This is a genomic window from Paracoccus pacificus (assembly GCF_042680785.1).
Taxonomy (GTDB): domain Bacteria; phylum Pseudomonadota; class Alphaproteobacteria; order Rhodobacterales; family Rhodobacteraceae; genus Paracoccus; species Paracoccus pacificus.
Genome location: NZ_JBHUEN010000003.1, coordinates 55801 through 110428, shown reverse-complemented (window position 1 = coordinate 110428; position 54628 = coordinate 55801). Strand labels below are relative to the sequence as shown.

The following is a 54628-nucleotide window of genomic DNA, read 5'->3' as shown; positions in this document are numbered from 1 at the left end:
CGCCACGCCGCCGACCACGACCGAGGTGATCGAGATGAACATGAAGTTCGCGCCGGTCACCGATTCCGCCTGACCGAGTTTCGCGACCTGCAGGATCGCGGCGACCGCATAGAAGGTGCCGGCCAGCATGAAGGCCAGCACCCGGACCCGCCGCACGTTCAGCCCGGATGCGTGGGCAAGCTCCTCGCCGCCGCCAACAGCATAGAAATTACGGCCAAGGCGGGTCTGGGACTGGATGAACCACGCAAGCACGGCCAGCGCGGCGGCGACATAGACCATCAGCGGAAAACCCAGAATGCGCCATGTCAGCAGGCTGCGGAACACGTCGTCGTTGATCTTGACGATATCGCCGCCGGTGATCATCACCGTCGCCCCGGTGCAGACGAACCCAAGCGCAAGGCTGGCCATGAACGAAGGAATGCGCAGCCTGACATGGATCAGCCCGTTGATCATGCCGATCAGCGCACCGACGATCAGGACAAAGGCGATGGCCAGCCAGCCGCCCGAAGCCAGGGTCCCGCCCAGCCAGATGAACGCCATGCAGAACAGCACCGCCGTCAACGACACGACGCCCTCCATCGACAGGTCGATCGAGCCCATGATGATGACGAAGGTCACCCCGATCGCCACCATCAGCCCCGGCGCCGCCGCGATCGCGATACGCGCGAAATTGCGCTGCGTCAGGAAGTTGGGATTGATCGCCGTGAACAGGACGATCAACGCGATCAGCACCAGAAACGGCGCCCATCTGATGATTTTTTCTCGGGACAAAAGGCTCGGCACGCCGTCCTCCTGCAAAGCGGGCTGCGGTGACACCTGAACAGGGCGGCGGTCAAGGCGCCGCCGCCCGGGTTCGCGGCTTATTTGTACTGGATGGGACCGTTCGACGGACCCCAGTAATCGTTCCAGTCATAGGTCGGGGTGGCATCAAGATACTTTGCCTTGAAATCGGCCGCGTCCTTGGCGGTCACCATAACCGTCGGCCCATAGAACTCGCGATGTTCATGCGGCTCTTCCGACGGTTTGAACTTGCCGATGGCGGCGTTATAGGCCAGCGCCGCGGTGATACCGCCGCCCCAATGCGGGTTGGTGAAGACCGTGGCCAGCAATTGCCCGTCCATGATCAACTGCACCGCCTCGGGGTTGCCGTCATAGGCGACGACCGGCATGTCGGTGATGCCTTCGGCCTTCAAAGCCTCGAGCACGCCATAGGCCATGTTGTCGTTGGCGCAATGCACGCCTTTGATCTCATCGCCATAGCGGGTCAGGAAACTGGCCATCAGCTCGGCGCCCTTGGTGGTGTCCCAATCGGCGGGCTGCGCATCCAGAAGGGTAATATCGGGATAGTCCGCCAGCGCATTTTTCAGGCCCTGAAGCCGTTCGATCGCGGGATTGTTGGCGGGAATGCCGCCGACATGGACCACGCCGCCCTTGCCGCCCATGGCGTCGAACAGGATGCGGGCGGTTTCTTCGGCCGGCTTTTCGTCCGACCAGGTCATGTGACTGACGTAATTATCGCCGAAATCCCACGGATGCAGGTCGTCGGTCTTGTTCCAGATCGTCGAGATATAGGCGCCCGCCTGCTGCACCGCCTCGACCACGGGTCGGGCGTTGGGGCTGTCGTTCGCGTCGCAGGCAATCGCGCAATTGCCGTTGTTCTTGGCCAGAAACGCCTTGATGTCGGCAAGCGATTTTTCCGACGAGCCTTCGTTGATCAGCGCGACCAGAAACTCCTTGGGCTTGCCGATGGATTCCACGAACGCCTCGCCGCCGCCATAGATGGCGTTCCAATAGGCGCTGGCCTTGTCCCGGAACGACCACGCGATCGCCGGATCGGTCAGCGCCGCCCGCGCCTGACCTTGCCCGAACAGCCCCGGCACCGCCGTCGCGGTCAGACCCGCGGCCGATGCCAGCAGAAAGTTCCGGCGATTGATCTTTTCCCGTTCGATATAGTCCCTGATGAATGTGGACATCGGCCCTCCCCCTCCACAACCGCGCCGGTCCTCCCAGGCGCTTTAACGCACTAACTGGTTACTTTATAGCCGTAGATGGAGTCAAGCGTTTTGCATGGCCTGCCCCGCCGACGGGACTTTGACGGCGGGGGCGGTTAAAGGCTATGCGGTGGGGGAAACCGAAAGGATCGCGCAGCATGAGTGACGCAACCCAGACAAACCCGAAGCCGGCGGCCAAGACCAAGGCGACAGGCCAACGCTCGCGCGATGCCGAGGCCACGCGCACCCGGATACTGGATGCCGCCAAAAAGGAATTCGCAAAAAACGGCCTTGGCGGCGCCCGCGTCGATGTGATCGCCGACAAGGCCCGCGCCAACAAGCGGATGATCTATCACTATTTCGGCTCAAAGGATGAGCTGTTTCAGACCGTGCTGGAAAACGCCTATCTGTCGATCCGCACGGCGGAACAGAAGCTGGAACTGAACCACCTTCCCCCGAAAGAGGCGCTTGCCCGGCTGGTGCGCTTTACATGGGAATATTATCTGAAAAACCCCGAGTTCATCACTCTGGTCAACAGCGAGAACCTGCACCGCGCCCGCCATCTGAAGAAATCCGAGGTGGTCCGGACCTATAACCGGCAATTCCTGTCGATGGTCGGGACCATTCTGGATCGCGGCGTCGCTGAGGGCGATTTCCGGCCCGGCGTCGATCCCGCGCAACTGAATATCACCATCGCCGCGATCAACTATTACTACCTCACCAACCGCTATACCGGCGCGATCGTCTACGAACGCGACCTGATGACGCGCGAGGCGCTGGAGGAACGGTTGCAGTTCAACATCGACACGATTCTGCGTCTGGTCGCGGCGTGATCGGGCGACAAGCCCGCTGACAGTTCGGGCGTCCCGCGCGCCGCGAGCCCGGCTAGATTTCCCAGCCCAGCCCGGCGGCACGCAGGGCCGCCTGCGCGCAGGCGATATCCTCGGCATCCGTCGCGCCGGATACACCGATCCCGCCGACGACCTTGCCCTCATGCACGATGGGCAGGCCGCCGCCCCAGACCAGAAGGCGCGGGCGGCTGGCCAGCCCCATCGTCAGCGCCGGGCTGGAGCCCATCCGCGCCGCGAACCCCTCGGTCGTGCGCCGCATGTTGGCCGCGGTAAAAGCCTTGTCCGTCGCGAACTCCAGTATCGGCGGGGACGCGCCGTCCATGCGCGCGCTGCCCAGCACCTGACCGTGGACGTCCACCACGCAGACCGCGACATTCAGGCCTTGCGATTTCGCCTGCGCCAGAACCGCGCCGACCAGTCCGAACGCCGTATCCGATGCTATGCTGGTCAGTTGGGTGATCATCAAAAACCCCTCCTTCGCGTCACGATCCGCCGGATCCGTTCCGATCTGTAACCATGCGGTTACTTTTCGCAAGCCCCGCCGCGCCCCGCCGATCCCTCTTTACCGTTCTGCCGACGCGCACTAGCGTCCTGAGCATGCTGCGCTATCTTTTCCGTCGCCTGATCTCGCTTGGTCTCAGCCTGCTGGTCGCTGCGGCGGTGATATTCGCCGTGGTCCAGCTTGTCCCCGGCGATCCGGCGACCTTCATGCTGGGCACCGGCGCAACCGCCGAGACCATCGCCGCCCTGCGCGAGCAGATGGGACTGAATGAACCCCTTCCGCTGCGGTTCGTGCATTGGCTGGGCGGGGTGCTGAGCGGTGATCTGGGCACCAGCCTGACCTACAAGGTCCCGGTGGCGCGTTTGATTGCGGAGCGTATCGTCGTATCGCTGCCACTGGCGGTTCTGGCGCTGGCGCTGGCCATTCTGGTAGCCTTTCCGATCGGGATGTTCGCGGCGGCGCGGCGCGGCCGGCCGGCGGATGTGGCGGTGATGGGCGCGACCCAGGTCGGTATCGCGCTGCCGAATTTCTGGTTCGCAATGCTGCTGGTCCTGCTGTTCGCCGTGAACCTGCGCTGGCTGCCGGCGGGCGGTTTTCCGGGCTGGAGCAACCCTGTCGCGGCGCTGAAGGCGCTGATCCTGCCCGCCGTCGCGCTGGCCCTGCCGCAGGCGGCCATCCTCGCACGGGTCCTGCGGTCATCCTTGGTCGAGACGCTGGGGCAGGATTATATCCGCACCGCCCGCGCGAAAGGGCTGACCGCGGGGCAGGCGCTTCGCAGGCACGCCCTGCGCAATGCGCTGATCCCGGTGCTGACCATTCTGGGCCTGCAGTTTTCCTTTTTGCTGGCCGGCGCGATCATCATCGAAAATGTCTTTTACCTGCCGGGTCTCGGCCGGTTGATCTTTCAGGCCATCACCCAGCGCGATCTGGTGGTGGTCCAATCTTCGGTGCTGGTGCTGGTCGCGGCGGTCATTCTGGTGACCTTCCTGACCGATCTCGCCTATGCGGCCGTCGATCCAAGGCTGCGCAGCAGATGAAGTTCGGGCTGTTTCTTGGGGCACTTCTTGCCGGAGCCGCGCTTATCGCGGCGGCGGTGTCGCTGGTTTGGACACCCTATGACGTGACCGCGCTTTCGGTCGCGGACAAGCTGCAACCACCGTCGGCCGCACATTGGCTGGGCACCGATCAGCTTGGCCGCGACATCCTGTCGATGCTGATGGTCGGGGCCCGCACCTCGATCGCCGTGGCGCTGGTCGCGGTCGGGATCGGCATGGGCTTCGGCGTCCCGCTTGGGCTGATCGCGGCGGCGAACCGGGGCGGTTGGCTGGACGAGATCATCATGCGCGGCAATGACCTGATCTTCGCCTTCCCCAGCCTTGTCATCGCCATCCTGATCACCAGCGTGTTCGGCCCCGGCGCGATCAACGCCATCATCGCCATCGGCATCTTCAACATCCCGGTTTTCGCCCGCGTCACGCGCGGCGGCGCGCTGCCGCTTTGGACGCTCGACTATATCCGCGCGGCCGAGGTCGCCGGCAAGGGGGCGGCGCGGATCAGCATCGAGCATATCCTGCCCAATATCCTGAACCTGCTGATCGTTCAGGGCACGATCCAGTTCAGCCTTGGCATTCTGGCCGAGGCCGGGCTGTCCTATGTCGGGCTTGGCGCGCAACCCCCGATCCCAAGCTGGGGCCGCATGCTCGCCGAGGCGCAGACCATGGTCACGCTTGCCCCGCATGTGGCGATTTTTCCCGGACTCGCCATCGTCACCACCGTGCTGGGGCTGAACCTGCTGGGTGACGGGCTGCGCGATGCGCTGGACCCACGACTGCGGGCGCGGGGATGAGCGGCGCGCTGGACATCCGCGATCTGGGGCTGCGCATCAACGGCCACGAGGTGCTGGCCGACGTCGACCTGCGTCTGGAACCCGGCACGATCACCGGGCTGGTCGGCGAAAGCGGATCGGGCAAATCCATGACCGCGCTGGCGGTGATGCGGCTGCTGCCGCCCCGGTCCGCGGTCACGGGGCGCGCGACACTGAACGGCGCCGATCTGCTGACCCTGCCCGAGGCGCGGATGTGCCAGATCCGGGGCAACCGGATCGCGATGATCTTTCAGGAACCGATGACGGCGCTGAATCCGCTGATGAGCATCGGCGATCAGGTGGCCGAAACGCTGCTGACCCATTCGGACATATCCCGCACCAAGGCGATGGAGATCGCCCGCGAGCGGCTGAACAGGGTCGGTCTGACCCCGCCGCGCTTTCCGCTGACGCTTTATCCGCATGAACTTTCCGGCGGACAGCGGCAGCGGGTGGCGATTGCACTGGCCATAGCTCAGCGCCCCGAATGGCTTATCGCGGATGAGCCGACGACGGCGCTCGACGTGACCACGCAGGCGCAGATCCTTGATCTGCTGCGCGATCTGGTCCGGTCCGAGGGCATGGGGCTTTTGCTGATCACCCATGACCTTGCCGTGGTCGCGGGCATGGCCGACCGGGTGGCGGTGATGCAGGCCGGGCGGATCGTCGAGGAAGGCCCGACCGAAGCGCTTTTCCGCGCCCAGTCCCACCCCTATACGCGCCAGCTTTTCGCCGCCTCGCGCCACCGGCCCGAGCAGGTCGAAAATCCCGCCGACGACACCCCCATCCTGCGGGTCCGGGATGCGGTGCGGGAATACACTCTGCCCCGGCCCGGCCTGTTTCAGCCCCATGCGCTGCTGCGTGCCGTGAACGGGGTCAGCTTCGATCTGAACGACGGCGAAAGCTTGGGGCTGGTGGGCGAATCCGGCTGCGGGAAATCGACGCTGGCCCGTGCCATTCTGGGCCTCGACCCGCTGCAGGGCGGCGAGATTCAGCTTGACGGCGAAAAGGTGACGGCCGGGCGGTCGATGCCCGCGTCGATGCGGGCCAAGGTGCAGGTCGTGTTTCAGGACCCTTACGGCAGCTTTGATCCCCGCCACCGCGTCGCCAGGCTGATCGCCGAGCCCTTCCATCTGACCGGCCGCCCCAAAGACTGGCGGGACCGGGTGGACCGCGCGCTGGAAGAGGTCGGGCTGCACCCGGCCGATGGTGACCGCTTCATCCACGAATTTTCGGGCGGCCAGCGCCAGCGCATCGCCATCGCCCGCGCGCTGATCATCCGCCCCCGGCTGATCGTTCTGGACGAGGCGGTCAGTGCATTGGACGTGCGGGTCCGCGCCCAGGTGCTGGACCTGCTGGCGCGGCTGCGGCGCGAACACGGGCTGGCCTATCTGTTCATCACCCATGACCTGAGCGTGGTCCGCGCCATCACCGATCGCGTGCTGGTCATGGAAAAGGGCCATGTGGTCGAGGACGGCCCGACCGAGCGCGTGGTGACCGCGCCCGAACATCCCTATACCCGGCGGCTCATCGCCGCCGCCCCCGAAATTCCGGCCGAATGGAGCCCCTCATGAAGGACCTATGGTTCGATCCCGCGCAATATCTGATCGGCGGCCATTGGATCGACGCGCGCGACAGGCTGGCCGTCGACGACCCTTCGAGCGGTGCGACGATCGCCGAGATCGGGCGGGGCACCGCCGCCGATGTCGATGCGGCGGTCGCGGCGGCCGCTGCCGCGCGGAACGGCGAATGGGGTCGGCTGCCTGCCGTGGACCGCGGCCGCATCCTGACCCGTATCGGCCAGCTTGTCCGCGACAGGGCCGAGGTTCTGGCGCGGCTGGAAAGCATGGATGTCGGCAAGCCCCTGACGCAGGCGCGGGCCGATGCGCTGGCGCTGGCCCGCTATATGGAGTTTTACGGCGGCGCCGCCGACAAGATCATGGGCGAGACGATCCCCTATCAGGACGGCTATACCGTCTGGACGCTGCGCGAACCGCATGGGGTGACCGGCCATATCGTACCGTGGAACTATCCGATGCAGATCATCGGGCGCAGTGTCGGGGCGGCGCTGGCGATGGGCAATGCCTGTGTGCTGAAACCGGCCGAGGAAGCCAGCCTGACGGCGCTGGCCTTTGGCCGCATCGCCGCCGAGGCCGGATTGCCGGCCGGTGCGCTGAACATCGTCACCGGGCTGGGGGAAGAGGCGGGCGCAGCACTTGCCGCGCATCCCGGCGTGCATCACCTGTCCTTTACCGGCTCGGTCGCGGTCGGTCAGGCGATCCAGTCCGCCGCAGCGCGCAACGTGGTGCCCGTCACGCTGGAACTTGGCGGCAAGTCGCCGCAACTGGTGTTCGCCGACGCCGATCTGGATCGGGCACTGCCGTTTCTGGTCAACGCGGGCATTCAGAATGCGGGCCAGACCTGTTCCGCCGCCAGCCGGATCCTGGTGCAGCGCATCCGCCATGACGAGGTGTTGGAGCGTATGGCCGCGGTCTATGCCCGGTTGCGCGTCGGCCCGGCGCTTGACGATCTGGCGGTCGGGCCGCTGATCTCGGCCCGACAGAAACAGATCGTCGAAGGTTTTCTGGCCCGGGGCGGGGATCTGGAGGTCGCGGCGAAGGGGCAAATCGTCACACATGCGCCGCCCGGCGGCCACTATCTCGCGCCCCGTCTGCTGGCGCGCGCGGCCCCGGATCATCCCCTCGCGCAAGAGGAAATCTTTGGCCCGGTGCAGGTGGTCATTCCCTTCGACGACGACGATCACGCAATTGCTATCGCCAATGGCACCGATTACGGGCTGGTCGCCGCCTGCTGGACGGAAAACGGCAGCCGTGCGCTGCGCATGTCGCGGGCTTTGCGGGCGGGGCAGGTTTTCCTTAACAATTACGGGGCGGCGGGCGGGGTCGAACTGCCCTTCGGCGGGGTCGGGAAATCCGGCCATGGTCGCGAAAAGGGGTTTGAGGCGCTTTACGGCTTCTCGGTCCTCAAGACGGTGGCGGCGCATCACGGTTAACCTTTCTTGCAACGAGGTCATGCACTTCCCATCTGTCAACCGCAGCGCATGACAAGCATGAGGAAGAAATAAGATGCAATGTCCGGTTGATGGCGAAACCTTGGTTATGGCCGACCGCAGCGGGGTGGAGATTGATTATTGCCCAAAATGTCGCGGTGTCTGGCTTGACCGGGGCGAACTCGACAAGATCATCGAACGCACCGGCCCGGCCGAGGCCGCAGCCGCGCCGGTGGTGATGCAGCCCCCGGGGCAACCGCAGATGCCGCAACAACAGCCGGCGCCGCAGCAACCCGCACCGGCACCGCGCCAGGAGTTCCGCGAGGACCGCGGCCGCCGCGATGACGACCGGGACTATCGTCGCGACGATTACCGGGACGATTATCGGGACGACCGGGACTATCGCCGCCGCGACGATGATGATGACCATCATTACCGGCGCAAACGTCACGGCAAACGCCGCGAATCCTTCCTGTCGGACCTGTTCGACTTCTGATCCACCGGGTTGCTCTTGCCCGCGAATCTGACAGACTTCCCGCAAAGGGGAGGTCGGGATGAGGTTGCAGGGCAAGACCGCGATCGTGACGGGCGCGGGTTCCGGCTTTGGCGCCGGGATCGCGCGGAAATTCGCGGCCGAAGGGGCCCGCGTCATGGTGGCCGACATAAATGCCGCGGCGGCGGAAAGCGTCGCCGCCGAGCTGGGCGGGATCGCCCAGACGGTCGATGTCGCATCCGCCGACAGCGTAAGCGCGATGGCCAAGGCCGCGATGGCGGCTTTTGGCACGCCGGACATACTGGTCAACAACGCCGGCATCACGCATCTGCCGCAACCGCTGGAAGATGTGGACGAGGCGGCGTTCGACCGGGTTCTGGCGGTCAACGCGAAATCGGTCTATCTGACCGCCCGCGCCTTGGTGCCCGAAATGAAACGCGCCGGGCGCGGCAGTATCATCAACGTCGCCTCGACCGCCGGCATCTCGCCGCGGCCCCGGCTAAGCTGGTACAACGCCTCCAAAGGCTGGATGATCACCGCGACCCGCGCCATGGCCGTCGAACTGGCGCCTTTCGGGGTGCGGGTGAATGCGCTGGCCCCGGTGGCGGGCGAGACGCCGCTTTTATCCAGTTTCATGGGCGAGGATACGCCCGAGATGCGGGCCAAGTTTCTGGCCACGATCCCGATCGGCCGCTTCTCGCAGCCCGAGGACATGGGCAACGCGGCGTGTTTTCTGGCCTCCGACGAGGCGTCGATGCTGACCGGCGTGGTGCTGAACGTGGACGGCGGGCGCTGCATCTGATGGCGTAAGCCGGGGCGCTGCCCCGGACCCCGGGATATTTTGGCAAGGAAGAATGCGGGAGAGATCGGGATGCGCCAGGGGCCGAGAAACCTGATTACCGACGTGGCCGGGCTGCGGGTCGGTAACGCCGATGACGCCGGGCTGCGATCGGGCGTCACGGTTCTGGTCGGCGATCTGCCGATGGCCTGCGGGGTGCAGGTGATGGGCGGCGCGCCCGGCACGCGCGAGACGGATCTGCTGGCGCCCGACCGGATCGTTCAGGCGGTCGATGCGCTGTTTCTGTCGGGTGGCTCGGCCTTTGGTCTCGATGCCGGCACCGGCGTAATGGCCGGGCTTCGGGCGCAGGGGCGCGGTTTCGCGGTCGGCGATGCGCGGGTTCCCATCGTGCCGGGCGCGATCCTGTTCGATCTGCTGAACGGCGGTCGCAAGGACTGGGCCGACAGCCCCTATCCCGATCTGGGGCGGCAGGCGCTGGAGAGCGCCGGCCCCGATTTCGCGATCGGCACCGCCGGCGCAGGCTATGGCGCGATGACCGCCAACTGGAAAGGTGGCCTCGGGTCGGCATCTGCGGTGCTGGACAGCGGGGTCACGGTCGGGGCGCTGGTCGCGGTCAATGCGCTCGGGTCGGTGACCGTGGACGACGGCCCTTGGTTCTGGGCCGCGCCGTGGGAGATAGAGGGTGAGTTCGGTGGTCTGGGCCTGCCGGGCGCGTTTCCCGCCGGCACCGAGCCCGCCCCGGGCAAGCGTCAGGGCGAGGCGACGACGATCGCCATCGTGGCGACGGATGCGGCGATGGACAAGGCGGCGCTGACCCGCATGGCGACGGTCGCGCATGACGGAATGGCCCGCGCGATCGTTCCCAGCCATACACCTTTTGACGGCGATCTTGTCTTTGCGGTTTCCACCGGGATCGTCACGGGCGACACCGATCCCTTCGCGTTGGGGCACGCCGCCGCCTGCTGCCTGGCGCGGGCCATCGCGCGGGCGGTTTATCTGGCCGAACCGGGATCGGGCGCGGCACAACCCGCGTGGCGCAGCCGCTGGACATAAAGATACGGGCGGGACCAAAGCCCCGCCCGATCACCGCATGAGGGAAAATCAGCGATAGATGGTAACGGTCCTGCGGCCGTTCCGGTTCACCAAAACCAGCCATCCGGCGATCAACACATGTTTACAATTCGGGGGATACTATCGGTCGACCTGTCGATCATGCGGTCAGACGAACCCGTCTCACCGCCGAAGGTATCAGTGAGATCCGTCAAAACTTCCCATGAAAACGCGCCTGCGCCCTTGACAGAATCGGGATGGCGCTTAGACCTCGGGTCCGTGCGCGCTTTGACAAGCGGCCCCCTAAGTGATCAACTTCGCCATTCCCGGAATCGAAAGGGCCTTGTCATGGGCAAGATGGAAAAAACCACCAATCTCAAATCCTTGTTGAAGGACCCGACGCTGTTCGAAAGCCGCGCCTTTGTGGCTGGCGAGTGGGTTGACGCCAAGGACGGCAAGACCTTTCCGGTCGTGAACCCCGCGCGCGGGGACGTGATCGCCAATGTCGCCGACCTGTCGCGGGCCGAGGTGAAAAAAGCCATCGAAGCCGCCGCCGAAGCGATGAAGGACTGGGCCGCGCGCACCGCCAAGGAGCGCGCGCAGGTGATGCGGAAATGGTTCGACCTGATGATCGAGAACCAGAACGATCTGGGCATCATCCTGACCGCCGAGATGGGCAAGCCGCTGGCTGAAGCGAAGGGCGAGGTCGCCTATGGCGCCAGCTTCATCGAATGGTTCGGCGAAGAAGCCAAGCGCATCTATGGCGAAACCATTCCCGGCCATCAGCGCGACAAGCGCCTGACCGTTCTGAAACAGCCGATCGGCGTCGTCGGCTCGATCACGCCGTGGAACTTTCCGAACGCGATGATCACCCGCAAATGCGGGCCGGCGCTGGCCGCGGGCTGCGGCTTTGTCGCCCGTCCGGCGGCCGAAACGCCGCTTTCGGCGCTGGCGCTGGCGGTTCTGGGCGAACGCGCCGGGCTGCCCAAGGGCATCCTTTCGGTCGTGACCTCGTCGCGTGCAAGCGAGGTCGGCAAGGAATTCTGCGAAAACCCGCTGATCCGCAAACTGACCTTTACCGGCTCGACCGAGGTGGGCCGGATCCTGCTGCGTCAGGCCGCCGATCAGGTGCTGAAATGTTCCATGGAACTGGGCGGAAACGCCCCGTTCATCGTGTTCGACGACGCCGATCTGGATGCGGCGGTCGAGGGCGCGATGGCATCGAAATTCCGCAATAACGGCCAGACCTGCGTCTGCGCCAACCGGATCTATGTACAGGCGGGCGTTTACGACGAATTCGCGAAGCGGCTTGCCAAGGCGGTGGACAAGCTGACGGTGGGCGACGGGTTGGCGGACGGGGTCACCACCGGGCCGCTGATCAACGAAGATGCGGTCGAAAAGGTCGAAGAGCATATCAAGGACGTCCTTGACGGCGGCGGCAAGATCGTCACCGGCGGCAAGCGCAAGGACGGGCTGTTCTTTGAACCGACCGTGGTGACCGGCGTGACCGACGACATGAAGGTTTCGACCGAGGAAACCTTTGGCCCGCTGGCGCCGCTGTTCCGGTTTGAAACCGAGGAAGAGGTCATCGCCAAGGCCAATGACACGATCTTTGGTCTTGCCAGCTATTTCTATGCCCGCGAGATCGGTCGCGTGACCCGGGTGCAGGAGGCATTGGAATACGGGATCGTCGGCGTGAACACCGGCATCATCTCGACCGAGGTCGCGCCGTTCGGCGGCGTCAAGCAATCCGGTCTTGGCCGCGAGGGCAGCCATTACGGCATCGACGATTATCTGGAACTGAAATACGTCTGCCTGTCGATCTGACCCGCCGAACACGCGGTATCGCCGGCTTGGCAACGGAAATATGGCAATGAAAAAGGCCGGTCATCGCGACCGGCCTTTTTCATGATACGGCTGTGCTTGCGGCGCTCAGCGGCGGCGGTTGTTGCCGTCGTGATCGTCATCATCGTCGTCGTCATCCGCCTCCGGCAGTTTGCGGAACAGATCCTCGGCGCTGACTTCACGCTCGGGCTGCTCATCCTCGTCGCGCGACAGGCTGAAATTCTCCAGCCCTGCGATGGAGGGCGGCAGGCGCGGTTCGGCCGGCATCGACAGCGAGGTCTGCGTCGACACCAGTTTGCGCCGTTCGTCATCGGTCATGACCTGGCCTTCGGCGGCTTTCTTCTTGGCAGCCTTCTGCACCTCGGCATCAAGCTCGGACTGCTTGGCAAGGCCAAGCGCGACCGGGTCGATGGGGGTGATGTTCTGGATGTTCCAATGGCTGCGGTCGCGGATCGAGGCGATGGTCGGCTTGGTCGTGCCCACCAGCTTGGCGATCTGGCTGTCGGCCAGCTCGGGGTGGAACTTGACCAGCCAGTAGATCGCGGCGGGACGGTCCTGCCGCTTGGACAGCGGCGTATAGCGAGGGCCGCGACGCTTTTCCTCGCCGCTGGCGGCGGGGTTGTGCTTCAGCTTCAGCACATAGGTCGGGTCGGCCTGACCCTTCTCGATCTCGATCTCATCAAGCTGGTTCGAGGCGATCGGGTCAAAACCCTTGACGCCCACGGCCACGTCACCATCGGCGATCCCCTGCACCTCCAGCTCGTGCAGGCCGCAGAAATCGGCGATCTGCTTGAAGCTTAGCGTGGTGTTGTCCACCAGCCAGACGGCAGTGGCCTTGGCCATCAGCGGCTTGTTCATCTGCATCTCCTTTTCGGTTTCCTTTATGACACGGGGCAACGGGCCGGGAAAACGGCTTTTCGGCTGGCGCCATTCCGCGTCTTCTGGGAATTGGCGGTTGATATAGCGGCTTGAAGGGCGCTGGAAAAGGGGATTCGCACATTTGCACCGCCGACCGGCGCAGGATAGGTTTCGCGGGATTGATGGGGAAGCGCCGATGAAATTCCGATTTGCCGCCATCCTTGCCGCAATCGCGCCGTTGTGGGCGCCTTCGGCGTGGGGCGCGGACGTGGCGGGCCGGTTCGATTATTACGTCCTGTCGCTGTCGTGGTCGCCAAGCTGGTGCGCGACAGCCGGCGACGCGCGCGATGCCGCGCAATGCGACAGGGGACGCAAGGTCGATTTCGTGGTTCACGGGCTCTGGCCGCAATACGAACGCGGCTGGCCCGAGAATTGCGCCACCGCCGAGCGTGATCCGTCGCGCCGCGAAAGTCAGGCCATGACCGATGTCATGGGATCGGGTGGGCTGGCGTGGTATCAATGGCAAAAGCACGGCAGGTGCAGCGGGCTTTCGGCGCGTCGGTATTACGAAACCATCCGTGACGCCGCCGGCCTGATCGCGGTCCCAAGGGTGTTTGATGGGTTGAACCGCGATGTCGCGGTGCCCCCCGCCGTTATCGAGGACGCATTCATCGAAGCGAACCCGGACCTGACGCGGGATTCCATCACCGTCATGTGCGACGGCGAACGGCTGCAAGAGGTTCGCATCTGCCTGACGCGCGGACTGAAACCCCGCGACTGCGCGCCGGACAGCCGCCGCGATTGCCCGCGCAAATCGGTGTTGATGGAGGCCGTGCGCTGAATCAGCCGCGACCCGGCCGCGATCTGCCGCCGGCGCGCGGGTGAATGCGCCGCGCCAAAAGCGCCATCGCCGCCATACCCAGCGCCGTCACCAGAAACACGACCGGAATCGAGCCGGTCAGCACCAGCACGATAAACGCCACACCCGGCGTCAGAATGTTCGACACGTCGCGGAACGAGGTGAAAATCGCGCTCATCTCGGTCCGCTCGGCCGGGCGCACCGAAATCAGAAACGGCAATGAGCCGAAAGCGTCCAGACCGACCAGAAAGATCGAGGCCATCAGAACGCCCGCCACCGCCGCAAGCGGCCACCACGCGCCAAGGACCGCGATCAGGAAACAGACCGACGCGCCGGTAAAGGCAAGCCGGACGGCGGTGCGCAGCGACACGCGCTGTTGCCATTTGATCATCGTCGGCGCCAGAAATAAAAGCAGCGATGACGCCGCGAAAGCCAGACCGCCGATCTGGTCGCCAAGACCCGCCTCGACGCAGAAGATCGGCAGATAGACCACGAACACCCCCCAGCCGGAAGACCGGAAAACCGCGAACAGCCACCCAGCGACAAGCCTTGGCTGCCGCACGAACCGGCCCAGATAGGCCAGCGGGTTGGGCGCCTGCCGTCTGGCCCGCGAGATCGCCTTGCCGTTGCCCATGCGCAGGTGCCAGAACAGCGCCAGCATCAGGACCGAGGTGCAGGCGGCGATCATGAACGGGAGTTGCGGCCAGTATTTCCACAAGATCACCGACACCGCGGGTCCGATAGCCCATGGCAGCGCCGAATAGAACATGCGCAGGCTTTCCGACCGGCCCAGATCGACCCGCGAGATGTAATCCATCAGATAGGCGTTGATGCAGATCTGATTGGTCACCACCCCGAAGCTCATCGCCAGAAGCGCCAAAGGCGTCAGCCATGGACCGCCGGCGACGGCCAGCGCCATCGCCAGCAGATACAAGCCCGCCGCGATCGTATAAAGCCAGCGGCGCGGGATGATCCGGCCCAGTACCGGCACCGTCAGGCCAAAGCAAAGCGAGCCGATGCCGATCAGGAAATAGGCCCAACTGACCAGTTCCTTGCTGCCAAGCTGGCTGTACATCTCCAGCGGCCAGATCGCGACCAGCATGCCGCGCACGCTGGCCTCCAACCCGCCCAGACGCGCGAAATCGCGAAATCCCGGCGACGGCCGGTGCAAAACGGGCTGTATCAGGACCGAGGCTGAGCGATCAGGCATATCGCCGCTTTATCCCGCCTTTTCGGCAGTGTCAGCGGGGATTCGCATCGTTTCGGCGGGAAAAATTCAGCTTTTGCAAAGCCGCATCGGGCAGGCACGGATCAGGCGCATTTCAGCCGCCCCGGACCTTCAGGACGATCTTGCCGATGTGGTCGCCCGCCTCCATCCGGCGATGCGCGTTGGCGGCATCGGCAAGGTCGAACTCGCTGTCCATCTGGACCTTGACCTTGCCCGCCTCGATCATCGGCAGGACGTTGGCGGCAAGCTCGTCCGCGATGCGCGCCTTGGCCAGATCGCTTTGCGGCCGCAGCGTGGCGCCGGTGATGGTCAGCCGCCGCGTCATCACTTGCGCAAAGTTCAGATCGGCCTTGGCCCCGCCCAGAAAGGCAATGAAAACCAGCCGGCCATCATCCGCCAGTGCCTTGATATTGCGCGGAATATAACTGCCGCCGACCATGTCGAGGATCAGGTTCGCACCGCCATCGTCAAGCAGACGCTTCACGAAATCCTCGTCGCGATAGTTGATCGCGATACCGCCAAGGTCGCGGATCGCCTGACATTTCGCCTCGGTTCCCGCCGTCGCATAGACCCGCGCGCCCAGCGCCCTGCCGATCTGAATGGCCATGATCCCGATCCCCGAGGATCCGCCGTGGACCAGAAACCGCTCACCCGCCTGCAGGCCGCCGCGCATGACCACGGTCGACCAGACGGTGAATGCGGTTTCGGGCAGGCTCGCGGCCTCGCGCATCGGCATGCCTTCGGGAATGGGCAAGGCGTGGCGATTGTGGGTGACCGCATATTCGGCGTAACCGCCACCCGGCAAAAGCGCCATCACCTTGTCGCCCACGCGCAGCCGGTTCACCCCCGAGCCGACCTGCACGACTTCGCCCGCGGCCTCCAGCCCCGGCAGGTCCGAGGCACCCGGCGGCGGCGCATATGCGCCCATGCGCTGCAACACATCGGGGCGGTTGACGCCGGCATAGTCGATGCGAATCAGGACCTGCCCCTGCCCGGGCACCGGCACCGGCCGCTTGGTCAGCTTCAGCGCCTCGGGTCCGCCGGGGGCGGAAATCTCGACGGCGTTCATCATGTCGGGGATCTGCATCAGCGAACCTTTCCTGGCAGGTCAGAAGGTTTCGGCGCCCGGATCCAGCCGGTGGCGATATCGGTCATCGCCGCCATGCCGGGCAGCTTTCGCAGCCGCGCCTTCAGCCCCTCGAACCCCATCACATTGTCGATGCGCCGGTCCAGAAATTCCCATGTCTCGACCTGATCGGGACTGTCGTCGCCCAGCCAGAACAGCACCGTCGCGCCGATGACCGCCGATAATGTGGCGCGTTTGGAATACCAGTTCACGTCCTGCGAGGCATCGCCAAGCCCGTTCCAGATCGTATCGGCGGTTTCCCACATCAGCCGCGCGCCCAGCCCGGCATTGACCGGCAGCGCCAGCGTCGCGGCACCGGCGCGCACGATCTCGCGGTCGGAATGTGCGATGCGCTGGCGCACCGCCGCCGTGATGCGGTCGCGGAACCGGCCCTGCTTTTCCTGCCCCGCCAGCCATTCGGCAAGTTCCCGATCGCCCCGGCGGTGATAGCCGGCGGCAAGATCGGCCCCGCCGCGCGGAAACAGGACCGGGATCAATTCTGGCGCGATGCCTTCGTCACGCGCCCCCGCCGCCAGCGCGCGGTCGTTCATCCCATCGAAGGGAACATGGTCCAGCGCCGCCCGCAAAAGCCGCGCCTGATCGGTATTTTCCAAGGCCGAACCCCTTTTTGCACAGTAGACAGGCGCCGCCCCGCCTGTTATTGGGGCCCGTCCTGCAATCTTTGCAACTTTAACCTAGGAAGGTGGTGACAACCACATGCAGGTAAGCGTTCGCGACAACAACGTCGAACAGGCACTTCGCGCCCTGAAGAAAAAACTTCAGCGCGAGGGGGTTTTCCGCGAAATGAAGCTCAAGCAGCATTTCGAGAAACCTTCGGTCAAGAAGGCCCGTGAAAAGGCCGAGGCCGTCCGCCGCGCCCGCAAGCTGGCCCGTAAAAAGGCACAGCGCGAAGGCGCGCTGTAAGACAGCGCAATCAGCGGAAATTGAAAGCCGTCTTTGGCAACGCCAGAGACGGCTTTCTTTTTCGGCGCCGTGGGATGTTGGCGCCGGACTTCAGATCGGAAGCGCCGTGGTCCCGAACACGGTGCGCAGCGCAAAGCTGGAATGCATCTGCGCCACCCCCGGCAGTTTCGCGAGGCTTTGGCGGTGAATGCGGGCGAAATCGTCCGTATCCTCGGCGATGACCTTCAGCAGATAGTCGGCCGTCCCCGCCATCAGATGACACTCCATGACATTCGGCAGCGCGCTGACTGCGCGCTCGAACGCATCGAGCAATTCGTCGGCCTGCCCGGACAGGGTGATCTCGACGAATATGATCGAGGACCGGCCCAGCTTGCGCGCATCCAGAAGCGCGACATAGCCCCGGATCAGCCCGCTCTGCTCTAACCGCTGCACGCGCCGGTGGCAGGCACTGGCCGAAAGGTTCACCGCGGCGGCCAGGTCGGCGTTGCTGATTCGGCCGTCCCTTTGCAGAAGTTGTAATATTCGGCGGTCTGTTGCGTCTATTTGCTCCATTATCGAAGAATATTCGATGAGCTGCCATTAGTCATCACAGATCTTGCGTAGAATGATGGCGAGACAGAAAAATGAGCAGGAAATTGCGCTTTCTTTCGGGCAAAATGGCGCAAAGGCTATTGGAGGATCGCCATGAAGATCGGTTGCCCGACAGAAATCAAACCGCAGGAATATCGCGTCGGCGTCACCCCCGCCGCCGCCGCGGAAGCCGTGCATCACGGTCACGAGGTGACGGTGCAGACAGGCGCCGGGCTCGGCTCGGGGTTCACCGATCAGGATTATCTTGCCGCCGGCGCCAAGATCGCGCCGGACGCGAAAACGGTGTTCGACTGGGCCGAGATGATCGTGAAGGTCAAGGAACCGCAGGCGGCCGAGCGTGCGATGCTGCGCGATGGCCAGATCCTGTTCACCTATCTGCATCTGGCCCCCGATCCCGATCAGACCCGCGATCTGCTGAACTCGGGTGTCACCGCCATCGCCTATGAGACGGTGACCGACCGGAACGGCGGTCTGCCGCTTCTGGCGCCGATGTCCGAGGTTGCGGGCAAGCTGGCCCCGCAGGTGGGCGCCTGGACGCTGCAAAAGGCCAATGGCGGGCGCGGTGTGCTTCTGGGCGGTGTCCCGGGTGTTCTGCCGGCCAATGTCACCGTGATCGGCGGCGGCGTGGTCGGCACCCATGCGGCGCGGGTGGCGGCGGGCATGGGCGCGAATGTGACCGTGCTGGACCGCTCGCTGAACCGGCTGCGCTATCTGGACGACGTCTATGGGAATGTTTTCCGCACCGGCTTTGCCAGTGCCGCGCTGACGGCCGATCTGGTTGCGCAGTCCGACATGGTGATCGGCGCGGTGCTGATCCCCGGCGCCGCCGCGCCAAAGCTGATCCGGCGCGATCAGCTTTCCGGCATGCGGCCCGGCGCGGCGCTGGTCGATGTGGCGATTGATCAGGGCGGCTGCTTTGAGACCTCGCGCCCGACCACCCATCAGGATCCGATCTATGAGGTTGACGGCATCATGCATTACTGCGTGGCGAATATGCCCGGCGCGGTTGCCCGCACCTCGACCATCGCGCTTGGCAACGCCACGCTGCCCTTCATGCTGGCGCTGGCGGACAAGGGCTGGAAGCAGGCAATCATCGACGATCCGTATCTGCGCGCCGGGCTGTCGACCCATCTGGGCAAGCTGACCTCATTGCCGGTGGGCGAGGCCCTGCGTCTGGATGCGATCACCCCGGATGAGCTTCTGGCCGCCTGACGAGCCAGCCGGGTGCCTCTGACGCTATAGAAACGAAAAACGGCGTGTCCTTCGTGGGCACGCCGTTCGTATTTGTTGCGGTAGATCGGAAGTGCCGATCAGGCCGAACGTGCCGCGAGCAGATCGCGGATCTGGATCAGCAGTTCTTCCTGGGTCGGCCCGACGGCGACCTCTTCGACGATGGTTTCCTTCGGCGGGATCGCGCGGTTCTTGATGTTGTTAACAGCCTTTACCAGCAGGAAAACCACAAACGCGATGATCAGGAAGTTGATGACGGCCGACAGGAATGCGCCATAGGCGAACACGTTCGCCCCTGCATCCCGCGCGGCTTGCAACCCGGCACCTTCGGGCGCGGTGCCTGACAGAACCACATACTTGCTGCTGAAATCGGTGCCCCCGGTGATGATACCGATGATCGGGTTGATGATGTCCCCGACCAGCGACGTCACGATCGCCGTGAACGCGGCACCGATGATGATACCAACGGCCATGTCCATGACATTGCCCTTGGCGATGAATTCCTTGAATTCGTTGATCATGTGTTTACCTCTGTCCCTGAGGAAGAAATTGCCTGTACTGAACTATTTACCACATCGCTGCGACAATTCCACGCAGAAGAACCCGCGCGCGAATCATTGACGTGACGAAACAGCAACAGGAGCCGTAAATGGGCAAACTAGACGCATTCCCGATCACCCGCCGCTGGCCGCCAAAGCGCGACGACGTGATCCAGCTTTATTCGCTGCCGACGCCGAACGGCGTCAAGGTGTCGATCATGCTGGAAGAGACGGGGCTGGACTTCGACGTCCACCGGATTGATATCGGCGAAGCCGCCGATCAGATGACGCCCGAATTCCTTTCGCTGAACCCCAACAACAAGATCCCCGCTATCATCGATCCCGATGGCCCGGACGGCAAGCCGATCGGACTTTGGGAATCGGGGGCGATCCTGATCTATCTGGCCGACAAGACCGGCAAATTGTTGCCGAAGTCTGGCGCCGAACGCTATCACACGCTGCAATGGCTGATGTTTCAGATGGGCGGCGTCGGACCGATGTTCGGTCAGGTCGGCTTCTTCCACAAATACAAGGGCAAAGAGATCGAGGATCCGCGCCCCCGCACCCGCTATTATAACGAATCGAACCGGCTTCTGGGGGTGATCGACCGCCAGCTTCAGGGGCGCGACTGGATCACCGGCACCTATTCTATCGCTGACATCGCCATCGCGCCCTGGGTTCGCAACCTGCGGACCGGTTATGAGGCGGCGAAGGAAACGCGGCTGGATGATTTTGCCAATATCGCGCGCTGGCTTGACGCCTTTACCGCCCGCCCGGCGGTCGAACGCGGACTGAACATCCCACCCCGGCAGGATTAGGCCGCGCCCGGGCGATACACCCTGCCCGCATAGCCGTGCGGGCAGGGCTATGCGGGCAGGGCGTCAGGCCCGCAGCTTGCCGCCGGTGGCCTTGGTGACCTTGTCGACGATTTTCGCCGCCACGGCGTCGATTTCGGCATCGGTCAACGTCTTGTCGCGCGGTTGCAGACGGACCGTGATCGCCACCGATTTCTGGTTATCGGCCATGCCGGTGAACTGATCGAACACCCGCACCGATTCAATCAGCGCCTTGTCGGCGCCCTGCGCGGCATTGACGATGGTCAGCGCCTCGACCCCCTGGCCGACGACGAAGGCAAAGTCACGCTCGACCGCCTGCAGATCGGACAGGTTCAGCGCCGGGCGCGTGGGCGTCCTGACCTTTGGCTGAGGGATCCGCGACAGATGGATGGTGAAGGCGACCGCCGGTCCCTTGACATCCATCGCCTTCAGAACCCGCGGATGCACCTCGCCGAAAGTGGCCAGCCGGTTCGGCCCCAGCGCGATATTGCCAGATCGGCCGGGATGCCACCATGGGTCCAGCTTGCGGTCGACCTGCACCCGTGCCGGGGCGCCGACGGTGCCGAGAATCGCCTCGGCATCAGCCTTGGCATCATAAAGATCGACCGGCCGGCGTGAGCCGAAGGTGTCGCGGGGGGCGGTCGCGCCCACCAGAAGCCCGGTCAGTTGCACGGCCTGATCGTCGGGCTCGCCCCCCGAAAAGACCGGGCCGACCTCGAACAACGCCAGATCGGCAAAGCCGCGCGCCTGATTGCGCGCCGCCGCCGCCAGCAGCCCGGGCAGCAGATCGGGGCGCATATGGGTCATCGCGCTGCTGATCGGGTTGTCGACCAGCACCGCATCGGTCCCGCCGCCGAAAAGCCGCGCCGCCTGACCGTCGATGAAACTGTAGGTCACGCATTCGTTGTACCCAAGCGCCGCCGCCATGCGCCGGGCCGCGCGTTCGCGCATCTGCGCAGGCGTGGCGACCGGGGCCGGCACGCCCGGTTTGGGCCGGGGCAAAGGTTTGCCGTTCAGCTTCGTCAGGCTGGCGATGCGGGCCACTTCCTCGATCAGGTCGACCTCGCCCTGCACATCGGGGCGCCACGACGGCGGGGTCGCCATATCGCCACCAAGCACGAAGCCAAGGCTTTCCAACGATTTGCGCTGATCGGCCTCGGATATGTCCATGCCGACCAGCCGGGCGGTGCGCGCGGCATCCAGCCGATAGGCGCGACGGGTGTCGGGCACGGCACCAGCCACCACCATTTCGGACGGCTCGCCCCCGCACAGATCAAGGATCAGTTGCGTGGCCAGATCCAGCCCGGGAATGGTGAATGCCGGGTCGATGCCGCGTTCAAAGCGATAGCGCGCATCGCTGTTGATGCGCAGCCGCCGGCCGTTCGCGGCAACCGTGATCGGGTCCCAATAGGCGCTTTCAAGAAACACGTCCGTGGTCTCGTCACTGACGCCCGAGGCGGCGCCGCCCATGATCCCGGCGATGCTCTCCGGTCCCCGATCGTCAGCGATGATCATCATGCCTTCGGGCAGCGGGTATTCACGCTCATCCAGCGCCTCGATGGTTTCGCCGGCTTGCGCGGGGCGCACATGCAGATCGCCATGCACCTTCGCGGCGTCGAACACATGCAGCGGCCGGTTCAGGTCATAGGTGAACAGGTTGGTGATATCGACCAGCGCCGAGATCGGCCGCAGCCCGATCGCCTTCAGCCGTTTTTGCAGCCATTCGGGCGACGGACCGTTCCTGACCCCGCGGATCAGCCGGCCGGCGAAGACCGGGTTCTGATCGGCAAGCGCGGGGTCGATGATCACCTTGATCGGGCTTGGAAAGCCGCCCTTTATTTCCGCCGCTTTCAGCGGCCGCAGGGTGCCAAGCCCGCGCGCGGCCAGATCGCGCGCAATTCCCCGAACCCCCAGCGCGTCGGGACGGTTGGGGGTCACCTTGATATGGATCATCGGGTCGATCCTGTCGGGCGCGTTGGCGGCCAGCCAGTCGGTGAACTTCTGCCCGACCTCGCCCGAGGGAAGCTCGATGATCCCGTTATGCTCGTCCGAAAGCTCCAGCTCGCGCTCGGAGGCCATCATGCCGTGGCTTTCGATGCCGCGGATCTTGCCGACGCCCAGCGTGGTGTCGATGCCCGGCACGTAATCGCCGGGCTTGGCCAGAACGCCGATGATGCCCGCGCGCGCATTCGGCGCGCCGCAAACGATCTGCTTTTCACCCTCATCGGTTTCGACCCGCAGCACCCGCAGCCGATCCGCGTCGGGGTGTTGCTCGGCATGGGTGACGCGGGCCAGCGTAAAGCCCCTTAGCTTTTCCGCCGGGTCGGTCACCTCCTCGACCTCAAGGCCAAGGTCGGTCAGCGTCTCGGCGATCTCGGCGACCGTGGCGGTCGTATCAAGATGATCCTTGAGCCATGAAAGGGTAAATTTCATCTGCGGGCATCCTTTTGGTCGGCCACGTGATTACCGGGCGTGGCCGGGCGCGTCCAGTGCCCGCTGACGGAAGTTCACTTTTCCGCAGGCGGATCGGACAGCCGGGCGCCAAATCCGATGCGGTACGGCGCATCTTCGGTCGCCGGGGGCACCGCGATCAGAAGAAAGTTCAACTGCGAGACGTGCTGCACCACCGCGACCTGCTTTTCGCCGTCGAGAAGGCCATAGAATTCGATGATATTGGGATTGCGAAAGCCCATGCCACGGACGTGAAGCGCCTTTTCACCGCCGAAATTCGCCAGTTGGATGCCAAGCTCGTAATTTTCCGGCAGCTTCTCCTGAAACTCCTTCACGCGCCCTAGAAGATGGTTAAAGACCTGCTCGGCGGCGTGCAACGTGGCCTGATCCGCCGCGCCATCGGTCGGCCAAAGATCGGCGGCGATGGCAGGCAGGGGGATCATCACCGGTTCGGGTTTCGACGGCGGCTGAACCGGAACGGGGGCTTCGCGCGGCGCCTTGGGGGTGGCCGTCTTGCCGACCGATGCGGCCTTTCCCTTCCCCGGCTTTTCGTTAACGGGCTTTTCGTTAACGGGCTTTTCCTTCACCGGCTTTGCGGCAGCGGGTTTCGGCGCGCTTTCGCTTTTCATCTTGGGGTTTTTGGTCATGGGTCTGTCTGGTTCCCGATGGCTGCCGGGTCACAGTGGCACAGCGAGCGGACCGGGCACAATAAGCCGCCCCGTTTACGATTTCGGACCGGACCCGGGAAACGGACGCCCCATCGCCAGCAACCACGGCAGCGCCTTTTCGCGCAGCACCTGCATCGGCTCGTCGAGTTCCGCGGGGTTTTCGATCAGCACCTGATAGGTCATCCGCCCCGGTTCGGTCGCCGGATAGCCCGAGGGGTAGAACCAGCCCAACCGCTGCGCGACCGGGCGCCGCCCGGTACCGATGGCAAGACGCGGTGTCGCGGCAAGGTTGACCCACGCATCATGCCCCAACCGGCTGCGTTGCAATTCGATCGACAGATTGAACCACCAGCCGCGACGCTTCCACAGATTGCCCTTGCGGGTGAATCCGGCGGGGGCGAGGATCGCCTCGATCCGGTCGCCGATAAGCCGCACGATGCGGTCGCGCTTTTGGGGGAAATCCGGGTCCTCCGCCGCGCGGAGTAGCTGGGCGGCGCGCGTCTCGGCCAGTTTCCGCAATTCCTCGGGCAGCGCTCCGGTCATCGAAAGAACCAATCCTGCGGCGATACGATGAGCGAGGATACCGGGGATGCGCCTACAGGCAAAGCGCAGCCTGCTGCCGTTGCGACTCCGGCAATGCATGCGCGCGTTATGGCGCCGAAACCCGCCTGGGCTTGGTGATCAGCGGCTTTGATGAAGCCCACCCCCGTGGGTTGGCGCGCACAGCAGCTCGCGTCAAGGTGTTGGCTGCATCGCGGTCCCGTGGTCGTGTGGTGAAAGCGCACGCCATGCCGTGGCGCGCCGGGCAAGCCGTTTAACGGCTCAGCCCACCGCTTACGCTCGGCACATCGCCCGCCGCGAAACCATAGTGCCGCAGCCAGCGCAGGTCGCTTTCAAAGAACGCCCGCAGGTCGGGGATGCCGTATTTCAGCATCGCGATACGGTCGATTCCCATGCCGAAGGCGAAGCCCTGCCATTGCTCGGGGTCGATGCCGCCCGCTTTCAGCACCTTGGGGTGGACCATGCCGGAGCCGAGGATTTCCAGCCACGAATTGCCCTCGCCGATCTTCAGGGTTCCCCCCTCCCACGAACAACGGATGTCGACTTCGGCAGACGGCTCGGTGAAGGGAAAATGACTGGCGCGGAAACGCAGCTCGACCGAGGGCACTTCGAAGAACGCGCGGCAGAATTCCTCAAGCGTCCATTTCAGTTGCGCCATCGAAATGTTGCGGTCGATGGCCAGCCCCTCGACCTGATGGAACATCGGCGTGTGGGTCTGGTCCATATCCATCCGGTAAACCCGGCCGGGCGCGATCACCCGGATCGGCGCGCCCGTCGCCTGCATGGCGCGGATCTGAACCGGGCTCGTGTGGGTGCGCAGAACATGCGGCGGACGGTCGTCGCCCGGATCGCGATGCATGAAGAACGTGTCGTGTTCCTGCCGCGCCGGATGCTCGGGCGGGATGTTCAGCGCGTCGAAATTGTACCAGTCGCTTTCGATCTGCGGGCCTTCCGCCACCGCGAAACCCATATCGGCGAAAATCGCGGTCACTTCCTCGGTCACCTGACTGACCGGGTGGATCGTGCCGCGCGGACGTGGGCGGCCGGGCAGGGTGACATCCAGCCATTCCGATTTCAGCCGCTGATCCAGCGCCGCATTCTCCAACCCTTCGCGGCGGGCGCGCAGGGCGGCGTCGACCTCATCGCGCAAGCGGTTCAGCGCGGCGCCGCGAGTCTGCCGTTCCTCCGGGGTCATGCGCCCCAGTTCCTTCATCAATCCGCTGATCTCGCCCTTCTTGCCCAAGGCGGACAAGCGCACCTGTTCCAGCGCGGTTTCGTCGCCGGCGGCGGCGATGCGGTCCAGATAGGTCGAGCGCAGGGTATCAACTTCGGTCATGGCGGCTTTCCTGAAAGACGCGCGCGGCTTAGCACGCAGCGGCGGCGCGGAAAAGACTTGCCGCGCCGGGTTTTGAGCGGAAACGTTTATCGCCCCGGCGTCGCCCGCCGGTTGGCTCAGTCCGCCGGGCCCAGCAATTCCTGCACCCGGTCGGCGGGGCGGCACAGGCGGGTGCCGCGGGGCGCGCAGACAAAGGGCCGCTCGACCAATATCGGATCGGCGACCATGGCCGCCAGTATGGTTTCATCATCGGCGCTGGTCAGCCCCAGTTCCTCAGCCGTGGTCCCGCGTGTGCGCAGCCCTTCGCGCACGGTCAGTCCGGCGGCGGCGAACAGCCCCAGAAGCTGGCCGCGCGTCCAGCCGTCCTTCTTATAGTCGATGACAAAGGGCTTCGCGCCCGAGGCACGGATCATCTCCAAAACGTTGCGAGAGGTGCTGCAGGACGGGTTGTGATAGATCACGATCATCGCTTTGCCTTTGTCTTTGGGGCGAAATTGCTTTGGGGTCGGACCGGGCCGGCATCCGCTACCGCACCCTATCGTTCGGAAATCCGCAGGAAAATGCCGTTCTGGGGCCGAAGCGTCAGGATCATGCGCGGCACGGGTCGCAGACCCGGCACCAGATCGAACCGCAGCCGGTCCAGCAGCGTGGCAAGGATGATCACCGCCTCTTGCAGCGCGAAACTTGCGCCGATGCAGATGCGCGGCCCGGCACCGAAGGGCAGGAAGGCAAAGCGGTCACGCTCGACCCCCGGGGCGAAGCGATCCGGGTCGAAGGCGTCCGGGTCGTCCCACAGCATCTGATGGCGGTGCAGCGCATAGATCGGCATCATCACCGTATCGCCGGGCCGGATCTCGCGCCCGCAAAGCTCATCACGCGCCTTCGCCGTGCGCGAGAGAAACGCCGCAGGCGGATAAAGCCGCAGCGATTCCTCGATCACCTGACGGATATAGCCCAGCCGGGGCAGATCGGCGGCGGTCGCGGCGCGGCCCGAAAGCGCCGCGCGTGCCTCGGCGGCGGCGCGGTCCTGCGCGGCCGGATCGAAGGCGAGCAGATACAGCGCCCATGCCAGCGTCAGGGCCGTGGTCTCATGCCCCGCCACGATAAAGGTCAGCAGATTGTCGCGCAGCTCGGCCGCGTTCATCGCGCGACCGGTTTCGGGATCATGCCCGGCGCGCAGCAGATCCAGCAGATCGGGGATCGGCCGGGGGCCGGTGATCTCGCGCTCGGCGATGGCCTGGTCGGCGATACGCTTCATGTCCCGCACGCCCCCCGCCGCGAACAGCCGCCCCGGTCGCGGCACCCAAGCCGGCAGCCCCAGCACGTCCAGCACCGAAACCCGCGCGGTTTGCGAGATATAGCGGTCGATGGCCTTGTGCACCTCGTCCCGGTCAAAGCCCCTGTCGCCGGAAAAGGTCACGTCCGAGATGACCTCGAAAGTCGCGGTCACCGTCTCGGCGTGGACATCGGCGACCTTGCCCGCCTGCCGGGATAGCCGCGCGGCGGATGCCTCGGCCGCGGCGGTCATGACCGGGGCCAGCGCCTCGACGTTCCGCTGGGCAAAGGCGGGGGCGGCGGCGCGGCGCTGCCAGCGCCAATGCGCGCCCTCGGCCACGAAAAGACTGTCGCCGATCGCGGGTTCCAGAATAAGCCGGGTCACCAGCGACTTCGGATAATCGTCGACCCGGTCCTTCAGAATCCGGGCCAGCGCGCCGGGGTCCATCACCATATGCCAGCGCGCGCCGGTGCGCCCCGAGACCATCGGCTGGCGCACCGCCAGCTCCGGGATCAGTTCCAGCACGTTGCGCCGCGCGGTCAGGGCACTTGCGATCACGCCCATCGGCTTGCGGTTCAGGGGAACACGCGCCGGATAGCGCAGGTCTTGGTCCTCGGATCCAGTATCGCTGGGCGCAATTGGCATGGCTTCACGATAGACCGGGGCGCGGAGGTGCTCAATCATCGGCGTTGCACAGTCGGCGAAGATATGCAGGAATTTACCTGCCAAGAAGGAGTGCCGGATGGAACAGGACCTGGTCATGATCGAGGCCACGATCGCCGCACCGCGCGAACGGGTCTGGCAGGCACTGACCGACCCGCGCGAGCTTGACGGCTGGCTGACCCTTGAACTGGACGCGCCTTTCAAGGTCGGCGAGATGTCGACCGGCACGGTCTATCCGATTGACGAACCGATGCCGTGGCGGTCCTTCACCGAGGTGATGGAGCCACCCCGGCAACTGGTCTATCGGACCCCGATGGTACGGATCGGGGAAGAGATAACCGACGACACCAGCTGGCTGACCACCGACACCCAGCTGGAACCTTCGGGCAAGGATACTTATGTCCGGGTCATCGTGACCGGGCTGGCGAATGCCCCGATCGAAGAGCGCGATACGATCGTCGACGATATCACCGGATCCTGGAAATATCTGCTGAGCGAACTGAAAGCGCAGGTCGAGGAATAATCGCCCCGCCGGCGTTCGGCGTCGGACGCGGGCCCATTGCGGCATAACCCCCCGTGGTTTTAGGTGGTCGGCGTCGCATCAGGGTGCTGGAGAAACCCGGGGCCGTCAGAAACCCCGGGGCCGTCCGATATGAACCTTCGCTTTGTCGAGACCTTTCTTTGGGTGTGTCGTCTGGGCAGCTTCCGCGCTGCCGCCGCGCGGCTGAACACAACTCAGGCGGCGGTGTCGAACCGCATCGCCACGCTTGAGCAGGAATTGGGCAACAACCTGTTCGAACGCACGCCGGGCGCGGTCCATCTGACCCTTGCCGGCAAACGCGCCATTCCGCATGCCGAACAGCTTTTGCGCACCGCCGAACTGTTCCGCGAGGCGGCTGGCGAGCCGGCCAACCTGACCGGGCTGGTATCCATCGGGACGATTGATTCCATCGTCCATACCTGGCTTCATCTTTTCGTCGAACGGATCCGGGCGCGCTATCCGTCAATCGCGCTGGATTTCGACGTGGATACCAGCATGAACATCGCGCAGGCGATCACCGCGCAAAAGGTCGATCTGGCGCTTTTGATGGGTCCGGTTCCGGCGCCGGGGTTGCGGAACCTGCCGCTGACGGCGCTGGAATGCCAATGGGTTGCCGGCGCCGAGATACGCAAAGCCCTGCCCGAAGGCACGCTTGGCCTTGAAACGCTGGCGCAGTTTCCGATCTTTGCCTTCGCGCGGGGCAGCGTCCCGCATTCCTGGCTGATCCGCCAGTTTGAGGACCGGGGGCTGCGTGTGCCGACCACCTCGCATTCGAACTCGCTGTCGACGATCATGCGGCTGATCAGCGACGGCATGGGCGTGGGCGCGCTGCCGACGCGGATGATTCAGCGCGGACTGGCCGAGGGGCGGCTGTTCGCGCTGAACGTTGATCCGGGCTTTCCCCCGCTGCAGCTGCATGCGGTTTTTGCCGATCACGCCGACAATCTGATCTCGGAATCGCTGGCCCAGATCGCGCGGGAGGTGTCGGCGCTGTGACCGCCGTCCGATAGGATTTTTCTATCAACATCTACAATTTTTTATCGTTTGGCAGCGGCTTTTTCAGCCGGCACTCTGGTCTGGTCAAATGCGGAGTTGCCCATGAAAGTCAGCCTTATTCAGATGAACTCGCAAGCCGACAAGGCCGGTAACGTCGATGAGGCCGAGCGGTTGATCCGTCAGGCGGTCACCGACGAATCACCGGATCTGGTCGTCCTGCCCGAATATTTCGCCTTTCTGGGCGAGGTGCGCGACGACATCCACGGCAGCGGCGAAAGCGTCGAGGACGGCCCGATCGTCACCCGGTTCGCGGCGCTGGCGAAAGAGCTTGGGGTGACGATCCACGCCGGGTCGATCGTCGAGAAATCGGGCAATGCCCATTACAACACCACCGTGGTGTTCGGCCCGGACGGCGCGCAGATCGCCCGCTATCGCAAGATGCACCTGTTCGATATCGACGCGCCGGGCGGCACCTCATATCGCGAATCCGATACGATTTCGCGCGGTGAGGAGGTGGTGACCTACAAAGTCGGCGACACCAACGTCGGCTGCGCGATCTGCTATGACGTCCGGTTCCCGGAACTGTTCCGCGCGCTTCGCGACAAGGGCGCCGAGGTGATCGTGCTGCCCGCCGCTTTCACGCTTATGACCGGCAAGGATCATTGGGAGGTTCTGGCCCGCGCCCGCGCCATCGAGACCCAGACCTATTTCCTTGCCTGCGCCCAGACCGGATCACATGCCGATGGCACGAAATGGTGCTGGGGTCATTCGATGGTGATCGACCCATGGGGACATCTGGTCGCGCAGGCCTCGGACGGGGTCGGCATCGCACATGCGCGGCTTGACCCGGCCATGATCGCGCGGGTCCGCCGGGACGTGCCCGTTGCCAGTCACCACGTATTGAAAGGCTGATCGCCATGTTCATCGTCAATCCGATGCCCGAACAGATCGACCCGGCGCTGATCGCGCAGATGGAAAAGGTCGAAACCGCGACCGTCGGCCATTTCCTGCATTCGGGCTTCATGTCGCGCGAGTTGCGCGCCGTGCTGCCCGACGCGCGGGTCGCCGGCACCGCTGTGACCGTCCGCCTGCCGCACGCCGATTCGACCATCCTGCATTACCTGACCAAGCTGGTGCGGCGCGGCGATTTCATTGTCGTCGACCGCTGCGGCGACGACAAGCATGCCTGCTGGGGCGGGGTCATCACCCATGCCATGAAGAACGCCGGCATCAAGGGCGCCGCCGTCGACGGACCGGCAACGGATTTTTCCGAAATTCGCAAGGTGCAGCTTCCGATGTGGTGCCGGGGTCCTTCGCCCATCACCACCAAGATCCTGGGCCTGGAAGGCGCGATCAACGTTCCGGTCAGCGTCGGCGGGCAGGTGGTCAGCCCCGGCGATGCGATCATCGCCGATGAAAGTGGTGTTCTGGTGCTGACACCCGATCAGGCGAAAGCCGCGACCGAACGGGCGCTGAGCATGCAGGACAACGAAATCCTGCTGCTGGAACGGCTGCGCAAGGGGGAATGGCTGCCCGATATCTCGGGCGCGACGAAACTGGTCGAAAACACCAAATAGGCGCGCAGAAGCCCGCCAGACAACAGGGAGGATGAAATGAAAAAACGCACACTCAGACTGGCTGCGATCGGCACCGCATTGGTGACCCTTGCCGGCGCGGCAGAGGCCGACACCGTGGTGCTGGCGGCGTATTCCGGCATTTTTCAGGACAATTTCACCAAGGCGGTCATCGAGCCCTTCATGCAGGCGAACCCCGATGTGACCATCGAATATTATGGCATGCCGAACTCGGCCCAAACGCTGGGCACGCTGCGCGCGCAAAAAGCGAGCCCGCAGATCGACCTGTCGATCATGGACATCTCGGTTGCCAAGGCCGCGACGGATGAGGGGCTTTTCGCGCCGCTGGACGGCTCGGTTTCGTCCAATATCGACGATCTCTATCCGCAGGCCCGGGCCGAGGGCGTGAACGCGGTCGGCATCACCTTCGACAACCTCGTCCTTCTGTACAACACCGATGCGGTCAAAACCAAACCCGATTCGTGGAACGCGCTGTGGGACCCCGCCCTTGCCGGTCAGGTCTCGATCGCGGCCCCGCCGGATATTCAGGGCATCGTGCTGACCATTCTGGCCGACAGGATGGCGGGCGGAACCGATTACATGGCAAGCCTTGAGGCCGGCTATAAAAAGCTTGAGGAACTGGCCCCCAACGTCCAGACTTGGGACCCCCGCCCCGACGTCTATCAGCCGATTTCCAGCGGCACCTCGCAGGCCGGGATCGGCTGGAACGCCCGCGCGCAGGTCTATGCCGACATGTCGGACGGCAAGCTGGGCGTCGTCCTGCCGCAAGAGGGCAGCGGCTTTCAGATCAACGTCATCGGGCTAAGCCAGAATGCACCGGCCGGCGACAGCGCCAAAAAGTTCCTCGACTATGCGCTGAGCCCCGAAACGCAGGCGCGGTTCACCGAAACCATGTTCTATGCGCCGACCAACAGCAAAGCCGCCGCGATGATCGCCCCCGCCGCGCTGGAGCGGACGGCCGCCGGACGGATGGACGACATGATCGACATCAACTGGCTTCAGGTCGCCACCATCCGGGATCAGATTCTGGATAACTGGCGCCGCCGCATCATCCCGCTTAGCCGTTGATGAAGGGGGGCGACATGCAGGACCACGCCGCCCGCCAGCCCCATCTGCGTCTTGCCGGACTGAACAAGAGCTTCGGGGCGACCGAAGTCATCCCCGGCATCGACCTTGACGTCGATCAGGGCGAGATGATCGCGCTGCTTGGTCCCTCGGGCTGCGGGAAAACCACCACGCTGCGCATGATCGCCGGCCTGATCGCCCCTTCGGGCGGTCAGATCGTGGTCGACGGGCAGGACATCACCACGCGCCCGGTCCATGATCGCGACATGGGCATGGTGTTTCAAAGCTATGCGCTGTTTCCGCACATGACCGTGGCCGAGAACGTGGCCTTCGGGCTGGAGATGCGGCACATGGGACGCGAGGATATCCGCGCCCGGGTGGCGGCCGCGCTTGACATGGTGCAGATGGGGCATCTGGCCGAACGGCGGCCGCGGGAACTGTCGGGCGGCCAGCAACAGCGCGTGGCGCTGGCCCGGGCGCTGGTCATACAACCCTCGATCCTGCTGTTGGACGAACCGCTTTCCAATCTTGACGCCAAGTTGCGGGACGAGATGCGCGAACAGATCCGCAGCCTGCAACAGCAGATCGGCATCACCGCGCTGTTCGTGACCCATGATCAGGTCGAGGCGCTCAGCATGTGCGACCGCATCGTGGTGCTGAACAAGGGCCGGATCGAACAGGTCGGAACGCCGGGCGAGATCTATGAACATCCCGCCACGCCCTTCGTGGCCGATTTCGTCGGCCGCTCGAACCGGCTTGGGGCCGAGGTGACGGACAAGCGGCGGCTGACCGTCTCGGGTCAGGACGCGGGGCCGACCGATCTGCCGCCCGGGCAGTCCGATCTGCGCATCCGCCCGCACCGTACCTTTCTTTTGCCGGACGGCGCGACCCCGACCGACTTTGTCCTGACCGGCACCCTGAAACGGACCAGCTTCATCGGCGATCTGATCGAAATTCACGTCGACGTCGGCGGGCAGGACGTCGTGATCGAACAATCGACCCGCAAGGACCACCCGACCCCGCCCCCCGGCGCCTCTGTGCGGATCGGCTGGAATGCCGGCGACATGATCGGTTTTCGCGGCGAGGACCGGGCATGACCGGCCGCAGCCTGCGCAGGGGCGAGCTTGCCGTCGCCCTTTTGCTGCCCATCGCGCTGGTCAATGCGGTCGGATTCATCCTGCCGGTTCTTAATCTCGCGCGCATGTCGCTTAACCGCGCTTTGCCCGGCGGCGGGGTTGAAACGGCGCTGACCTGGGAAAACTGGACCGCGCTTGCCGGAGACCGGTTTTATCTGTCGCTGATCGGCAATTCGGTCGCTGTCAGTCTTGGCATCACGCTGACCACGCTGATCCTGTCCTATCCGATCGCGCTTTACCTGTACCGGGCCAGCGGCCGCTGGCGCACCTTTCTGACCGTGCTGGTGATCTCACCGCTGCTGACTTCGGCCGTGGTGCGCACCTATGGCTGGATCGCCATTCTTGCCGATAACGGTCCGGTCGTGTCGGTGCTGAAAGCGTGGGGCATCACCCCGCCCCGGCTGATGTTCAACATCAACGGCGTCTTCATCGGCCTGACCGAGATCCTGATGCCCTACATGATCCTTGCGCTGCTGGCCGGTTTCGGGCGGCTCGATCCCCGGGTCGAGGAAGCCGCCCGCACGCTTGGCGCCAGCCCTTGGCAAACCTTTCGGCGGGTCATCCTGCCGTTGACCCTGCCGGGGATCGCACTTGGATGTCTGTTGTGCTTCGTGCTGGCGGTGTCGTCCTTCATCACGCCCAAGCTGATGGGCGGGGGCCGGGTGTTTCTGCTGGCGACCGAGATCTACGATCAGGCCATCGTCACGCTGAACTGGCCGTTGGCGGCCACCTTGTCGATGCTGATCCTGGTCATATTCGGGGCCGCGCTCTGGGCCTATTCGATCGTTCTGCGGCGGCTGGACTAAAGGGGCGGATGATGGAGATTCACAAGACCTCACCCGGCATGAAACTGTTGGTATTCGTGCTGTTTCTGTATCTGCTGGCGCCGGTGATTCTGGTGTTCCCGATCTCGTTTTCGGGCGATTCCGTGCTGCGCTTTCCCCCGACAAGCTGGTCGACCCGCTGGTACGCGGCCTTGTTGCAGAACAAGGGCATCATGTCGGCCTTCTGGACCAGCCTGTGGCTGGCCACCATCGTCACCGTCCTGTCGCTGGTGATCGGCATACCGGCGGCATGGGCGATGACGCGGCTGCGCTTCGCCGGGCGCGAGGCGCTGTTCAGCCTGTTCACCGCGCCGCTTTTGCTGCCGACCATCGTGTTGGGGCTGGCGATCCTGATCGTCTTTGCCGGTTACGGGCTGCTGGCGACGATACCGGGGCTTATCATCGCCCATCTGGTCGTCACCCTGCCCTATGCGCTGCGGGTGCTGGCGGTATCGCTGCAAGGCACCGATCGCTCGGTCGAGGAAGTGGCGCGCACACTGGGCGCCAGACCGCTGACCGTGTTCCGCCGGGTCACGCTGCCGATGATGATGCCGGGCATCGTCGCGGCGACCGCGCTGGCCTTTCTGGTGTCCTTTGACGAGGTGGTGATCACCCTGTTCCTGACCGGCCCGCGCCTGACCACGCTTCCGGTCGAGCTTTACAACTATGTCGCAGTCCGGGCCGATCCGCTGGTCGCGGCGGCCTCGGTCCTGCTGATCCTGCTGACGCTGGCCATCGTGATGATCGTCGAACGCACCATGGGGCTGGGCAAGACCTTCGTCCGGTAATACCGACGACACGGCCGGGCGGCCCCGACTGGCCGCCCATTCCTTTCCAGCGCCGCCGCCTAGTACAGCATCCGCGGCAACAGCAGGCTGAGCTGCGGCACATAGGTCAGGATCAACAGCGCCACGATCATCAGCAGAATGGTCGGAAGTGCGGCGCGGAACACCTCGAACAGGGTCATCTTGGCCACCCCCATCGCCACGAACAGGTTCAGGCCGACCGGCGGGGTCAGCATGCCGACCGACAGGTTGACCAGCATGATGATCCCGAAATGCACCGGGTCGACGCCGACCTGGGCCGCGATGGGCTGCATCAGCGGGGCAAGGATGATGATCGCCGAGGCGCTGTCCAGAAAACAGCCCGCGACCAGCAGCAGAATGTTGAACAAGAGCATGATCAGGAAGGGCGAATCGGTCGAGGACAGGACCTGCGAGGCGATCTGCGACGGCGTCCCGGTCGAGGCCAGAAGCCACGAAAACGCCGATGCCCCGGCGGTGATCAGCAGAAGCGGCCCGGACAGCAGCGCCGTTCCCTTCAGGATCGTCAGCGTGTCCTTCATCCCGATCGTGCGATAGATCAGCGCCCCGACGATCCAGCCGTAAAGACAGGCGGTGGCGGCGGATTCCGTGGGCGTGAACACCCCCGAATAGATCCCGCCCAGCAGAATGACCGGCAGGCCAAGCCCCCATGCCGCCCGTTTGAACGCGGTCAGAATGCCGCCCAGGGTCGGAAACGGATCGCGGGCATAGCCTTTGCGGATCGAATACCAGGTCGAATAGGCAATCAGCATGCTGCCGATCAGAATGGCGGGGATAAGCCCGGCAGCAAACAGCATCCCGACCGAGGTCGAGGTGACCGAACCATAAATGATCAGCGCGATCGACGGCGGCACGATCGGGCCAAGCGTGCCCGCCGTGGTGATCAGCCCGATCGAGAAGAATCTGTCATAGCCCGCCGCCACCATGGCCGGATACATGATCGAACCGATGGCGATCACCGTGGCCGGGCTTGACCCCGAGATCGACCCGAACAACAGACAGGCCAGCACGGTCGCCGCCGCCAAGCCCCCCGGCAGCCAGCCGATCAGGACCCGCGCCAGACCGATCAGCCGTTCGGACAGGCCGCCGATTCGCATCAACTCGGCCGCCAGAATGAAATAGGGGATCGACATCAGCGAGAAGTTGTTCATCCCCGAGAACATGCGCATCGGCACGATCATCGGGTCGATATTGCCCCAGATGCCGAGCGCCAGCGTCACCGCCAGCGCCAGCGACGCGAAGATCGGCAAACCAAAGATCAGCAGGCCGAAAAAGACCGGAAGCAAAGCGGTGATCATATCGGGATTCCCTCAGGCGTTCTTGATGCCGACATCGGGCGCGACATAATCGCGACCAGCCAGAAGCTCGCGCAGGATAAGAAGATAGCGCAGCGCCATGAACACACCGCTGACCGGGATGATGGCATAGACCAGCCCGACCGGGATACGCATCGCCGATGAAAGCTGGTTCATCTGAACGGTGTTATAGGCCAGCCTGCCGCCGTACCAGATCATCGCCGCCGCGAACAACAGGCCCAGAAACACCGCGACATAGTGCAGGACCCGCTCCATCCGCGGCGAGACGAAGGCATAGGCCGCCTCGACACTGATATGGGCGGCATAGCGCACCCCCATGCTGGCGGTCAGAAAGCTCATCGCGATCAGCGAATACAGGATCAGCTCTTCCGACCAGTAAAGCGAGTTGTTGAAGACATAGCGGGCCGCCACCTGAATGACGGCCACAAGCGTGGCGACGAGCATGAGGATGGTAACCAGAAAGCCTTCGATCCGATCGACAACGCGATTCAGCCACAGGATCATGCTCGTCTCTCCCTTCTGTCAGCCTTTGGCCGCGGCGATGGCCTTGTCGAGGATTTCGGGGGTGACCTTGGCCCGGAACTCTTCATAGATCGGTTCGGACGCCTTGATGAAGGCCGCGCGGCCTTCGGGCGTGAGTTCCTGAATCTCGATCTGGTCCTTGATCTCCTCAAGGATCTTGGCCTCGTCCTCGGCGGTGTACTGCCGCGCCGCGTCGCGGCCGACCACCATGGCGTCCGCGACCACCTTTTTCAGATCGTCGGGCAGGCTGTCCCATGCGGCCTTGTTCATCACCGCCGCATAGGTGTGATAGGCATGGCCGGTCAGGGTCATGAATTTCTGCACCTCGTAGAACTTCATCGAATAGATGTTGGCCAGCGGGTTCTCCTGCCCTTCGACGACACCTTGCTGAAGCCCGTTGTAAACCTCGGTATAGGCCATGGCGGTCGGGTTCGCGCCATAAGCGCGATAGGTGGCCAGAATCGTCGGCGCCTGAAGCGTGCGCATCTTGATGCCCTTCAGATCGTCCGGCCCGTTGATGGGGCGGATGTTGTTGGTCATGTGGCGGAAACCGGCGCCCCACATATTGATGCCATGCAGGTTGTTCGCCTCGAGCGTGGTCAAAAGCTCGGCCCCGACCTCACCGTCCAGAACCCGCATCATCGCCTCGTTGTCGGGCATCAGGAACGGCAGGTCGTAAAGATACATTTTTTCATTGAAATTCGCCAGGTTGCCGGTCGGCGGAATGGCGAAATGCACCAGACCCATCTGGGTCTGCTCGATGATTTCCACATCGCCGCCAAGCTGGGCGGCGGGCCGGATCTGAATCTCGATACGGCCATTCGAGTTCTTCTCGACCTCTTCCTTGAACTTCACCGCCGCGCGGGCGTTCGGCGTGTCCTCGGTCAGCACATGGGCGAAGGTAAAGGTGAACTCGGCGGCTGCGGCGGGCAGCGCCGCCACCGCAGCGGCAGAGGCGGTGGCAACCATAAGGGTTCGGCGGGAAATCTTCATTCTTGCTTCTCCACTGTTGATTATGCGGTAAGGGGTGGCCGCCCGAGCAGCGCGGCCCCGGTGCCGATGGCGCGTTCGATGGCAAGTGCTGCGGTGATCAGACGTTCTTCCTGCATCGGCGGTGCGATCAGCATCATGCCGATGGGCATGCCGTTCCGGTCCAGACCGACCGGCAGGGTGATGGCGCAAAGACCCAGCAGGTTGACGATCGCAGGGTTGCGCAGAACCGCCAGATTGGCGGCGGCATAGCCGTCGGGCGTGGTCAGCGCCGACAGTTCGGGCGGGCTGATCGCGACGGTTGCGCAGGCCAGTATGTCATGACCCGCGAAGTCACTGGCCGCCGTCCGGGCCGCCATGTCGGCAAAGGTGAATTTACGGCGGATATAATCCGCCGCCGACAGATCCTTTGCCCCGTCGATCCTCGCGCGCACGGTGGGGTCCAGCCGGGCGATCCGCTCGGGCAGGAATTCCTGCATGAAGCCCGCAAGCTCGGGTGCCGCAAGCCCGCCCTTGCGCAGCAATGCGATCGCCGCATCCGACCGGGACAGCGTCGCGGGCCGAAGCCGCGCCCCCCGCGTTTCCAAGGTGCCAAGCGTGCCGGTGATGGCGGCGGCAATATCGTCATCGACGCCTTCGGCGGCAATCCCCTCCAACACGCCGATCCCCAGCCCGGAAAGTTCAGCGACACCGGCGATCGCCGGCCGCAGCGGATCAAGCGCGTTGAATGCGTAGCGGATATCCTCGACCGTGCGGCACAGGATGCCCGGCGTATCGAATGAGGGCGACAGGGGCACAATCCCGTCCAGCGACCAGCGGCCATGGGTGATCTTCAGGCCGACATTGCCGGTGACCGATGCCGGTATCCTGACCGAACCGGCCGTGTCCGTGCCGAACGCCAGAACCGCTGACCCCTCCAGCAGCGACACCCCGGCGCCCGAGCTGGAGCCGCCGGGCACGCGGCCGCCATCGCCCCAAGGGTTGCGCGGCGGTCCCCAATGCGGGTTGGTGCCCAGACCGCCGAAAGCCATCTCGACGGTGTGCGTCTTGCCCATGACCACGCCCAACTGATCCAGAAGGCCCGCCATGACCGGACCGGCGCGCTGCCAATCCGGGTCAAACGCCGCATCGGTTCCGGCAAAGACCGGAAGCCCCGGGACCCCGTAAAGATCCTTGACCGAGCAGGGCATACCCATCAGCGGGCCGGCATCGTAACCGGCGGCAATCAGACCGTCGACATGCGCCGCCGTCTTGGCGGCATCCGCGCCATTCCAGGTCTTGTAGGCGCCAAGACCCCCCGCCTGATGGTTGGCGATCGCCAATTCGACGACCGCACGGACGGTCGTCTGCCCGTCCCGGAACCGGGTGGCGAGATCCTGAAGCGAGGGCAGATCATTCATTATGGCAGCATCCTGATTTTGTCTCAGCTTACGGCCTCGGCCTGACCGATCAAGCGCGGCGATCTGGGCGGTCCGCCTGTGCGCCGCGACCCCCGGACCCGGTCGGACACGGCATGAAAGGTCTCAACATGATGATTTCACGTTATTTTATTTCTCATCATGTATCTCTAATGCATGATTATGAGTTATGTCGCAAAAATGGCAAAGCATCGTTGCAGAAAGCGGAACACCTTGCCGGCTGGCCGTCTGATAGGGATTGCAGGGTAAATGCCCCGGATTCGGGCACCCCAGAAGAGAAGATTCATATGACCGGGAAACTGGAAACCCGCCTTGCCCGGATGGGCATCACCCTACCCCGGCCACCGAAAGCGATCGGGAATTATCTGCCCGGTGTGGTTGTCGGGAATATCCTCTATCTCTCGGGCACTTTGGGCACGGTGCCCGATGCCAACGACGACGATATCCTGCCCTACAAGGGCAAGGTTGGCGCCGAGTTGACCATTGAACAGGGGTATCAATCCGCCCGACTGATGGCGATCAACCATCTCGCGTTGATGAAGGCGGCGCTTGGCGGTGATCTGGACCGGGTGAAGCGGATCGTGAAGATGGTCGGCTATGTCAGTTGCGCCGCGGATTTCCTGGAACCGCACCGGGTGCTGAACGGCGCCTCTGATCTTTACGTCGAACTGCTGGGCCCCGAACACGGGAAACACGCCCGCGCGGCCTTGACCCAGCATGTGCTGGGGCTGGACGCGCCGGTCGAGGCCGAACTGACCGTCGAGCTTCATCGCTAGGCTGAAAGTCACCGCTAGCTACAGCGGTATGACGGCACCGATTGCAGCAGTTTCCGGTCGGCCTCGATCGCCGGGGCGATACCGGCCAGAATTTTGGCCAGAAGCGCCTCGACCTGCCGGCTGCGCGGCCGGCCCTTGTGGACCACCACCGACACGAACCGGTAATCGAATTCCCGCAAGCCGGTGTCGATGGGCACCAACAGCCCGTGTTCAACCTCGAACCGGGCGGCCTGAAGCGGCATGAAGGTGATCAGGTCGCTTTCGATCGCCGCGTGGATCAGCGCCTGAAGCTGGTTGGCGAAAAGCGCCGGGGCGACGCGCCGGCCACGGTTTTCATAAGCGGCATCGACCAGCCGCCGGATGCCGAACGTCTTGTCGGGCAGCGCGCAATCGGTGGCCATCAGCTCTGCAAGCGAGATCGGCCCGGACAGCAGCGGATGACCCGGCCGCGCAAAGGCCAGCAAAGGCTGCTGCCAGCGGGCGACGGTTTCGACGCCGGGGTTCGAGAAATGATCATAAACAAAGCCGATATCGGCCGCGTAATCCTCGATCGCGGTCAGCACCACGTTGCGGCCGGCAGCGACCAGATGAACGGAGGTTTCGGGGAATTCGGTCCGGAACGCGGCGATCAGCGGGATCAGAAACTCTTTGGTGACCCCCTCGACGCTGTGGATGTTGATGATCCCCGCCCCACCCGGATCGTTCTGCGCCAGCCGAAGTTCCAGATCGGCCATCTGCTGCATCACGCCGCGGGCCATGTCGAGGAACATGTCGCCCGCCGGGGTCAGCACCACGCCATTCGCGCGGCGCTCGAACAGGGTTGCGCCAAAGGCCTGCTCCAGCCGCGCGATGTGCCGGCTGATGGCCGAGACGGCCTCGCCAGTGCTGTCCGCCGCCCGCCGCATCGAGCCGAGCCGGGCGACCAGCGCGAATTTCTCCATATCCTCGAACGAAAACATCGGCTTGCGGATGGCGAAACTCCTGCTTCTGCGGCTGCCCGATTCGATCAGTACCGACCCCGCGGCCAAGGTCAATGCGTGCCGGTCACCACCGGCTTCCCCGCAGGTTCACACAAAAAAACCCGCGCTTTCGCGCGGGCTTTTCCAAGTCGAGCTGCGGGGCCCGAAATCAGGCGGCGGCTTTGGCCTGCGCCACGATCGCGCCGAAGGCGTCGGGCTCGTGCACGGCCAGATCGGCCAGAACCTTGCGATCGACTTCGATCCCGGCTTTCGACAGCGCGGCGATGAAGCGCGAATAGGTCATTTCCGCATCAACCGCGCGGACGGCGGCGTTGATCCGCTGAATCCACAGGGCGCGGAAGTTGCGCTTGCGGGCCTTGCGGTCGCGGGTGGCATACTGGTTCGCCTTGTCGACGGCCTGGGTGGCGGTGCGGAAGTTGCGCGAACGGTTGCCGTAATAGCCTTTCGCCGCGTCAAGAACCTTCTTGTGGCGGGCGTGGGTGACCTTGCCGGATTTTACACGTGACATGTCTCGGTTCCTCGATCAGCGGTTATAGGGCATGTATTTCTTGACGATTTTGGCATCCGAGTCGGACAGGATCATGGTCCCCGTCACTTCGCGGATGAACTTCGTCGAGCGTTTGATCATACCGTGGCGCTTACCCGCCGGGCCGGCCTTGATCTTGCCCGAAGCCGTCACCGAGAACCGCTTTTTCGCGGCCGATTTGGTCTTCATCTTCGGCATTTTCATCTCCTTGAGGTCAGAGTGAACGTGCGACTCGGCAATGCCATTTCGGCCGGCCGCACGGGTGGAAGCGCGCCCTATACAGGCGCGCGGGCGTGTTGGCAAGGGTTACTGGCCGGACGGCGTGCCCGTGCTGGTTCCCGTGGTGGTCCCCGTCGTGGTTCCCGTCGCGGGTGCGGTCACAGCCGGATCGGCCGCCGGCGCCGGGGTCGATATCGGGGAATCCGCAGCATCGCCGCCGCCGACGACCCGTTCCCACGATTGCTTGAACGATTCCAGACCAAAGGGCCGCTGATCCATCCACGCACCGGCGAACATCACGATGATGCCCAGCACGAAAACGATCGCCGCACCGCGCGGCGGCTGTGTCTGCACAAGCGCGATGACCGCCAGTGGCAGCGAAATGGCGCAAAGCGCGACGCCCAGCAGCAGCAGAATATCGGTCACGACGGTCCCCTTGTTCGACCTGATGTTTTCGGTTCCGACTTATTCCGGGTCGGTGCGGAAAATCAAGCGCTCGTCACAGGGCGCGACACGCAGAATGTTGGTCGAGCCCGACACGTTGAACGGGACCCCCGCCATCACCGCGATAAGCTGCGTCTCGTCGGCAAAGCCGAAGACACGGGCGGCGCGGGCGGCACTGACCACGGCTTCCTTGAAGCGGTGAAGCTCGGGCACCAGAACGCAATGCGCGCCCCAGGTCAGGCACATGCGGCGCAGGACCTTTTCGACCGAGGTCATCGCAAGGATCGGCACGCGCGGGCGTTCCCGGGCGATCAGGCTGACTGTGGTCCCGGATTGGGTGAAGGCGCAGATCGCGTTGATGTCGGTTGTCTCGGCGATCTCGCGGGCGGCGGCGACGACCGCATCGGCGACGGTCTGCCGCTTGGCCACGCGCGAGCTTTCGATGACCTCGCGATAGGTCGGATCGCTTTCCACCGACTGCGCGACGCTGTCCATCGTCATCACCGCCTCGACCGGATAATTCCCGGCGGCCGATTCGGCCGACAGCATGACCGCATCCGCGCCCTCGTAGATGGCCGTCGCCACGTCGCTGACCTCGGCGCGGGTGGGCATCGGGCTTTCGATCATCGATTCCAGCATCTGGGTGGCGACGATCACCGGCTTGGCCGCCGCGCGGCAGGCGCGGACCAGACGTTTCTGGATCGGCGGGACCGAGTGAACCGGCAGCTCGACGCCCAGATCTCCGCGCGCGACCATGATCCCGTCGGACACGGCGAGGATTTCGGCGAACGCGCGGACCGCGGCGGGTTTTTCGATCTTGGACAGGATGGCCGCGCGCCCCCGGGCCAGTTCGCGCGCCTCGATCACATCCTCGGGACGCTGGACGAAGGACAGCGCCAGCCAGTCAACGCCGAGTTCGCAGGCGAACTCCAGATCGGCGCGGTCCTTGGCCGACAGCGCCGCAAGCGGCAGCACGACATCCGGCACGTTGACGCCCTTGCGGTCCGAAATCATCCCGCCGGCGGTCACCGTGCAATCGGCGAAATCGGGCCCGTAATTGTCGACCCGCAGCCGCACCTTGCCGTCGTTGACCAGCAGCTCCGCCCCCGGTTCAAGCGCGGCGAAAATCTCGGGATGCGGCAGTTGCACGCGGTCGGAACTGCCCGGCGCGGCGTCCAGATCAAAGCGGAACTTGGCCCCGTCGACCAGATCATGGGGCCCGTCGCCAAAGGCGCCGACCCGCAGCTTCGGCCCCTGAAGATCGGCGAGGATGGCGATGGGTCGGCCGGTATCGGCCTCGATCTGGCGGATCAGGCGGTGACGCGCGCGCTGTTCGTCATGGGTGCCATGAGACATGTTCAGCCGGAACACATCCGCACCGGCCTCGAACAATTTCCTGATGATGTCGTAATCGCTCGAGGCGGGGCCAAGCGTTGCAACGATCTTGACATTGCGGTGGCGTCTCATGCCGTCATCTCCGATATGTTTGCGCTATCTATGGCGGAAAGACGGCCGCGCGGCAACTGGCGGATCACGTTTTGCCGGTTTACACCTTGCAGGAAAATGCATGGCGGTAGGATGACAGAAGGTTTTTTTTCGATCGAGGGCGAAGATCGTCCGTCCCGCTGGCTGATCACCTGCGACCATGCGTCGAACCGGGTGCCCGAGTGGATCGGCGGGGGCAGTCTTGGCCTGCCGGCCGAGGATATGGCCCGCCACATCGCCTATGACGTCGGCGCGGCGGGCGTCACGCGCGAACTGGCGCGGCTGATGGAGGCACCGGCGATCCTGTCGGATTTCTCGCGGCTGGTGATCGACCCGAACCGGGGTGAGGATGATCCGACACTGGTCATGCGGCTGTATGACGGCACCATCGTGCCGGCAAACCGCGACGTGACCGATCAGAAGATCGGGGAACGGCTGGACCGCCTGTATCGCCCCTATCACGCCGGTTACGCCCGTCTGGCGGCCGCGCGGCCCGACCGGGCGATCTGCGCCATCCACAGCTTTACCCCGCAATTGCGGGGCCGTCCGCCGCGCCCGTGGCAGGTCGGCGTGCTGTTCTCGCATCTGGACGAGCGGCTGGCGCATCCGCTGATCAGGGCGTGCCGGGATGCCGGTTGGGTGACGGGCGAGAACGAGCCCTATGCGGGTCATCTGGACGGCGACTCGATCGACCGACATGCGCTGCGATACGGCCGCCCGAATGTGCTGATCGAGTTGCGCAATGATCTGATCGGCACCCCGCAGGGTCAGCGTGAATGGGCCGCCAATCTGGCGCCGATCCTGTCGCGTCTGCTTGCCGATACCGGGCTTTAGCCGGCCCCGGCCGAGGCCAGATCCCGGATCGCCCCGGTGATCAGCGCGGGGCGCGTCACCGGCAGCATGTGCCCGCCACCCGGTACGAGGTGCAGACGCGCCCGGGGCATCCGCGCCGCAAGCGCGACCGCCTGATCCCGGGGGTCCAATATGCGATCCTCGGACCCGTGCATCAATGTCAGCGGAACCGTCAGCGCGGGAAGATCGCCGGCCAGTCCGGGCATGTCGTCCAGCACGATCACCAGATCGCGGGCGATACCCGCCAATGCCTTGGTGGTTCCGGATTTCGCGCCAAGACCCCGCCACAGGAACGCCAGCGGCATAGGCTCGGGTCCGAATGAGGCGGCAAGCACCGCCGGCGCCGCAATCGCGCCTCCGGGCAGGCCAAAACCGCGCAAGGCGACCTGGCGGGCGACGGCCGAACGGGCCAGCAGCCGCGAAAGCGGGCCGATACGTCCCGGCGGCTCTGGCTGAACCAGTCCGCCGACGGTCATCACGCCGCCGACCAGATCCGGTCGGTCCAGCGCCAGCCGCAGCGCGACCGCGCCGCCCAGCGAATGCCCGATAACCAGCGCCGGCCGGTCCGTAGTGCTCCGCAGAACCGCGGCGGCCAATATCGCTTGCGCATCGACATGCGCCTGCTCGGGCGGGGCGGGGTCGGAATCACCCGCGGCCGCGCGGTCATAGGCGATGACGCGAAACCCGGGCGCCACCAGTTCGTCGATCAGCGCGTAGAAATTGCCAAGCTGGCCGCCAAGGCCGTGGATCAGAAGCACCGGCGGTCCATCGCCCCGGGTCAGCACGTGAATGTTCCGGCCGCCGACCCTGACCAGACGCCCCGGCCTTGGGATAACGCGCGGCAGCACATAATCCGCCAGCGCCGTGGCCGCCACTGACGCAACGACCACGCGGGCCAGAAACCGGCCCAGACTCAAACGGCGGCCTTGCGCATTTCGTCCAGATAAACCTCGCGCAGACGCGCGGCGACGCGACCCGGGCGACCATCGCCAAGCGGCACGCCGTCGATTTCCACCACCGGCATCACGAAGGTCGAGGCCGAGGTGACAAACGCCTCATCGGCCTCGCGCGCCTCGTCGGGGGTGAAGCTGCGCTCCTCGACCTGCATCTGCGCCTCGCGCGCGAAACGCAGCACGGCGGCGCGGGTGATGCCGTGCAGGATGTCATGGGACAGATCGCGGGTGATGATTTTGCCGTCCTTGACGATATAGGCGTTGTTGCTGGTGCCCTCGGTCACCTTGCCGTCCTGGACCAGCCACGCATCATCGGCACCCCGCGCCTTGGCCTCCATCTTGGCCATCGAGGGATAGAGCAATTGAACCGTCTTGATGTCGCGGCGCCCCCAGCGGATGTCGTCGATCGTCACCACCTTAAGGCCGGTCCGCGCCTGCGGGATGTCGGCCATGCCGGGCTTTGACTGGGTGAACAGGACCACGGTCTGCGGGGTGTCGGCCGGCGGATAGACGAAATCGCGGTCGCCGGGGTTGCCACGGGTCACCTGCAGATAGACCATGCCGTCGGTGATCCCATTTTTGTCGACCAGCTGGCGATGCACATCAAGCCATTCGGCTTCGGACAGCGGGTCCGGCATGCCAAGCGCGGTCAAGGACCGGTTCAGCCGCGCCAGATGGCCGCCAAAGTCGATCAGCTTGCCGTCCAGCACGCTGGTCACCTCATAGACGCCATCGGCCATCAGAAATCCGCGATCAAATATCGAGACCTTCGCCTCATCCTCGGGCAGATATTCCCCGTTGACGTAAACCGTCCGCGCCATTGTGGCCCCCGTTTTTTGCTCAAGCCTCGCGGTGATCGGATCAATCGCGCGGCAGGTCAAGCGGCCTGTCGTGCAATTCGCCGGCGTATTATGGCGATACGCCGGGCGGAACGGCTGCTTCATGGTTGACTCGGCGCCCGGAAATCAGCCAAAAGTGATCGCGTATCAGGCTTATGTGATCACGGTCTGATCAGATGGCATACTCGGGCGGCCCGATGCGGGGAGGCATCCGCCGCCGATCGAGGGAGGGGGCCGGCCCCGCGTGCGGAAAGCGCGCGGGGCCGGTTCATTCAGATGCCCCAGTTTGCTCTACCCCGGTTCGCCCGCGAATGACGGCCACGCAAGAACCGGGATGGCTTGGGTCGCGCCCCGGTTTCGGAAATTCGGGCGGGCTGAAAGTTGCAATTCCCTGCATCCCGGCTCATATGGTCAGCGAAGCCCGGACCGGAGTATCTGATGACCTATCTCGAGTTTGAAAAGCCGCTGGCCGATATCGAGGCGAAAGCGGACGAACTGCGCGCGATGGGCCGCCAGAACGACGGGATGGATGTCGAGAAAGAGGCGAAGGCGCTGGACCGAAAGGCCGGCGACATGCTGAACGAACTTTATCGCAACCTCGACCCGTGGCAAAAGACGCAGGTCGCGCGCCATCCCGAACGGCCGCATTGCCGCGACTATATCGACGCGCTTTTCACCGAATACACCCCGCTGGCCGGCGACCGTGCCTTTGGCGACGATCACGCCGTCATGGGCGGTCTGGCCCGTTTTCGCGATCAGCCGGTGGTGGTGATCGGCCATGAAAAGGGCGACGATACCAAGACCCGCATCCTGCATAATTTCGGCATGGCCCGCCCCGAGGGTTATCGCAAGGCGATCCGGCTGATGGACATGGCCGACCGCTTTGGCCTGCCGGTGATCACCCTTGTCGATACGCCCGGCGCCTATCCGGGCAAGGGCGCCGAAGAGCGTGGCCAAAGCGAGGCCATCGCCCGTTCGACCGAAAAATGCCTTCAGGTCGGCGTTCCGCTGATCTCGGTCATCATCGGCGAGGGCGGATCGGGCGGCGCAGTCGCGTTTGCCACCGCCAATCGCATCGTCATGCTGGAACATTCGATCTATTCGGTGATCTCGCCCGAAGGTTGCGCCTCGATCCTGTGGAAGGACGCCGAAAAAATGCGCGAGGCGGCGTCGGCGCTGCGCCTGACCGCGCAGGATCTGATGAAACTGGGCGTGATCGACCGCATCATTCCTGAACCCGCGGGCGGCGCGCAGCGCAACCGCCAGAAGACGATAGAGTCCGTCGGTGACGAAATCGCCTCGCTGCTGAAGGGGCTGAGCGGCAAGAAACGCACCGAGCTGATCCGGGACCGGCGCGAGAAATTCCTGAACATGGGCTCGAAAGGTCTGAGCTGATGGGTGCCTGGAGTATTCTGGCGCTGGCCGGACTGCTTGAGGTGGTCTGGGCCATCGCGCTGAAGCAATCCGCCGGTTTTTCGCGGCTTGGACCGACCATCGTCACCGCGGTCGGGGCGTTTGCCAGCTTCTGGTTGCTGGCGGTGGCGATGAAATCGCTGCCGGTCGGAACCGCTTATGCGGTCTGGACCGGCATCGGCGCGCTTGGCGTGGCGTTTCTGGGCATCATCTGGTTCGGGGAAGCGATCACGCCGCTGCGAATCGCCGGCATCGCGCTGATCGTCTGTGGCATCGCCGCATTGAAATTCGGCTGAGCCGCGCCCCGGGGACACCCGCGCGCCAAACCATCGTCAATCGCCCAAGATGCCGCAGTTGCCGGGCCGTCAGAGCCGGAAACGCGCCTCGCCTGCGCTTGTCGATTTATCACCCGACCGGGTTGTGGAGATGACGGCGCGTGCGGCGGTTGGGTGGCTAATCGTCTGAGGCGTTCCGATCGCCATGTCCACATGCGTAGAGCGGCGGGCAGTGTTATGCGCCTGCCCCAAGGGATCGCCCGAGGTGATCTGATTGCCGTTCCCCGTCGAATCGCGCCCCAGCGGATCGCGTGAGCGGTCGGGCCGGTCCAGCGCCCGCCGGCCCCAATCGGGCTAGAACCGATCCAGCAGGCGGCGCAGATAGTTGCGTTCATCCTCGGGGCGGGACTGCTGTCCGGACCGGCGTCGTATCTCATCCAGCAGGTCGCGGGACCGGGCGGCGAAGTCCGGCGCCTGCCCCAAGGGATCGCCCGAGGTGATCTGATTGCCGTTCCCCGTCGAATCGCGCCCCAGCGGATCGCGTGAGCGGTCGGGCCGGTCCAGCACCCGCCGGGCCGATCAGGCTAGAACCGATCCAGCAGGCGGCGCAGATAGTTGCGCTCATCCTCTGGGCGGGACTGCTGTCCGGACCGGCGCCGGATCTCGTCCAACAAGTCGCGGGACCGGGCGGCGAAGTCCGGCGCCTGACCCAAGGGATCGCCCGAGGTGATCTGATTGCCGTTCCCCGTCGAGTCACGCCCCAGCGGATCGCGTGAGCGGTCGGGCCGGTCCAGCGCCCGCCGGCCCCGGTCGCTTTCCTGAGCGCCGCCTTGGCCGTCCTGACCCTGCTGGCCGCTTTGTTGCTGATCCTGCTGCTGGTCCCGGCCGGCCTGCTGATCGCCCAGCGCCCGCATGCCTTCGCGCAGCGCCTCGATCGCGTCGGCCTGCCGGTCCATCGCCATGCCCTGATCGTTCTGGCGCAAAGCCTCTTCGGCCTCTTCCATGGCGCGGCCGGCGCGGTCGAGGAAATCGCGGGCCGCATCGCCGCCCGGCGTGCCGCCACCGGGCAACAACCCGCGCTGCTGGCCCAGTCTTTCGCGCAACTGCCGCTGACGATCGGCAAGGCTGCCCTGTGCCTGACCTTGGCCGGGGCCCTGGCTTTGACTTTGGCCCTGCCCTTGGCCCTGACTCTGCCCCTGACTCTGGCCCTGACCCTCGGTGCCTTGCCCCTGCTGCTGACCCGCGCCCGGGGTCTGGCCGTCGCCCTGCTGGCCCTGACCGTCCTGCGGCTGGCCATCCTGCCCTTCACCCGAGGGCTGGCCCTGCTGCTGGCCCCACTGGCCGTAGCTATCCTGAAGCTGTTTCAGCGCCTCGTCGGAAAGCTGCTGCTGCTGGCGCAGGGTATCGGCCAGTTCGCCCATCGTGCCGCCCTGCTTGCCGCCCTGACCACCGGGGACCTGCGTGACGCGCAGGTTCTGCATCATGCGGTTGAACTGGTCCAGCAATTCCTGCGCCTCGGCCATGCGGCCCTCGTTCATCAGGCGCTGGATCTCGTCCATCATCTGCTGGATCTGGTCGCCGGTGATCGTCTGGGTCGGCTGGTTGCGGGTGAAGCGTTCCGAAGGGTCCTGCTGGCCCTGTTGCGCCAGCATGTCGGTATAGGCGTCGGTCGCGGATTTCAGCTCGTCCATGAGGCGCTGGATTTCCTCGGGGCTGGCGCCGTTGCGGATCGCCTCGGACAGCTTTTCCTGCGCCCGCTGCATCCGGTCCAGCGCATCGGCAAGGCCGCCATCCTCCAGCTTGACGGCCTGATCCCACAGGATGCGGGCCAGATCATCGCGCGATTTCTCGTCCAGCGCGCCGGATTCCAGCCGGCCTATCACGCCCTGCAGCGCGGTGCCGACCTGCGGATCAAGGTCCGTGTCGGTCTGCCACAGCATCGCCCGCAGCACCTGCGCATCGCGGGCGGCGTTCTGTCGGGACCACAACAGGTCGCGGCGCATTTCGATCACCGCGGCGGCCATCGGATCAAAGAACCGCCGCCCGGGAAGGTCCATCTGCATCGGCGTGGTGGTCCCCGCCTGATCCAGCCCGTCCTTGGCGGTCAGCGATATCTTGACCGGCAGGTTGGCCCATGCGTGCTGGGACAGGTCGGCGGCAAGCGTGGCCTGAACCTCGCGCCGTCCGGCGCCACCGGGGATCGGCAGTTTCAGAACCACCTCGGGCCTTGGTTCGGGGTCGGTGGCAAGCCCATAGCGGCGATCGACCGCCGGCAGGTCCAGCGTGATCCGCGCCTCGCCCGACATGACGCCGTTATCATCGGTGACCGAGAACGGCTGCACCAGACGGCCATCGGGCCGGCGGGTCGGCGCCTGACCCAAGGTCACTACCGGCGCGTCATCGGGGGTGACGATGATGTCAAAGCTGCGCCCGGCGACGGTCAGATTTCCCGACTGCTCGGCGGTGAAGCCGGGCGCGGCGGGATCGGGTGCGGGCGTCGCGGTGCCGATCGACTGGCTGACCTCGACCGAGGGCGCATAAAGCCGCAGACTGATCGTGCTGCCCTTTGGCAGGGTCAGCGGCTGATCGTCGGGCTGGGTGTTCAGATAGATGGTCGGGCGGCGGGTATAGGCCGGCGGCTCGGCCCAGCCTTCCCAGACCGGGCCGGTCGGGATCGGCGTCGGCGGCCGCGCGGTCGGCCGCAATGTGCCGGCGAGCGCGGAAACCCCCTGCCCCATCTGCGCCGAAGCCCCGAAGATCAGCGCCATGACCAGCGCGACGACCGCCGCCAGCCGCAGCGCATAGGGGTCGCGCCGGGCAAGATCGGCATCGGGCGGGATGGCGCGGGCGGCCGCCGCGGCGGCCTGCATCTGGGCGATATGGGCGCGCCACAACGCGGCGCTGCCGGCGTCTCCGGCACCGACGGCGATCGCGTCGTTGATGGCCGAAAGCGGCCGCCCGGGCAGCGCCGCATCGACGCGCGCCCGCGCCGCCGCGCGGCTGGGGGCGCGGAACCGGTGAACGCCCCAGGCGAGCGCCAGCGCCGGCACCGCCACGAACGCCGCCAGAAGCCACGGCATCAGCACGGCCGGGGCGGCGCTGACGCCGCCAAAGGCCAGCAGCGCCAGAATGGCGACGATCACGATGAACAGCGGCAGAAAGGCCCGTGCGCCGCGTTCCCACCACATGCCAAGCCGGGTCAGCCCAGTGGCGCGGCGGGCCTGCAGGGGATCGACCTCGAAATCGCTATCAACATCACCGGCAATATCATCGGCGAAATCGCCGTCATCCGGCCCGATCGGGCCGGGTGCCGCGTCCTCGGGTTCGTGTCGCCGCCAGATGGGTCGGGTCAAAGCCATTCCGGAATGGTATCGCGCGACAGAATCTGGTCAATCGTTGGTCGCGCCCGAATGACGGCGAATTGATCCCCGCGCACCAGAACCTCGGGCACCAGCGGGCGGGTGTTGTATTCCGAGGCCATGACCGCCCCATATGCCCCGGCCGAGCGGAATGCCACCAGATCGCCTGCCTGCATTTCGGGCAGTTCCACGCCCTTGCTGAAGGTGTCGCCGGTTTCACAGACCGGGCCGACCACGTCATAGGCGTGCACCTCGGCCCCCGGCACCGATTCGCGCAGCGGCACGATGTCGTGATGGGCGCCGTACATGGCCGGGCGCAGCAGGTCGTTCATCGCCGCGTCGAGGATCAGGAAATCGCGGCCCTCGCCGTGTTTGACATAGATCACCTGTGACAGCAGCACGCCGGCATTGCCGACGATGTTGCGGCCGGGCTCGATTTCGATCTGGCAGCCCAGATCGCCCACCGTCTCGCGGATGACCTGCCCGTATTCCAGCGGAAGCGGCGGGGCGCTGTTGTCGCGGCGATAGGGGATGCCAAGGCCGCCGCCCAGATCCAGACGGGTGATGCTGTGGCCATCGCTGCGCAACGCGCGGGTCAGGTCGGCGACTTTCGCATAGGCCTGACGATAGGGGTCGAGATCGGTCAACTGACTGCCGATATGCACGTCGACGCCGACGACGCTCAGTCCCGGCAGGGTCGCGGCGCGGGCATAAACCTCGCGCGCGCGGGCGATGGGAATGCCGAATTTGTTTTCCGATTTGCCGGTGGCGATCTTTTCGTGGGTCTTGGCGTCCACGTCGGGGTTCACGCGCACCGCGATCGGGACCGTAGCCCCCATGCCGGCGGCAAGCGCCGACAGAATTTCCATCTCGGGCTCTGATTCGATGTTGAACTGCCGGATGCCACCCGCGATCGCCTGCGCCATCTCGTCGGCGGTCTTGCCGACACCGGAAAAGACGATGCGGTCGCCGGGCACGCCGGCGGCACGGGCGCGCGCGTATTCGCCACCCGATACCACATCCATGCCGGCGCCGAGATCGCCCATCAGCTTCAGCACGGCCAGATTGGAATTCGCCTTGACCGCATAGCAGATCAGATGATCGGCCCAGTCCAGCGCCTTCTGGAACTGCCCGAAATGGCGGGTCAACGTGGCGGCCGAGTAGACATAGACCGGCGTACCCACCGCTTCCGCGATCCGGGTCAGATCGACGTCCTCGGCGAAAAGCCGGCCGTCGCGATAGTTGAAATGATCCATCACATCACCTTGCGCGCGCGCAAAAACAGATACAGCGGCAGGCCGCAGCCGACGCCCAGAAAAGCCGTGGCAGGCAGCACGATCAGCGCCAGCCAGTTGCGCCGCACCGAGGTTTCCACCAGCACCCAGACCGCCAGCACGGCCGCCGCGACGATCCCGTCCGGTCCAAAGCCCTCGGCATAAATCAGATGCAGCGCGGCCCCGACGACCGCGGCGGCCAGCCAGACCAGGCGCAGGGGCGTCAGCTGCGTCAAAGCCTTCCCGTCACGCCGATCTGCGCCTCGCCCGAGACGGTGGCACCCGGGGCGGCGACACCGGGCGGCGGCGCCGGGCGCAAGGGCGCGCCATCGACGCCGCATCCGGCGAGTATCGAAAGACCCAGCATCGCCGCCAGAACTAGCCCTTTTCGTGCCATTTCGCGGTCCTTTCCCGCCATCCGGCGATCTGTGCACGCACCTGATCGGGTGCGGTTCCGCCGTAGCTTTGCCGCGAGGCGACGGAATTGTGTACCCCCAGAACCGAATAGACCGACTGGTCGATGGCCGGGTGGCCGGTCTGCATCTCGGTCAGGGTCAGATCGGGCAGATCGCAGCCCTTTTTCTCGGCCAGCGCGACCAGTGCGCCGGTGACGTGATGCGCCTCGCGGAAAGGCAGCCCGGCCTCGCGCACCAGCCAGTCGGCCAGATCGGTCGCGGTCGAGAACCCGGCCCCCGCCGCGGCCTCCAGCTTTTCGCGGTTGGCGGTCAGATCGGACAGCATCCCGGTCATCGCGGCCAAGGCCAGCATCAGCGTATCGGCGGCGTCAAACACCTGTTCCTTGTCTTCCTGCATGTCCTTGGAATAGGCCAGCGGCAGCCCCTTCATCACCGTGAACAGCGCCACCGTCGCGCCAAGGATGCGACCGATTTTGGCCCGCAACAGCTCGGCCGCGTCGGGGTTGCGCTTTTGCGGCATGATGCTGGAGCCGGTGGACCATTTGTCCGACATGGTAACAAAGCGGAACTGAGCCGAGGACCAGATCACCAGCTCTTCGGCCAAACGCGACAGGTGCATCGCGCAAATGGCGCTTGCCGACAGGAATTCCAGCGCGAAATCCCGGTCGCTGACCGCGTCGAGGCTGTTGGCCATGGGCCGGTCGAAGCCCAGCGCCTGCGCGGTCGCGTGTCGGTCGATGGCAAAGCCGGTTCCGGCCAGCGCGGCGGCGCCAAGGGGTGATTCGTTCATCCGCGCCCGCGCATCCTGAAAACGCGACAGATCGCGGCCGAACATTTCGACATAGGCCATCATGTGATGGCCCCATGTCACCGGCTGGGCGGTCTGAAGATGGGTAAAGCCCGGCATCACCCAATCCGCGCCGCGCTCGCCCTGGGCCAGCGCCGCCGTGATCAGCGCCTGCAGACCGGTGATCGCCGCGTCGCACTGATCCCGCACCCAAAGCCGGAAGTCGGTCGCCACCTGATCGTTGCGCGACCGCGCGGTATGCAGACGGCCGGCCGGCGCGCCGATCAGATCCTTCAGCCGCGATTCCACATTCATGTGAATATCTTCCAGCGCCTCGCTGAACGGGAAATTCCCGGCCTCGATCTCTGACAATACGGTGAGCAGACCTTCACGGATCGCCTCTGCATCGTTAGTGCTGATGATGCCTTGTGCCGCCAGCATGGCGGCATGGGCCCGGCTGCCCCGGATGTCCTGGGCGTAGAGCCGCCGGTCGAAACCGATCGAGGCGTTGATCGCCGTCATGATCGCATCCGGCCCGGCGGCAAAGCGCCCGCCCCACATCGCATTGGCGGTCTGGGGCACGCTGTCGGGGGTCTTGGGCCGGTCGGTCATTCGCATTCCTCGGGGGTCACATGCTGCGTTCGCTTTTCCTTTATACGGCGCTGGTTATCGGTGCAAATGCGACGCTCGCCGCGCCCATCGACTGGACGGCGCCGCGCGCCGGCGACATGGCAAAGCTGGAACCGGTCGATCCGCCGGTCGCGGCCTCGACCACGGCGTTTTTCGACGAATCGGGGGCCGAAAAGACGCTGGCCGATTACAAGGGCAAGGTCGTGCTGCTGAACTTCTGGGCGACATGGTGCGCCCCCTGCCGCGAGGAAATGCCCTCGATCCAGAAGCTTCAGGCCGAAATGGGCGGCGATGATTTCGAGGTCGTGCCGATCGCGTCCGGCCGCAACCCGCTGCCCGCCATCCGGAAATTCTTTGGCGAAACCGGCGTCACCGACCTGCCGATCCTGACCGATCCCCGGCAGAAACTGTCGCGCGATATGGGGGTTCTGTCGCTGCCGGTCACGATTCTTCTGGACCGCGAGGGGCGCGAGATCGCGCGGCTGATCGGCGGCGCCGAATGGGACACGCCCGAGGCACGCGCCATTATCCAGCAGGCGATAGCGCCCTGACCCTGCCGTGCTGCGGGCAGGTGACGAGATGATCGTTCACCATGCCCGTGGCCTGCATGAACGCATAAACGATC

General features: G+C 64.9%; 59 protein-coding genes (2 of these 59 running past the window's edge). 26 read left to right on the top strand and 33 right to left on the bottom strand.

Annotated elements, in window-relative coordinates; genetic code table 11:
- On the bottom strand, window positions 1-783 hold the 5' portion of the coding sequence (locus tag ACFSCT_RS00675) for an ABC transporter permease (RefSeq protein WP_379139364.1). Its footprint begins 183 nt before the window's first position; only the first 783 of its 966 coding nucleotides appear in the window; the start codon lies at window positions 781-783; the stop codon falls past the left edge of the window.
- 77 nt (window positions 784-860) lie between these two features.
- Complete coding sequence (locus ACFSCT_RS00670) at window positions 861-1973, bottom strand: sugar ABC transporter substrate-binding protein (RefSeq protein WP_379139363.1); 1113 nt, start codon at window positions 1971-1973, stop codon at window positions 861-863.
- Between the two features lie 176 nt (window positions 1974-2149).
- Here ACFSCT_RS00670 and ACFSCT_RS00665 point away from each other — a divergent pair, with 176 nt between their 5' ends.
- Window positions 2150-2824, top strand: a complete 675-nt coding sequence (locus ACFSCT_RS00665) for a TetR/AcrR family transcriptional regulator (RefSeq protein ID WP_379139362.1) — start codon at window positions 2150-2152, stop codon at window positions 2822-2824.
- 52 nt (window positions 2825-2876) lie between these two features.
- On the opposite strand, the gene ACFSCT_RS00660 is transcribed toward ACFSCT_RS00665, so the two are convergent.
- Window positions 2877-3305, bottom strand: a complete 429-nt coding sequence (locus tag ACFSCT_RS00660) for a GlcG/HbpS family heme-binding protein (RefSeq protein ID WP_379139361.1) — start codon at window positions 3303-3305, stop codon at window positions 2877-2879.
- Between the two features lie 134 nt (window positions 3306-3439).
- Here ACFSCT_RS00660 and ACFSCT_RS00655 point away from each other — a divergent pair, with 134 nt between their 5' ends.
- The 8 genes from ACFSCT_RS00655 (at window position 3440) to ACFSCT_RS00620 (ending at window position 12384) form a co-directional block, all read left to right on the top strand.
- Window positions 3440-4381 carry an ABC transporter permease gene (locus ACFSCT_RS00655; protein ID WP_379139360.1) on the top strand — a complete coding sequence of 314 codons (942 nt, stop codon included), beginning with the start codon at window positions 3440-3442 and terminating at the stop codon, window positions 4379-4381.
- Complete coding sequence (locus ACFSCT_RS00650; protein WP_379139359.1) at window positions 4378-5190, top strand: ABC transporter permease; 813 nt, start codon at window positions 4378-4380, stop codon at window positions 5188-5190. The genes ACFSCT_RS00655 and ACFSCT_RS00650 overlap by 4 nt, the downstream gene beginning before the upstream one ends.
- Entirely contained in the window at window positions 5187-6779 is a 1593-nt protein-coding gene (locus ACFSCT_RS00645; protein ID WP_379139358.1) for an ABC transporter ATP-binding protein, read from the top strand. Before ACFSCT_RS00650 ends, ACFSCT_RS00645 begins: the two co-directional genes overlap by 4 nt.
- Window positions 6776-8218 carry an aldehyde dehydrogenase family protein gene (locus ACFSCT_RS00640; RefSeq protein WP_379139357.1) on the top strand — a complete coding sequence of 481 codons (1443 nt, stop codon included), beginning with the start codon at window positions 6776-6778 and terminating at the stop codon, window positions 8216-8218. The genes ACFSCT_RS00645 and ACFSCT_RS00640 overlap by 4 nt, the downstream gene beginning before the upstream one ends.
- Before the next feature lie 73 nt (window positions 8219-8291).
- Window positions 8292-8711, top strand: coding sequence for a TFIIB-type zinc ribbon-containing protein (locus tag ACFSCT_RS00635; RefSeq protein WP_379139356.1), 420 nt, complete (start codon window positions 8292-8294; stop codon window positions 8709-8711).
- Window positions 8712-8769: 58 nt separating this feature from the next.
- The gene (locus ACFSCT_RS00630; protein WP_379139355.1) at window positions 8770-9510 is read left to right on the top strand and encodes a glucose 1-dehydrogenase; all 741 of its coding nucleotides are present in this window, start codon (window positions 8770-8772) and stop codon (window positions 9508-9510) included.
- A gap of 69 nt (window positions 9511-9579) precedes the next feature.
- A complete protein-coding gene (locus ACFSCT_RS00625) occupies window positions 9580-10560 on the top strand; it encodes a P1 family peptidase (RefSeq protein ID WP_379139354.1) in 981 nt (326 codons plus the stop codon).
- Window positions 10561-10914: 354 nt separating this feature from the next.
- Window positions 10915-12384: an NAD-dependent succinate-semialdehyde dehydrogenase gene (locus tag ACFSCT_RS00620; protein ID WP_379139472.1), complete on the top strand. Its 1470-nt coding sequence runs from the start codon at window positions 10915-10917 to the stop codon at window positions 12382-12384.
- A 105-nt stretch (window positions 12385-12489) separates the two neighbouring features.
- Here ACFSCT_RS00620 and ACFSCT_RS00615 read toward each other — a convergent pair whose 3' ends face one another.
- A complete protein-coding gene (locus ACFSCT_RS00615; RefSeq protein ID WP_379139353.1) occupies window positions 12490-13260 on the bottom strand; it encodes a DUF1013 domain-containing protein in 771 nt (256 codons plus the stop codon).
- Window positions 13261-13456: 196 nt separating this feature from the next.
- Between ACFSCT_RS00615 and ACFSCT_RS00610 the strand changes: the two genes are divergently transcribed.
- A complete protein-coding gene (locus ACFSCT_RS00610) occupies window positions 13457-14101 on the top strand; it encodes a ribonuclease T2 family protein (protein ID WP_379139352.1) in 645 nt (214 codons plus the stop codon).
- A gap of 1 nt (window position 14102) precedes the next feature.
- On the opposite strand, the gene ACFSCT_RS00605 is transcribed toward ACFSCT_RS00610, so the two are convergent.
- The 3 genes from ACFSCT_RS00605 to ACFSCT_RS00595 all read right to left on the bottom strand — a co-directional run bounded on the left by ACFSCT_RS00605 (window position 14103) and on the right by ACFSCT_RS00595 (window position 17087).
- The gene (locus ACFSCT_RS00605; protein WP_379139351.1) at window positions 14103-15329 is read right to left on the bottom strand and encodes an MFS transporter; all 1227 of its coding nucleotides are present in this window, start codon (window positions 15327-15329) and stop codon (window positions 14103-14105) included.
- 112 nt (window positions 15330-15441) lie between these two features.
- On the bottom strand, window positions 15442-16434 hold the full coding sequence (locus tag ACFSCT_RS00600) for an NAD(P)H-quinone oxidoreductase (RefSeq protein ID WP_379139350.1): 993 nt from the start codon (window positions 16432-16434) through the stop codon (window positions 15442-15444).
- Window positions 16434-17087, bottom strand: coding sequence for a COQ9 family protein (locus tag ACFSCT_RS00595; RefSeq protein ID WP_379139349.1), 654 nt, complete (start codon window positions 17085-17087; stop codon window positions 16434-16436). The genes ACFSCT_RS00600 and ACFSCT_RS00595 overlap by 1 nt, the downstream gene beginning before the upstream one ends.
- Window positions 17088-17190: 103 nt before the next feature.
- Between ACFSCT_RS00595 and rpsU the strand changes: the two genes are divergently transcribed.
- Window positions 17191-17397: a 30S ribosomal protein S21 gene (gene rpsU / locus ACFSCT_RS00590; protein ID WP_011748553.1), complete on the top strand. Its 207-nt coding sequence runs from the start codon at window positions 17191-17193 to the stop codon at window positions 17395-17397.
- Window positions 17398-17487: 90 nt separating this feature from the next.
- On the opposite strand, the gene ACFSCT_RS00585 is transcribed toward rpsU, so the two are convergent.
- Window positions 17488-17949, bottom strand: a complete 462-nt coding sequence (locus ACFSCT_RS00585) for an Lrp/AsnC family transcriptional regulator (RefSeq protein ID WP_379139348.1) — start codon at window positions 17947-17949, stop codon at window positions 17488-17490.
- A 132-nt stretch (window positions 17950-18081) separates the two neighbouring features.
- Here ACFSCT_RS00585 and ald point away from each other — a divergent pair, with 132 nt between their 5' ends.
- Window positions 18082-19200 (top strand): alanine dehydrogenase, encoded by a 1119-nt coding sequence (ald, locus tag ACFSCT_RS00580; RefSeq protein ID WP_379139347.1) that lies wholly within the window; start codon window positions 18082-18084, stop codon window positions 19198-19200.
- Between the two features lie 98 nt (window positions 19201-19298).
- On the opposite strand, the gene mscL is transcribed toward ald, so the two are convergent.
- Window positions 19299-19739, bottom strand: a complete 441-nt coding sequence (gene mscL, locus ACFSCT_RS00575) for a large conductance mechanosensitive channel protein MscL (protein ID WP_379139346.1) — start codon at window positions 19737-19739, stop codon at window positions 19299-19301.
- A 128-nt stretch (window positions 19740-19867) separates the two neighbouring features.
- On the opposite strand from mscL, the gene ACFSCT_RS00570 reads away from it, so the two are divergent.
- Window positions 19868-20575 carry a glutathione S-transferase N-terminal domain-containing protein gene (locus tag ACFSCT_RS00570; RefSeq protein ID WP_379139345.1) on the top strand — a complete coding sequence of 236 codons (708 nt, stop codon included), beginning with the start codon at window positions 19868-19870 and terminating at the stop codon, window positions 20573-20575.
- Between the two features lie 63 nt (window positions 20576-20638).
- On the opposite strand, the gene pheT is transcribed toward ACFSCT_RS00570, so the two are convergent.
- The 6 genes from pheT to ACFSCT_RS00540 all read right to left on the bottom strand — a co-directional run bounded on the left by pheT (window position 20639) and on the right by ACFSCT_RS00540 (window position 27530).
- Entirely contained in the window at window positions 20639-23026 is a 2388-nt protein-coding gene (gene pheT / locus ACFSCT_RS00565) for a phenylalanine--tRNA ligase subunit beta (RefSeq protein ID WP_379139344.1), read from the bottom strand.
- A gap of 74 nt (window positions 23027-23100) precedes the next feature.
- Window positions 23101-23691, bottom strand: a complete 591-nt coding sequence (locus tag ACFSCT_RS00560) for a DUF6173 family protein (RefSeq protein WP_379139343.1) — start codon at window positions 23689-23691, stop codon at window positions 23101-23103.
- A 75-nt stretch (window positions 23692-23766) separates the two neighbouring features.
- Window positions 23767-24255: a hypothetical protein gene (locus tag ACFSCT_RS00555; protein ID WP_379139342.1), complete on the bottom strand. Its 489-nt coding sequence runs from the start codon at window positions 24253-24255 to the stop codon at window positions 23767-23769.
- A 271-nt stretch (window positions 24256-24526) separates the two neighbouring features.
- On the bottom strand, window positions 24527-25609 hold the full coding sequence (gene pheS / locus ACFSCT_RS00550; RefSeq protein ID WP_379139341.1) for a phenylalanine--tRNA ligase subunit alpha: 1083 nt from the start codon (window positions 25607-25609) through the stop codon (window positions 24527-24529).
- Window positions 25610-25725: 116 nt separating this feature from the next.
- Complete coding sequence (locus ACFSCT_RS00545) at window positions 25726-26076, bottom strand: arsenate reductase family protein (RefSeq protein ID WP_379139340.1); 351 nt, start codon at window positions 26074-26076, stop codon at window positions 25726-25728.
- 68 nt (window positions 26077-26144) lie between these two features.
- Window positions 26145-27530: a cytochrome P450 gene (locus ACFSCT_RS00540; protein WP_379139471.1), complete on the bottom strand. Its 1386-nt coding sequence runs from the start codon at window positions 27528-27530 to the stop codon at window positions 26145-26147.
- A gap of 97 nt (window positions 27531-27627) precedes the next feature.
- Between ACFSCT_RS00540 and ACFSCT_RS00535 the strand changes: the two genes are divergently transcribed.
- From ACFSCT_RS00535 to ACFSCT_RS00500, 8 genes are all read left to right on the top strand, one after another.
- Window positions 27628-28071, top strand: a complete 444-nt coding sequence (locus ACFSCT_RS00535) for an SRPBCC domain-containing protein (RefSeq protein WP_379139339.1) — start codon at window positions 27628-27630, stop codon at window positions 28069-28071.
- A 129-nt stretch (window positions 28072-28200) separates the two neighbouring features.
- On the top strand, window positions 28201-29085 hold the full coding sequence (locus tag ACFSCT_RS00530; RefSeq protein WP_379139338.1) for a LysR family transcriptional regulator: 885 nt from the start codon (window positions 28201-28203) through the stop codon (window positions 29083-29085).
- A gap of 102 nt (window positions 29086-29187) precedes the next feature.
- Window positions 29188-29997, top strand: coding sequence for a carbon-nitrogen hydrolase family protein (locus ACFSCT_RS00525; RefSeq protein WP_379139337.1), 810 nt, complete (start codon window positions 29188-29190; stop codon window positions 29995-29997).
- A 5-nt stretch (window positions 29998-30002) separates the two neighbouring features.
- Complete coding sequence (locus ACFSCT_RS00520; protein ID WP_379139336.1) at window positions 30003-30662, top strand: RraA family protein; 660 nt, start codon at window positions 30003-30005, stop codon at window positions 30660-30662.
- Between the two features lie 36 nt (window positions 30663-30698).
- Window positions 30699-31748, top strand: coding sequence for an ABC transporter substrate-binding protein (locus ACFSCT_RS00515; protein WP_379139335.1), 1050 nt, complete (start codon window positions 30699-30701; stop codon window positions 31746-31748).
- Between the two features lie 14 nt (window positions 31749-31762).
- Complete coding sequence (locus tag ACFSCT_RS00510; RefSeq protein ID WP_379139334.1) at window positions 31763-32842, top strand: ABC transporter ATP-binding protein; 1080 nt, start codon at window positions 31763-31765, stop codon at window positions 32840-32842.
- Window positions 32839-33687 (top strand): ABC transporter permease, encoded by an 849-nt coding sequence (locus ACFSCT_RS00505; RefSeq protein ID WP_379139333.1) that lies wholly within the window; start codon window positions 32839-32841, stop codon window positions 33685-33687. Before ACFSCT_RS00510 ends, ACFSCT_RS00505 begins: the two co-directional genes overlap by 4 nt.
- 11 nt (window positions 33688-33698) lie before the next feature.
- Window positions 33699-34493, top strand: coding sequence for an ABC transporter permease (locus ACFSCT_RS00500; protein WP_379139332.1), 795 nt, complete (start codon window positions 33699-33701; stop codon window positions 34491-34493).
- Window positions 34494-34552: 59 nt separating this feature from the next.
- On the opposite strand, the gene ACFSCT_RS00495 is transcribed toward ACFSCT_RS00500, so the two are convergent.
- From ACFSCT_RS00495 to ACFSCT_RS00480, 4 genes are read right to left on the bottom strand one after another with little or no spacing between them, the layout of a single operon-like run.
- The gene (locus ACFSCT_RS00495) at window positions 34553-35827 is read right to left on the bottom strand and encodes a TRAP transporter large permease (RefSeq protein WP_379139331.1); all 1275 of its coding nucleotides are present in this window, start codon (window positions 35825-35827) and stop codon (window positions 34553-34555) included.
- 12 nt (window positions 35828-35839) lie between these two features.
- Complete coding sequence (locus tag ACFSCT_RS00490; protein ID WP_379139330.1) at window positions 35840-36349, bottom strand: TRAP transporter small permease; 510 nt, start codon at window positions 36347-36349, stop codon at window positions 35840-35842.
- Window positions 36350-36367: 18 nt separating this feature from the next.
- On the bottom strand, window positions 36368-37360 hold the full coding sequence (locus ACFSCT_RS00485; RefSeq protein ID WP_379139329.1) for a TRAP transporter substrate-binding protein: 993 nt from the start codon (window positions 37358-37360) through the stop codon (window positions 36368-36370).
- A gap of 20 nt (window positions 37361-37380) precedes the next feature.
- Window positions 37381-38757: an amidase gene (locus ACFSCT_RS00480; protein ID WP_379139328.1), complete on the bottom strand. Its 1377-nt coding sequence runs from the start codon at window positions 38755-38757 to the stop codon at window positions 37381-37383.
- Between the two features lie 305 nt (window positions 38758-39062).
- Here ACFSCT_RS00480 and ACFSCT_RS00475 point away from each other — a divergent pair, with 305 nt between their 5' ends.
- Window positions 39063-39551, top strand: a complete 489-nt coding sequence (locus ACFSCT_RS00475; RefSeq protein ID WP_379139327.1) for a RidA family protein — start codon at window positions 39063-39065, stop codon at window positions 39549-39551.
- A 14-nt stretch (window positions 39552-39565) separates the two neighbouring features.
- On the opposite strand, the gene ACFSCT_RS00470 is transcribed toward ACFSCT_RS00475, so the two are convergent.
- From ACFSCT_RS00470 to pyk, 5 genes are all read right to left on the bottom strand, one after another.
- Window positions 39566-40510, bottom strand: coding sequence for a LysR family transcriptional regulator (locus ACFSCT_RS00470; protein ID WP_379139326.1), 945 nt, complete (start codon window positions 40508-40510; stop codon window positions 39566-39568).
- 169 nt (window positions 40511-40679) lie between these two features.
- A complete protein-coding gene (gene rplT / locus ACFSCT_RS00465) occupies window positions 40680-41039 on the bottom strand; it encodes a 50S ribosomal protein L20 (RefSeq protein WP_379139325.1) in 360 nt (119 codons plus the stop codon).
- 15 nt (window positions 41040-41054) lie between these two features.
- Window positions 41055-41255: a 50S ribosomal protein L35 gene (rpmI, locus tag ACFSCT_RS00460; protein WP_379139324.1), complete on the bottom strand. Its 201-nt coding sequence runs from the start codon at window positions 41253-41255 to the stop codon at window positions 41055-41057.
- Between the two features lie 108 nt (window positions 41256-41363).
- A complete protein-coding gene (locus ACFSCT_RS00455; RefSeq protein ID WP_379139323.1) occupies window positions 41364-41702 on the bottom strand; it encodes a hypothetical protein in 339 nt (112 codons plus the stop codon).
- Window positions 41703-41741: 39 nt separating this feature from the next.
- Window positions 41742-43187, bottom strand: coding sequence for a pyruvate kinase (gene pyk / locus ACFSCT_RS00450; RefSeq protein WP_379139322.1), 1446 nt, complete (start codon window positions 43185-43187; stop codon window positions 41742-41744).
- A gap of 111 nt (window positions 43188-43298) precedes the next feature.
- On the opposite strand from pyk, the gene ACFSCT_RS00445 reads away from it, so the two are divergent.
- Window positions 43299-44039 (top strand): N-formylglutamate amidohydrolase, encoded by a 741-nt coding sequence (locus tag ACFSCT_RS00445; RefSeq protein WP_379139321.1) that lies wholly within the window; start codon window positions 43299-43301, stop codon window positions 44037-44039.
- Here ACFSCT_RS00445 and ACFSCT_RS00440 read toward each other — a convergent pair.
- Window positions 44036-44974 (bottom strand): alpha/beta fold hydrolase, encoded by a 939-nt coding sequence (locus tag ACFSCT_RS00440; protein ID WP_379139320.1) that lies wholly within the window; start codon window positions 44972-44974, stop codon window positions 44036-44038. The genes ACFSCT_RS00445 and ACFSCT_RS00440 overlap by 4 nt on opposite strands.
- Window positions 44971-45831: a D-amino-acid transaminase gene (locus ACFSCT_RS00435; RefSeq protein WP_379139319.1), complete on the bottom strand. Its 861-nt coding sequence runs from the start codon at window positions 45829-45831 to the stop codon at window positions 44971-44973. Before ACFSCT_RS00435 ends, ACFSCT_RS00440 begins: the two co-directional genes overlap by 4 nt.
- Window positions 45832-46287: 456 nt before the next feature.
- Here ACFSCT_RS00435 and ACFSCT_RS00430 point away from each other — a divergent pair, with 456 nt between their 5' ends.
- Both ACFSCT_RS00430 and ACFSCT_RS00425 read left to right on the top strand, forming a co-directional pair.
- Window positions 46288-47244, top strand: a complete 957-nt coding sequence (locus ACFSCT_RS00430) for an acetyl-CoA carboxylase carboxyltransferase subunit alpha (protein WP_379139318.1) — start codon at window positions 46288-46290, stop codon at window positions 47242-47244.
- On the top strand, window positions 47244-47558 hold the full coding sequence (locus tag ACFSCT_RS00425; RefSeq protein ID WP_379139317.1) for a DMT family transporter: 315 nt from the start codon (window positions 47244-47246) through the stop codon (window positions 47556-47558). Before ACFSCT_RS00430 ends, ACFSCT_RS00425 begins: the two co-directional genes overlap by 1 nt.
- Before the next feature lie 333 nt (window positions 47559-47891).
- On the opposite strand, the gene ACFSCT_RS00420 is transcribed toward ACFSCT_RS00425, so the two are convergent.
- Genes ACFSCT_RS00420 through argH form a run of 6 tightly spaced genes read right to left on the bottom strand, consistent with a single transcriptional unit; the run spans window position 47892 to window position 53985 of the window.
- Window positions 47892-48104, bottom strand: coding sequence for a DUF4175 family protein (locus tag ACFSCT_RS00420; protein WP_379139316.1), 213 nt, complete (start codon window positions 48102-48104; stop codon window positions 47892-47894).
- Window positions 48105-48121: 17 nt separating this feature from the next.
- The gene (locus ACFSCT_RS00415; RefSeq protein WP_379139315.1) at window positions 48122-50890 is read right to left on the bottom strand and encodes a DUF4175 domain-containing protein; all 2769 of its coding nucleotides are present in this window, start codon (window positions 50888-50890) and stop codon (window positions 48122-48124) included.
- Window positions 50887-52152 carry a diaminopimelate decarboxylase gene (lysA, locus tag ACFSCT_RS00410; protein ID WP_379139314.1) on the bottom strand — a complete coding sequence of 422 codons (1266 nt, stop codon included), beginning with the start codon at window positions 52150-52152 and terminating at the stop codon, window positions 50887-50889. Before lysA ends, ACFSCT_RS00415 begins: the two co-directional genes overlap by 4 nt.
- Window positions 52152-52397 (bottom strand): DUF2834 domain-containing protein, encoded by a 246-nt coding sequence (locus tag ACFSCT_RS00405; RefSeq protein ID WP_379139470.1) that lies wholly within the window; start codon window positions 52395-52397, stop codon window positions 52152-52154. The genes lysA and ACFSCT_RS00405 overlap by 1 nt, the downstream gene beginning before the upstream one ends.
- Before the next feature lie 5 nt (window positions 52398-52402).
- Window positions 52403-52567, bottom strand: coding sequence for a hypothetical protein (locus ACFSCT_RS00400; protein ID WP_379139313.1), 165 nt, complete (start codon window positions 52565-52567; stop codon window positions 52403-52405).
- A complete protein-coding gene (gene argH / locus ACFSCT_RS00395; protein ID WP_379139312.1) occupies window positions 52549-53985 on the bottom strand; it encodes an argininosuccinate lyase in 1437 nt (478 codons plus the stop codon). The genes ACFSCT_RS00400 and argH overlap by 19 nt, the downstream gene beginning before the upstream one ends.
- Before the next feature lie 20 nt (window positions 53986-54005).
- Here argH and ACFSCT_RS00390 point away from each other — a divergent pair, with 20 nt between their 5' ends.
- On the top strand, window positions 54006-54554 hold the full coding sequence (locus ACFSCT_RS00390; protein ID WP_379139311.1) for a TlpA family protein disulfide reductase: 549 nt from the start codon (window positions 54006-54008) through the stop codon (window positions 54552-54554).
- Here ACFSCT_RS00390 and ACFSCT_RS00385 read toward each other — a convergent pair.
- Window positions 54529-54628 carry the 3' end of a DNA-3-methyladenine glycosylase I gene (locus ACFSCT_RS00385; protein WP_379139310.1) on the bottom strand. Its footprint extends 479 nt past the window's final position, so 100 of the gene's 579 nt are visible here — the last part of the coding sequence; the start codon falls outside the window, past its right edge — the gene reads right to left on this strand; it ends in the stop codon at window positions 54529-54531. The two genes, ACFSCT_RS00390 and ACFSCT_RS00385, sit on opposite strands and share 26 nt — an antisense overlap.

What these genes read in the sequence shown, in the direction of transcription:
- ACFSCT_RS00670 (WP_379139363.1), bottom strand. Translation starts at nt 1,973, where the DNA reads ATGTCCACATTCATCAGGGACTATATCGAACGGGAAAAGATCAATCGC.
- ACFSCT_RS00665 (WP_379139362.1), top strand. Translation starts at nt 2,150, where the DNA reads ATGAGTGACGCAACCCAGACAAACCCGAAGCCGGCGGCCAAGACCAAG.
- ACFSCT_RS00660 (WP_379139361.1), bottom strand. Translation starts at nt 3,305, where the DNA reads ATGATCACCCAACTGACCAGCATAGCATCGGATACGGCGTTCGGACTG.
- ACFSCT_RS00655 (WP_379139360.1), top strand. Translation starts at nt 3,440, where the DNA reads ATGCTGCGCTATCTTTTCCGTCGCCTGATCTCGCTTGGTCTCAGCCTG.
- ACFSCT_RS00650 (WP_379139359.1), top strand. Translation starts at nt 4,378, where the DNA reads ATGAAGTTCGGGCTGTTTCTTGGGGCACTTCTTGCCGGAGCCGCGCTT.
- ACFSCT_RS00645 (WP_379139358.1), top strand. Translation starts at nt 5,187, where the DNA reads ATGAGCGGCGCGCTGGACATCCGCGATCTGGGGCTGCGCATCAACGGC.
- ACFSCT_RS00640 (WP_379139357.1), top strand. Translation starts at nt 6,776, where the DNA reads ATGAAGGACCTATGGTTCGATCCCGCGCAATATCTGATCGGCGGCCAT.
- ACFSCT_RS00635 (WP_379139356.1), top strand. Translation starts at nt 8,292, where the DNA reads ATGCAATGTCCGGTTGATGGCGAAACCTTGGTTATGGCCGACCGCAGC.
- ACFSCT_RS00630 (WP_379139355.1), top strand. Translation starts at nt 8,770, where the DNA reads ATGAGGTTGCAGGGCAAGACCGCGATCGTGACGGGCGCGGGTTCCGGC.
- ACFSCT_RS00625 (WP_379139354.1), top strand. Translation starts at nt 9,580, where the DNA reads ATGCGCCAGGGGCCGAGAAACCTGATTACCGACGTGGCCGGGCTGCGG.
- ACFSCT_RS00620 (WP_379139472.1), top strand. Translation starts at nt 10,915, where the DNA reads ATGGAAAAAACCACCAATCTCAAATCCTTGTTGAAGGACCCGACGCTG.
- ACFSCT_RS00615 (WP_379139353.1), bottom strand. Translation starts at nt 13,260, where the DNA reads ATGAACAAGCCGCTGATGGCCAAGGCCACTGCCGTCTGGCTGGTGGAC.
- ACFSCT_RS00610 (WP_379139352.1), top strand. Translation starts at nt 13,457, where the DNA reads ATGAAATTCCGATTTGCCGCCATCCTTGCCGCAATCGCGCCGTTGTGG.
- ACFSCT_RS00605 (WP_379139351.1), bottom strand. Translation starts at nt 15,329, where the DNA reads ATGCCTGATCGCTCAGCCTCGGTCCTGATACAGCCCGTTTTGCACCGG.
- ACFSCT_RS00600 (WP_379139350.1), bottom strand. Translation starts at nt 16,434, where the DNA reads ATGCAGATCCCCGACATGATGAACGCCGTCGAGATTTCCGCCCCCGGC.
- rpsU (WP_011748553.1), top strand. Translation starts at nt 17,191, where the DNA reads ATGCAGGTAAGCGTTCGCGACAACAACGTCGAACAGGCACTTCGCGCC.
- ACFSCT_RS00585 (WP_379139348.1), bottom strand. Translation starts at nt 17,949, where the DNA reads ATGGAGCAAATAGACGCAACAGACCGCCGAATATTACAACTTCTGCAA.
- ald (WP_379139347.1), top strand. Translation starts at nt 18,082, where the DNA reads ATGAAGATCGGTTGCCCGACAGAAATCAAACCGCAGGAATATCGCGTC.
- mscL (WP_379139346.1), bottom strand. Translation starts at nt 19,739, where the DNA reads ATGATCAACGAATTCAAGGAATTCATCGCCAAGGGCAATGTCATGGAC.
- ACFSCT_RS00570 (WP_379139345.1), top strand. Translation starts at nt 19,868, where the DNA reads ATGGGCAAACTAGACGCATTCCCGATCACCCGCCGCTGGCCGCCAAAG.
- pheT (WP_379139344.1), bottom strand. Translation starts at nt 23,026, where the DNA reads ATGAAATTTACCCTTTCATGGCTCAAGGATCATCTTGATACGACCGCC.
- ACFSCT_RS00560 (WP_379139343.1), bottom strand. Translation starts at nt 23,691, where the DNA reads ATGACCAAAAACCCCAAGATGAAAAGCGAAAGCGCGCCGAAACCCGCT.
- ACFSCT_RS00555 (WP_379139342.1), bottom strand. Translation starts at nt 24,255, where the DNA reads ATGACCGGAGCGCTGCCCGAGGAATTGCGGAAACTGGCCGAGACGCGC.
- pheS (WP_379139341.1), bottom strand. Translation starts at nt 25,609, where the DNA reads ATGACCGAAGTTGATACCCTGCGCTCGACCTATCTGGACCGCATCGCC.
- ACFSCT_RS00545 (WP_379139340.1), bottom strand. Translation starts at nt 26,076, where the DNA reads ATGATCGTGATCTATCACAACCCGTCCTGCAGCACCTCTCGCAACGTT.
- ACFSCT_RS00540 (WP_379139471.1), bottom strand. Translation starts at nt 27,530, where the DNA reads ATGCCAATTGCGCCCAGCGATACTGGATCCGAGGACCAAGACCTGCGC.
- ACFSCT_RS00535 (WP_379139339.1), top strand. Translation starts at nt 27,628, where the DNA reads ATGGAACAGGACCTGGTCATGATCGAGGCCACGATCGCCGCACCGCGC.
- ACFSCT_RS00530 (WP_379139338.1), top strand. Translation starts at nt 28,201, where the DNA reads ATGAACCTTCGCTTTGTCGAGACCTTTCTTTGGGTGTGTCGTCTGGGC.
- ACFSCT_RS00525 (WP_379139337.1), top strand. Translation starts at nt 29,188, where the DNA reads ATGAAAGTCAGCCTTATTCAGATGAACTCGCAAGCCGACAAGGCCGGT.
- ACFSCT_RS00520 (WP_379139336.1), top strand. Translation starts at nt 30,003, where the DNA reads ATGTTCATCGTCAATCCGATGCCCGAACAGATCGACCCGGCGCTGATC.
- ACFSCT_RS00515 (WP_379139335.1), top strand. Translation starts at nt 30,699, where the DNA reads ATGAAAAAACGCACACTCAGACTGGCTGCGATCGGCACCGCATTGGTG.
- ACFSCT_RS00510 (WP_379139334.1), top strand. Translation starts at nt 31,763, where the DNA reads ATGCAGGACCACGCCGCCCGCCAGCCCCATCTGCGTCTTGCCGGACTG.
- ACFSCT_RS00505 (WP_379139333.1), top strand. Translation starts at nt 32,839, where the DNA reads ATGACCGGCCGCAGCCTGCGCAGGGGCGAGCTTGCCGTCGCCCTTTTG.
- ACFSCT_RS00500 (WP_379139332.1), top strand. Translation starts at nt 33,699, where the DNA reads ATGGAGATTCACAAGACCTCACCCGGCATGAAACTGTTGGTATTCGTG.
- ACFSCT_RS00495 (WP_379139331.1), bottom strand. Translation starts at nt 35,827, where the DNA reads ATGATCACCGCTTTGCTTCCGGTCTTTTTCGGCCTGCTGATCTTTGGT.
- ACFSCT_RS00490 (WP_379139330.1), bottom strand. Translation starts at nt 36,349, where the DNA reads ATGATCCTGTGGCTGAATCGCGTTGTCGATCGGATCGAAGGCTTTCTG.
- ACFSCT_RS00485 (WP_379139329.1), bottom strand. Translation starts at nt 37,360, where the DNA reads ATGAAGATTTCCCGCCGAACCCTTATGGTTGCCACCGCCTCTGCCGCT.
- ACFSCT_RS00480 (WP_379139328.1), bottom strand. Translation starts at nt 38,757, where the DNA reads ATGAATGATCTGCCCTCGCTTCAGGATCTCGCCACCCGGTTCCGGGAC.
- ACFSCT_RS00475 (WP_379139327.1), top strand. Translation starts at nt 39,063, where the DNA reads ATGACCGGGAAACTGGAAACCCGCCTTGCCCGGATGGGCATCACCCTA.
- ACFSCT_RS00470 (WP_379139326.1), bottom strand. Translation starts at nt 40,510, where the DNA reads ATGTTTTCGTTCGAGGATATGGAGAAATTCGCGCTGGTCGCCCGGCTC.
- rplT (WP_379139325.1), bottom strand. Translation starts at nt 41,039, where the DNA reads ATGTCACGTGTAAAATCCGGCAAGGTCACCCACGCCCGCCACAAGAAG.
- rpmI (WP_379139324.1), bottom strand. Translation starts at nt 41,255, where the DNA reads ATGCCGAAGATGAAGACCAAATCGGCCGCGAAAAAGCGGTTCTCGGTG.
- pyk (WP_379139322.1), bottom strand. Translation starts at nt 43,187, where the DNA reads ATGAGACGCCACCGCAATGTCAAGATCGTTGCAACGCTTGGCCCCGCC.
- ACFSCT_RS00445 (WP_379139321.1), top strand. Translation starts at nt 43,299, where the DNA reads ATGACAGAAGGTTTTTTTTCGATCGAGGGCGAAGATCGTCCGTCCCGC.
- ACFSCT_RS00435 (WP_379139319.1), bottom strand. Translation starts at nt 45,831, where the DNA reads ATGGCGCGGACGGTTTACGTCAACGGGGAATATCTGCCCGAGGATGAG.
- ACFSCT_RS00430 (WP_379139318.1), top strand. Translation starts at nt 46,288, where the DNA reads ATGACCTATCTCGAGTTTGAAAAGCCGCTGGCCGATATCGAGGCGAAA.
- ACFSCT_RS00425 (WP_379139317.1), top strand. Translation starts at nt 47,244, where the DNA reads ATGGGTGCCTGGAGTATTCTGGCGCTGGCCGGACTGCTTGAGGTGGTC.
- lysA (WP_379139314.1), bottom strand. Translation starts at nt 52,152, where the DNA reads ATGGATCATTTCAACTATCGCGACGGCCGGCTTTTCGCCGAGGACGTC.
- ACFSCT_RS00400 (WP_379139313.1), bottom strand. Translation starts at nt 52,567, where the DNA reads ATGGCACGAAAAGGGCTAGTTCTGGCGGCGATGCTGGGTCTTTCGATA.
- argH (WP_379139312.1), bottom strand. Translation starts at nt 53,985, where the DNA reads ATGACCGACCGGCCCAAGACCCCCGACAGCGTGCCCCAGACCGCCAAT.
- ACFSCT_RS00390 (WP_379139311.1), top strand. Translation starts at nt 54,006, where the DNA reads ATGCTGCGTTCGCTTTTCCTTTATACGGCGCTGGTTATCGGTGCAAAT.